51 protein-coding genes, 1 tRNA gene and 2 pseudogenes (2 of these 54 only partly in view) are annotated in these 56767 nt (G+C 72.0%); 29 read left to right on the top strand and 25 right to left on the bottom strand.

The genetic code is table 11. The annotated features are described in order from the left end of the window. The 5 genes and pseudogenes from cysD to BSB02_RS41960 form a co-directional block, all read left to right on the top strand. Window positions 1-54, top strand: partial view of a sulfate adenylyltransferase subunit CysD gene (cysD, locus tag BSB02_RS04525; RefSeq protein WP_084957102.1) — the 3' portion only. It extends 861 nt beyond the left edge of the window; only the last 54 of its 915 coding nucleotides appear in the window; its start codon lies off the left edge, out of view; the stop codon is at window positions 52-54. A gap of 2 nt (window positions 55-56) precedes the next feature. Then, window positions 57-1322, top strand: a complete 1266-nt coding sequence (gene cysN, locus BSB02_RS04530) for a sulfate adenylyltransferase subunit CysN (RefSeq protein ID WP_084957104.1) — start codon at window positions 57-59, stop codon at window positions 1320-1322. A gap of 106 nt (window positions 1323-1428) precedes the next feature. Next, window positions 1429-2322 carry a sulfotransferase family protein gene (locus BSB02_RS04535; RefSeq protein ID WP_240506177.1) on the top strand — a complete coding sequence of 298 codons (894 nt, stop codon included), beginning with the start codon at window positions 1429-1431 and terminating at the stop codon, window positions 2320-2322. Continuing rightward, complete coding sequence (locus BSB02_RS04540; RefSeq protein WP_084957106.1) at window positions 2319-3242, top strand: glycosyltransferase family 2 protein; 924 nt, start codon at window positions 2319-2321, stop codon at window positions 3240-3242. Before BSB02_RS04535 ends, BSB02_RS04540 begins: the two co-directional genes overlap by 4 nt. Before the next feature lie 254 nt (window positions 3243-3496). Further along, a pseudogene (locus tag BSB02_RS41960) lies at window positions 3497-4018 on the top strand (WecB/TagA/CpsF family glycosyltransferase); the annotation flags it as partial. Window positions 4019-4045: 27 nt separating this feature from the next. Here BSB02_RS41960 and BSB02_RS04550 read toward each other — a convergent pair. From BSB02_RS04550 to BSB02_RS04575, 6 genes are read right to left on the bottom strand one after another with little or no spacing between them, the layout of a single operon-like run. Next, entirely contained in the window at window positions 4046-4948 is a 903-nt protein-coding gene (locus BSB02_RS04550) for a sulfotransferase (protein WP_084957108.1), read from the bottom strand. After that, entirely contained in the window at window positions 4945-6189 is a 1245-nt protein-coding gene (locus tag BSB02_RS04555; protein WP_240506178.1) for a lipopolysaccharide biosynthesis protein, read from the bottom strand. Before BSB02_RS04555 ends, BSB02_RS04550 begins: the two co-directional genes overlap by 4 nt. Further along, window positions 6180-7022, bottom strand: a complete 843-nt coding sequence (locus tag BSB02_RS04560) for a sulfotransferase family protein (RefSeq protein WP_084957110.1) — start codon at window positions 7020-7022, stop codon at window positions 6180-6182. The genes BSB02_RS04555 and BSB02_RS04560 overlap by 10 nt, the downstream gene beginning before the upstream one ends. Window positions 7023-7027: 5 nt before the next feature. Further along, window positions 7028-7930 carry a hypothetical protein gene (locus BSB02_RS42890; protein ID WP_084957113.1) on the bottom strand — a complete coding sequence of 301 codons (903 nt, stop codon included), beginning with the start codon at window positions 7928-7930 and terminating at the stop codon, window positions 7028-7030. After that, the gene (locus BSB02_RS04570; RefSeq protein ID WP_084957115.1) at window positions 7927-9195 is read right to left on the bottom strand and encodes an O-antigen ligase family protein; all 1269 of its coding nucleotides are present in this window, start codon (window positions 9193-9195) and stop codon (window positions 7927-7929) included. Before BSB02_RS04570 ends, BSB02_RS42890 begins: the two co-directional genes overlap by 4 nt. After that, window positions 9192-10484, bottom strand: a complete 1293-nt coding sequence (locus BSB02_RS04575; protein WP_158088554.1) for a hypothetical protein — start codon at window positions 10482-10484, stop codon at window positions 9192-9194. Before BSB02_RS04575 ends, BSB02_RS04570 begins: the two co-directional genes overlap by 4 nt. Before the next feature lie 315 nt (window positions 10485-10799). Here BSB02_RS04575 and BSB02_RS04580 point away from each other — a divergent pair, with 315 nt between their 5' ends. Continuing rightward, entirely contained in the window at window positions 10800-11816 is a 1017-nt protein-coding gene (locus BSB02_RS04580) for a glycoside hydrolase family 26 protein (RefSeq protein WP_240506179.1), read from the top strand. Window positions 11817-11823: 7 nt separating this feature from the next. Here BSB02_RS04580 and BSB02_RS04585 read toward each other — a convergent pair whose 3' ends face one another. Together BSB02_RS04585 and cysC are read right to left on the bottom strand one after the other, a co-directional pair. Continuing rightward, window positions 11824-12720, bottom strand: coding sequence for a sulfite exporter TauE/SafE family protein (locus BSB02_RS04585; protein WP_240506180.1), 897 nt, complete (start codon window positions 12718-12720; stop codon window positions 11824-11826). Further along, window positions 12717-13901 (bottom strand): adenylyl-sulfate kinase, encoded by a 1185-nt coding sequence (cysC, locus tag BSB02_RS04590; protein WP_420855828.1) that lies wholly within the window; start codon window positions 13899-13901, stop codon window positions 12717-12719. The genes BSB02_RS04585 and cysC overlap by 4 nt, the downstream gene beginning before the upstream one ends. A 136-nt stretch (window positions 13902-14037) precedes the next feature. Between cysC and BSB02_RS41245 the strand changes: the two genes are divergently transcribed. Both BSB02_RS41245 and BSB02_RS04600 read left to right on the top strand, forming a co-directional pair. Then, window positions 14038-14328 (top strand): SigE family RNA polymerase sigma factor, encoded by a 291-nt coding sequence (locus tag BSB02_RS41245; protein WP_206184507.1) that lies wholly within the window; start codon window positions 14038-14040, stop codon window positions 14326-14328. Between the two features lie 46 nt (window positions 14329-14374). Next, a complete protein-coding gene (locus BSB02_RS04600; protein WP_084957120.1) occupies window positions 14375-14632 on the top strand; it encodes a hypothetical protein in 258 nt (85 codons plus the stop codon). 34 nt (window positions 14633-14666) lie between these two features. On the opposite strand, the gene BSB02_RS04605 is transcribed toward BSB02_RS04600, so the two are convergent. From BSB02_RS04605 to BSB02_RS04620, 4 genes are read right to left on the bottom strand one after another with little or no spacing between them, the layout of a single operon-like run. Beyond that, a complete protein-coding gene (locus tag BSB02_RS04605; RefSeq protein WP_240506181.1) occupies window positions 14667-15374 on the bottom strand; it encodes a methyltransferase domain-containing protein in 708 nt (235 codons plus the stop codon). Between the two features lie 57 nt (window positions 15375-15431). Next, window positions 15432-16193, bottom strand: coding sequence for an SDR family NAD(P)-dependent oxidoreductase (locus BSB02_RS04610; RefSeq protein WP_084957124.1), 762 nt, complete (start codon window positions 16191-16193; stop codon window positions 15432-15434). Further along, on the bottom strand, window positions 16190-17587 hold the full coding sequence (locus BSB02_RS04615) for an MFS transporter (RefSeq protein WP_084957126.1): 1398 nt from the start codon (window positions 17585-17587) through the stop codon (window positions 16190-16192). The genes BSB02_RS04610 and BSB02_RS04615 overlap by 4 nt, the downstream gene beginning before the upstream one ends. A gap of 37 nt (window positions 17588-17624) precedes the next feature. Next, complete coding sequence (locus tag BSB02_RS04620; protein ID WP_084957128.1) at window positions 17625-18206, bottom strand: TetR/AcrR family transcriptional regulator; 582 nt, start codon at window positions 18204-18206, stop codon at window positions 17625-17627. Between the two features lie 168 nt (window positions 18207-18374). Here BSB02_RS04620 and mfd point away from each other — a divergent pair, with 168 nt between their 5' ends. The 3 genes and pseudogenes from mfd to BSB02_RS04635 all read left to right on the top strand — a co-directional run bounded on the left by mfd (window position 18375) and on the right by BSB02_RS04635 (window position 23406). Continuing rightward, complete coding sequence (gene mfd / locus BSB02_RS04625; protein ID WP_084957130.1) at window positions 18375-21863, top strand: transcription-repair coupling factor; 3489 nt, start codon at window positions 18375-18377, stop codon at window positions 21861-21863. Between the two features lie 18 nt (window positions 21864-21881). Beyond that, window positions 21882-22469 (top strand): annotated as a pseudogene (locus BSB02_RS04630) (SurA N-terminal domain-containing protein); the annotation flags it as partial. 10 nt (window positions 22470-22479) lie between these two features. Then, the gene (locus BSB02_RS04635) at window positions 22480-23406 is read left to right on the top strand and encodes a nucleoside triphosphate pyrophosphohydrolase (protein WP_084957134.1); all 927 of its coding nucleotides are present in this window, start codon (window positions 22480-22482) and stop codon (window positions 23404-23406) included. Here the strand turns inward: BSB02_RS04635 and BSB02_RS04640 are convergent. After that, complete coding sequence (locus BSB02_RS04640) at window positions 23386-24108, bottom strand: class I SAM-dependent methyltransferase (protein ID WP_084957136.1); 723 nt, start codon at window positions 24106-24108, stop codon at window positions 23386-23388. The genes BSB02_RS04635 and BSB02_RS04640 overlap by 21 nt on opposite strands. A 96-nt stretch (window positions 24109-24204) precedes the next feature. On the opposite strand from BSB02_RS04640, the gene eno reads away from it, so the two are divergent. From eno to BSB02_RS04695, 11 genes are all read left to right on the top strand, one after another. Beyond that, window positions 24205-25482 (top strand): phosphopyruvate hydratase, encoded by a 1278-nt coding sequence (gene eno / locus BSB02_RS04645; protein WP_084957138.1) that lies wholly within the window; start codon window positions 24205-24207, stop codon window positions 25480-25482. An 816-nt stretch (window positions 25483-26298) separates the two neighbouring features. Further along, window positions 26299-26721 (top strand): FtsB family cell division protein, encoded by a 423-nt coding sequence (locus tag BSB02_RS04650; protein ID WP_084957140.1) that lies wholly within the window; start codon window positions 26299-26301, stop codon window positions 26719-26721. After that, the gene (locus BSB02_RS04655; RefSeq protein WP_084957142.1) at window positions 26711-27226 is read left to right on the top strand and encodes a DUF501 domain-containing protein; all 516 of its coding nucleotides are present in this window, start codon (window positions 26711-26713) and stop codon (window positions 27224-27226) included. The genes BSB02_RS04650 and BSB02_RS04655 overlap by 11 nt, the downstream gene beginning before the upstream one ends. After that, window positions 27223-28140 (top strand): Ppx/GppA phosphatase family protein, encoded by a 918-nt coding sequence (locus tag BSB02_RS04660; protein WP_084957144.1) that lies wholly within the window; start codon window positions 27223-27225, stop codon window positions 28138-28140. Before BSB02_RS04655 ends, BSB02_RS04660 begins: the two co-directional genes overlap by 4 nt. A gap of 255 nt (window positions 28141-28395) precedes the next feature. After that, the gene (locus BSB02_RS04665; RefSeq protein WP_143590236.1) at window positions 28396-29517 is read left to right on the top strand and encodes a hypothetical protein; all 1122 of its coding nucleotides are present in this window, start codon (window positions 28396-28398) and stop codon (window positions 29515-29517) included. 94 nt (window positions 29518-29611) lie between these two features. Continuing rightward, window positions 29612-30394, top strand: a complete 783-nt coding sequence (locus BSB02_RS04670) for a uracil-DNA glycosylase (RefSeq protein ID WP_084957148.1) — start codon at window positions 29612-29614, stop codon at window positions 30392-30394. 375 nt (window positions 30395-30769) lie between these two features. Beyond that, window positions 30770-32083, top strand: coding sequence for an NAD(P)/FAD-dependent oxidoreductase (locus tag BSB02_RS04675; protein WP_206184508.1), 1314 nt, complete (start codon window positions 30770-30772; stop codon window positions 32081-32083). A gap of 303 nt (window positions 32084-32386) precedes the next feature. Then, a tRNA-Leu gene (locus BSB02_RS04680) sits at window positions 32387-32459 on the top strand. Between the two features lie 212 nt (window positions 32460-32671). Further along, window positions 32672-33469, top strand: coding sequence for a Bax inhibitor-1/YccA family protein (locus BSB02_RS04685; protein WP_084957152.1), 798 nt, complete (start codon window positions 32672-32674; stop codon window positions 33467-33469). A 156-nt stretch (window positions 33470-33625) separates the two neighbouring features. Continuing rightward, on the top strand, window positions 33626-33859 hold the full coding sequence (locus BSB02_RS04690) for a DUF4287 domain-containing protein (protein ID WP_084957154.1): 234 nt from the start codon (window positions 33626-33628) through the stop codon (window positions 33857-33859). Between the two features lie 65 nt (window positions 33860-33924). Beyond that, complete coding sequence (locus BSB02_RS04695; protein ID WP_084957156.1) at window positions 33925-34326, top strand: PPOX class F420-dependent oxidoreductase; 402 nt, start codon at window positions 33925-33927, stop codon at window positions 34324-34326. A 36-nt stretch (window positions 34327-34362) separates the two neighbouring features. Here the strand turns inward: BSB02_RS04695 and BSB02_RS04700 are convergent, their stop codons facing one another. The 3 genes from BSB02_RS04700 to BSB02_RS04710 form a co-directional block, all read right to left on the bottom strand. Then, window positions 34363-35580 carry an acetyl-CoA C-acetyltransferase gene (locus BSB02_RS04700; RefSeq protein ID WP_084957158.1) on the bottom strand — a complete coding sequence of 406 codons (1218 nt, stop codon included), beginning with the start codon at window positions 35578-35580 and terminating at the stop codon, window positions 34363-34365. A gap of 188 nt (window positions 35581-35768) precedes the next feature. Then, window positions 35769-37148 carry an outer membrane protein assembly factor BamB family protein gene (locus BSB02_RS04705; protein WP_084957161.1) on the bottom strand — a complete coding sequence of 460 codons (1380 nt, stop codon included), beginning with the start codon at window positions 37146-37148 and terminating at the stop codon, window positions 35769-35771. A gap of 39 nt (window positions 37149-37187) precedes the next feature. Further along, window positions 37188-38159, bottom strand: coding sequence for an SGNH/GDSL hydrolase family protein (locus tag BSB02_RS04710; RefSeq protein ID WP_084957163.1), 972 nt, complete (start codon window positions 38157-38159; stop codon window positions 37188-37190). A 111-nt stretch (window positions 38160-38270) separates the two neighbouring features. Here BSB02_RS04710 and BSB02_RS04715 point away from each other — a divergent pair, with 111 nt between their 5' ends. Then, window positions 38271-39641, top strand: a complete 1371-nt coding sequence (locus tag BSB02_RS04715; RefSeq protein WP_084957587.1) for a cystathionine beta-synthase — start codon at window positions 38271-38273, stop codon at window positions 39639-39641. A gap of 38 nt (window positions 39642-39679) precedes the next feature. Here BSB02_RS04715 and BSB02_RS04720 read toward each other — a convergent pair whose 3' ends face one another. Next, complete coding sequence (locus tag BSB02_RS04720) at window positions 39680-40801, bottom strand: IS630 family transposase (RefSeq protein ID WP_084957165.1); 1122 nt, start codon at window positions 40799-40801, stop codon at window positions 39680-39682. A 174-nt stretch (window positions 40802-40975) separates the two neighbouring features. Continuing rightward, a complete protein-coding gene (locus BSB02_RS04725) occupies window positions 40976-42130 on the bottom strand; it encodes a sensor histidine kinase (RefSeq protein WP_084957167.1) in 1155 nt (384 codons plus the stop codon). A gap of 141 nt (window positions 42131-42271) precedes the next feature. On the opposite strand from BSB02_RS04725, the gene BSB02_RS04730 reads away from it, so the two are divergent. Then, window positions 42272-42478, top strand: coding sequence for a hypothetical protein (locus tag BSB02_RS04730; protein WP_084957168.1), 207 nt, complete (start codon window positions 42272-42274; stop codon window positions 42476-42478). 183 nt (window positions 42479-42661) lie between these two features. Next, window positions 42662-43801 carry a cystathionine gamma-synthase gene (locus BSB02_RS04735; RefSeq protein WP_084957170.1) on the top strand — a complete coding sequence of 380 codons (1140 nt, stop codon included), beginning with the start codon at window positions 42662-42664 and terminating at the stop codon, window positions 43799-43801. A gap of 1 nt (window position 43802) precedes the next feature. Here BSB02_RS04735 and BSB02_RS04740 read toward each other — a convergent pair whose 3' ends face one another. Next, window positions 43803-44249 (bottom strand): hypothetical protein, encoded by a 447-nt coding sequence (locus tag BSB02_RS04740; protein ID WP_084957172.1) that lies wholly within the window; start codon window positions 44247-44249, stop codon window positions 43803-43805. A gap of 303 nt (window positions 44250-44552) precedes the next feature. Here BSB02_RS04740 and BSB02_RS04745 point away from each other — a divergent pair, with 303 nt between their 5' ends. Continuing rightward, window positions 44553-44969, top strand: a complete 417-nt coding sequence (locus BSB02_RS04745) for a DUF6292 family protein (protein WP_084957174.1) — start codon at window positions 44553-44555, stop codon at window positions 44967-44969. A 7-nt stretch (window positions 44970-44976) separates the two neighbouring features. On the opposite strand, the gene BSB02_RS04750 is transcribed toward BSB02_RS04745, so the two are convergent. From BSB02_RS04750 to BSB02_RS04765, 4 genes are all read right to left on the bottom strand, one after another. Then, window positions 44977-45951, bottom strand: a complete 975-nt coding sequence (locus BSB02_RS04750) for an alpha/beta fold hydrolase (protein ID WP_084957176.1) — start codon at window positions 45949-45951, stop codon at window positions 44977-44979. Next, window positions 45948-47900 carry a vWA domain-containing protein gene (locus BSB02_RS04755; protein ID WP_084957178.1) on the bottom strand — a complete coding sequence of 651 codons (1953 nt, stop codon included), beginning with the start codon at window positions 47898-47900 and terminating at the stop codon, window positions 45948-45950. The genes BSB02_RS04750 and BSB02_RS04755 overlap by 4 nt, the downstream gene beginning before the upstream one ends. A gap of 63 nt (window positions 47901-47963) precedes the next feature. Beyond that, window positions 47964-48716, bottom strand: coding sequence for a hypothetical protein (locus BSB02_RS04760; RefSeq protein WP_143590238.1), 753 nt, complete (start codon window positions 48714-48716; stop codon window positions 47964-47966). Window positions 48717-48756: 40 nt separating this feature from the next. Then, window positions 48757-50142 (bottom strand): sigma 54-interacting transcriptional regulator, encoded by a 1386-nt coding sequence (locus BSB02_RS04765; RefSeq protein ID WP_420855829.1) that lies wholly within the window; start codon window positions 50140-50142, stop codon window positions 48757-48759. A gap of 104 nt (window positions 50143-50246) precedes the next feature. On the opposite strand from BSB02_RS04765, the gene BSB02_RS04770 reads away from it, so the two are divergent. Continuing rightward, on the top strand, window positions 50247-51413 hold the full coding sequence (locus tag BSB02_RS04770; RefSeq protein ID WP_240506183.1) for an FIST signal transduction protein: 1167 nt from the start codon (window positions 50247-50249) through the stop codon (window positions 51411-51413). Between the two features lie 10 nt (window positions 51414-51423). Here BSB02_RS04770 and BSB02_RS04775 read toward each other — a convergent pair whose 3' ends face one another. Both BSB02_RS04775 and hppD read right to left on the bottom strand, forming a co-directional pair. Beyond that, window positions 51424-52833, bottom strand: coding sequence for a M1 family metallopeptidase (locus BSB02_RS04775; protein ID WP_084957185.1), 1410 nt, complete (start codon window positions 52831-52833; stop codon window positions 51424-51426). 97 nt (window positions 52834-52930) lie between these two features. Continuing rightward, the gene (gene hppD, locus BSB02_RS04780) at window positions 52931-54040 is read right to left on the bottom strand and encodes a 4-hydroxyphenylpyruvate dioxygenase (RefSeq protein ID WP_084957187.1); all 1110 of its coding nucleotides are present in this window, start codon (window positions 54038-54040) and stop codon (window positions 52931-52933) included. 97 nt (window positions 54041-54137) lie between these two features. Here hppD and BSB02_RS04785 point away from each other — a divergent pair, with 97 nt between their 5' ends. Beyond that, window positions 54138-54659 carry an Lrp/AsnC family transcriptional regulator gene (locus BSB02_RS04785; protein ID WP_084957189.1) on the top strand — a complete coding sequence of 174 codons (522 nt, stop codon included), beginning with the start codon at window positions 54138-54140 and terminating at the stop codon, window positions 54657-54659. Between the two features lie 63 nt (window positions 54660-54722). Next, on the top strand, window positions 54723-56767 hold the 5' portion of the coding sequence (locus BSB02_RS04790; protein WP_240506184.1) for a transglycosylase domain-containing protein. It continues 37 nt past the right edge of the window; 2045 of the gene's 2082 nt are visible here — the first part of the coding sequence; it begins with the start codon at window positions 54723-54725; its stop codon lies beyond the right edge, outside the window.

Consider the following 56767-nt stretch of genomic DNA (forward strand, 5'->3'; position numbering starts at 1 on the left):
GACCGCTCCTCCGAGGCCGCCATGGAAGACCGCAAGCGTGAGGGCTACTTCTGATCATGGACATTCTGCGTTTCGCCACCGCCGGCTCCGTCGACGACGGCAAGTCCACCCTCATCGGGCGCCTGCTGTTCGACTCCAAGGCGATCTTCGAGGACCAGCTGGAGGCCGTGGAGCGCACCTCGCGTGACCGCGGCACCGAGTACACCGACCTGTCGCTGCTGACCGACGGCCTGCGCGCCGAGCGGGAGCAGGGCATCACCATCGACGTCGCCTACCGCTACTTCGCCACCCCGCGGCGCAAGTTCATCATCGCCGACACCCCGGGGCACATCCAGTACACCCGCAACATGGTCACCGGCGCCTCCACGGCCGACCTGGCGATCATCCTCATCGACGCCCGCAAGGGCGTGCTGGAGCAGTCGCGCCGCCACGCCTTCCTGACCTCGCTGCTGCGGGTGCCGCACCTGGTGCTGGCCGTCAACAAGATGGACCTGGTCGACTACAGCGAGGAGCGGTTCGAGGAGATCCGCGAGGAGTTCACCTCCTTCGCCTCCAAGCTGAACGTCACCGACCTCACGTTCATCCCGATCTCGGCGCTGCACGGCGACAACGTGGTCTCGCGGTCGGAGAACATGCCGTGGTACCAGGGCTCCTCGCTGCTGCACCACCTGGAGAACGTGCACATCGCCTCCGACCGCAACCTGGTGGACGTGCGCTTCCCGGTGCAGTACGTCATCCGGCCGCAGCGGGCCACCGACCCGGCGCTGCACGACTACCGCGGCTACGCCGGCCAGGTCGCCGGCGGCATCCTCAAGCCGGGCGACGAGGTGCTGCACCTGCCCTCGGGCCTGACCACGCGCATCGCCGCGATCGACACCTACGACGGGCCGATCGAGGAGGCCTTCCCGCCCATGTCGGTCACCCTCCGGCTGGAGGACGACATCGACATCTCGCGGGGCGACATGATCTGCCGCCCGCACAACCAGCCGCACGTCGCCCAGGAGCTGGAGGCGATGGTGTGCTGGATGACCGACGCCGTACGGCTGGCGCCGCGCTCCAAGCTGGTGATCAAGCACACCACGCGCACCGCGAGAGCGCTGGTGCGGGACCTGCACTACCGGCTGGACGTCAACACCCTGCACCGGGACGAGAGCGCGACCAGCCTGGGGCTGAACGAGATCGGCCGCATCTCGCTGCGGGTGACGCAGCCGCTGTTCGTGGACGAGTACGCGCGCAACCGGCTGACCGGCGGGTTCATCCTGATCGACGAGGCCACCAACGGCACGGTCGGCGCGGGCATGGTCGTGGAGGCTCGCGCCTGACGCCCCCGGGGCGGACCCGAAGGTAGATCGTTTGGCCGTTCGGCAACCCTCTGATTACTCTCCGCGCTAATATTTGCACGGTCCGTATCCATCGGTGGAGAGGCCCGTGCCTGTGACAGCCCCCCGGGTGATCTTCTTGGGCGGCCTCGGCCGCAGCGGCACCACGCTGCTGGAGAGGCTGCTCGGCGCCCTGCCCGCGGTCGCGCCGCTCGGCGAGGTGGTGCACCTGTGGGCGCGCGGCGTGCTGGCGGACGAGCCCTGCGGCTGCGGCGAGGCGTTCGGCGGCTGCCCGTTCTGGCGTGAGGTCGGCGAGCGCGCGTTCGGCGGCTGGCCGGCCCCGCTCGCGCGGCGCATGCTGGGCCTGCGGCACCGCGTCGACCGCACCCGCCGCATCCCCTTCGTCGGCCACCCGTCCCTGGAGGAGTACGTCGCCGGCTACCGCCGCGTCTACACCGCCGCGGCCGAGATCGCGGGCGCCCGCGTGGTGGTCGACTCCAGCAAGCACGCCTCGCTGGCGTTCTGCCTGCTGTCCGGCGGCGTCGACGTCCACGTCGTCCACGTGGTGCGCGACCCCAGGGCCGTCGCCCACGCCTGGCGCAAGACCGTCGAGCGCCCCGAGGACGGCCGCCCGATGACCCGCTGGGGGCCGCTGCGCACCTGCCTGCACTGGACGGCGCAGAACCTGGCGCTGGACGCCTACACCGGCCCCGTCACCCGCGTGCGCTACGAGGACCTGCTGGCCGACCCCCGCGCCACGCTCTCGCGCCTGGCCGCGAGCCTGGGCCTGGAGGCGTCGCTCGGCTTCCTCAGCGGCTCCACCGCCTGGCTCGGCCCGGCCCACACGGTCTCCGGCAACCGGCTGCGCTTCGCGGTCGGCCCCGTGGAGCTCTCGCGCGACGACGCCTGGCATGACGCCCTGCCCCGCGCGCAGCAGACCCTCGTGGCCGGGCTGACGTGGCCGCTCATGGTCCGGTACGGCTACCGCGGAGCGGCCGCATGACCCCGTCGGTCGGCGTGGTGATCCCCACGGCCGGAGGCCGCCCCGCCCGGCTGCGGGCGGCGGTCCGGGGCGTGCTCGCGCAGGACTACGCGGGCGAGACGGAGCTCGTCGTGGTGGCCGACGGCGCGGCCGAAGACAAGATTGCCGAGGACGTCGCCGACGCGCTCGCGCCGCGCGACGCCCACGCCCCTCGCGTCCGGGCCCGCGTGCTGCCCAACCGGCTCAGCCCCGGCCTGCCGGGCGCCCGCAACACCGGCATCGCCGCCCTGTCCACCGAGCTGGTCGCCTTCTGCGACGACGACGACATGTGGCTGCCCGGCAAGCTCACCGCCCAGGTCGCCGCCCTGCGCGCCGCCGGCGCCGAGTTCGCGGCGTGCGGCATCGAGGTCGAGTACGGCGGGCGCCGCGTGCCGCGCCTGGTGGGGCGCGACCGCGTGACCAAGGACGATCTCGTCAGGTCCCGCATGGTGATGGTGCACTCCTCGACGTACCTGTTCCGGCGCGGCGGCCTGTGGGCCGACGAGAGCGCGCCGGGCGGGCAGAACGAGGACTGGGACCTCGCGCTGCGGGCGGCCAAGCGCAATCCCATCGCGTTCGTCGACCGTCCCCTCGTCCGGGTCCGCTGGGGCGCCTCGCACTACGCCACCCGGTGGGCCGACCGCATCGCCGGGCTGGAGTGGATGCTCGCCCGGCATCCTGAGCTGGCCGTAGACCCGCGCGGCGCGGCGCGGGTCTACGGCCAACTGGCCTTCCACCACGCGGCCCTGGGCCGCCGGCGCGAGGCCGTGCGCTGGGCGGGCCGCGCCCTGGCCGCCCGGATCGGCGAGCCGCGCGCGCCGCTGGCGCTCGCCGTGGCCGCCGGCCTGGTGCCGGCGCACGCGATCCTGTCGGCCCTCCACGGCCGGGGGCGGGGCATTTGACGCCCCGGCCGCGCGCGGGCGACCTCAGCGTGCCGCGCCAGCGCACCCCCGAGGACCCGCCGGGCCCGCGGGGAGGCGGGCGGCCGCGAAGGGCGCGCGTGGTGGTCGCGGGGCTGGCGCTCGACCCGCTCACCGAGAACGACGTGGTGGAGCACGTCATCGCCGAGCTCGCGGCCGGGCGCGGCGGTCACGTCGTGACGCCCAACATCGACATCTGCCGCGCCGTGTCCAAGGACCCCGCCCTGCGGCGGCTGGTGGCCGCGGCCGAGGTCGTCGTCGCCGACGGGATGCCCCTGGTGTGGGCGTCCAGGCTCCAGGGCACCCCGCTGCCCGAGCGCGTGACCGGCGCGGACCTGATCTGGTCGCTGAGCAAGGCGGCGGCGCGCGCCGGCTACCCGATCTACCTGCTCGGCGGCCCCCCGGGAGTCGCCAGGCAGGCCGCCGACCAGCTGACCTCCTGCCATCCCACCCTCCACGTGTGCGGGGTGGACGCTCCGCCGTACGGGTTCGAGACCACCCGCGACGGCGTGGCGCGCATCCGGCGGCGGGTCACCACCGCCGGGCCCCGGATCGTGTTCGTGGGCCTCGGCTTCCCCAAGCAGGACAGGCTGATCGCCGAGCTGCGCGGCGACCTGCCGGGCACGTGGTTCGTGGGGTGCGGGGCGGCCATCGCGTTCGCGGCGGGCGCCACGGCCAGGGCGCCGGAGTGGATGCAGGACCACGGCCTGGAGTGGCTGTTCCGCCTTGCGGCCGAGCCGACCCGGCTGGCCAGGCGCTACCTGCTCGACGACCTGCCCTTCGCGCTAGGCATGCTCGTGCGGTGCCTGCGCCAGCGCACGCACGCGAAGGATCTCCTCGGCGCTCAGCCCGCGCCCGGCGGCCTTGAGGGCCAGCCGCGAGTCCATGGGACGGTACCCGGTCCGCGACAGCCCTGACCAGGAGAACGCGCCGGACCCTGGGCCGGGCCCGGTGCACGCCCGCAGGATGCGCCGCTCGGCCCGCCTCGACCACGTCAGCCCGCACACCTCGTACAGCTCGCGGAACCCGCCCAGCGGGTCCGACGCCAGCGCCTCGTAGCTCACGACGTGGATGCCCGGCGTGCCGAGCAGGACCGACCGCGTGAACCGCCACAGCGCCACCGCCTTGGCGATCCGGTCGCCGCAGTCCGCCAGGGGCCGCAGCTCCAGCACCGACGGATGGTCGCGCACGAGCAGCGGCTGGTCGAGCAGCTGGTCCAGGTCGGCGGTCCAGCCCAGCCGCCGCCAGCTGGCCACGAACCCCACCGGATCCCGCACGAGCGCCACCACCCGGCAGCCCAGCCGCGCGGCGAACCATCCGGCCGACAGCACCGCGAAGGGGTCGTCGAGCAGCGCCCGCCGCCCGGTGAGCCGCCCGCGGGCGAACGCCGCGCCGTAGCGGACCATCCTGGCCAGGTCGTACGGCGAGCGGTTGGCGCGCAGCTCGGCCAGGAACCGGTACCGCAGCGCCACGGTGTCGCGGAAGGCGGGCAGCCAGTCGCCCTCGTTGGACTCGCAGATGTACTGGAAGCGATGCGTCACCGTCGCCCTCAGCACCCCGGGGCAGCGGCCGGGCGGATGCTGGGGGTTGAGCGGCTCGTTGACGTAGGTGAGCTCGCCGGAGGCGGCCAGCATCTTGCCGGTCCAGCTGGTCCCGCTCCGCGGCAGCCCGGTGACCAGCACGGTCATGTCGCCGCCCAGGACAGCGCGGAGAGGCTGTGGCGGCCGAAGGGGCGCAGGCCGTAGCGCTGGTGGAGCTGCCACAGCGGCAGCAGGTTCTTCACGACCACCCCGCCCGCCCAGCCGAGCGCCGCCCCCAGCGCGCCGTGGGCGGGGACCAGCGCCACGTCGAGCAGGACCGTGACCGCGACCGCCGCGGCGAGGTTGCCCAGGCTCGCGGTGGTGTGCCCGGCCGCGGTCAGCACCACGTCGACCGTGCCGCAGGCCGTGGCCAGCATCATGGTGCCCGCCAGGACCAGCGCCACCGGCACGGCCGAGCCGTACTCCTGGCCGAAGATCCGCAGCAGCCACGGCGCGACCAGCGCGTAGCCGAGCCAGACCGGCCAGGTGAGCAGCACGAGCCACATCGTGGTCGTCTGGTACAGCTGCCGCGCCCTGGCCAGGTCGCCCTCGGCCAGCGCCCTGACCAGGCGCGGCTGGACGGGCTGCGCCAGCCCCTGGCCGGCCAGCTGCCCCACGACCTTGAAGCGGGTGGCGGCGGTGTAGACGGCGGCCTGCGCCGGCCCGCCGAGCGCGGCCACGACCACGATGTCGAGCCGCTGGAAGACCGCCTGGATGGCGCCGGCGAGCGAGCGCGGCGCGGTGTGCCGCCACAGGTCGCGCCCGGTGCCCGGCAGGTAGGGCGTGCGCGGCGCCCGCCCGCGCAGCCCGGCCGCCGCCAGCACCACCACCGGCACGTACGGCAACGCCCACGCCGGCGGCAGCCGGCCGGGGTCCCCGAGCCACGCCGCGCCGGCCACGAGCGCCAGCTGCAGCACCGGCAGCAGCAGCCCGTCGCACAGGACCGTCGGGCGCATGGAGCCGAACCCGCGCGTGGCCGCCAGCAGGATGTCCGCGCAGACGACGAGCGGCACGGCGGCGGCCAGCACGCCGAGCATGGGGTGCAGCAGCACCCCGGCCGCGACGGCGAGCGCGACGGGCGGCACCAGCGCCGCCCGGATGTATCCGGAGACGCCGCGATAGTCGTACGTCTGGGCCCGCGCGATGAAGAAGATCAGCCCGTTGCCCGCGTCCAGCCTGGCCACCCCGGCCGCCATGAGCGTCAGGGCGACCGCGGTGAAGAACGCGCCCGCCTGCTCGATCGGGAAGGCCCGCGTGACCACGACGACCATGAGGAACTGCGCCAGCGCGCCGGCCGCGGCCCCGGCCACCCCGGCCAGCCCGCCGCGGGCGAGCCGGCTCAGCGCCACGACGGGTCACCGCCCAGCCAGCGCACCAGCTGCGTGTCGTAGACCTCGAAGTGGTCCATCAGCGCCTGCCGCAGCGACTCGGGCAGCGGCCTCGGCCGCGGCCTGCCGTTGTAGCGCTCGAACAGCGGATACCCCATGGGCGGCACGCCCAGGAAGTCCAGCACCTCCTCGTAGACGGCCTGCGGGTGGGCGAAGAAGCGATGGCTGTCCACGACGAGGATGCGCTCCCTGCCGAACAGCGGCTCCAGCCGGTCCAGCTGCTCGGCGTAGCGGCCGCGCGCCAGGTAGGCGTGGTGGCGGTGGGAGTGGTGGACGGCGTGCGGATGGGCGCGCAGGAACTCCTCGGCCCCCGCCAGCCGCGCGCACTCCAGCTCGACGGCGTACTCGAAGCTCGGCTCGGTCTCGAACCCCCGGGCCAGCTCGTGGGCGTGTGCGGAGAACGCCCGCTCGACGGGGTCGCGCACCAGGACGACGAGCTTGACGCCCGGCAGGTCCCTGGCGATGCGCTCGCCGGCCAGCGGGTGGAACAGGTAGTAGGGCGAGGACTCGAACGCCAGCGGCCGCCCGCCGTACCGCCTCCTGACCAGGGCGGCGCCGACGGTCAGCGGGAAGTGGGCGCGGTACCAGTCCGGGCCGCGGTCGTAGGCGATGTCGAAGTAGTGCACGCCTTTGTGCAGCACGGGCTTGAGCAGCAGGGGATGCTGGGCCAGCGCGCGGTACAGCGAGGTCGTGCCGCACCGCTGCGCGCCGACGATGAGGAAGGACGGCAGCACGCGCCGGGCTGAGGTCAGCCGCCCGGCCGTCCTCGACACCGACAGCACCGAGCGCTTCATGGCGTTCAAACCAGCGACTCCTCGTAGTCGACCAGCGGGGTGAGCCAGCGGCCGGTAGGGCCGAGCGGCTCGTGGCCGTCGGCGGCGTGCCGGTCGGCCAGCGTGATGAGGTAGTGGAGGGCGGCGCGCCGGGCCTCGTGCGCGGACAGCCCGAACTCGGCCATCGTCCGCGGCGCCCGCGCCAGGCACGCGCGGGCCGCCGTGGCCGGGTCCATGCGGCGCAGGCACCGGTGGAACAGGTGGTGGAGGGCGTCGAAGCCGTACGGCACGCCGGTCCCGTAGCGCTCCCAGTCCCACACCAGCAGCCGCCCGTCGGCCGACGGCGCGATGTTCCACGGGGTCAGGTCGCCGTGCCAGGCGTACGGCTCGCCGTCGCCGGCGATCTCCTTGACCGCCTCGACCAGCAGGCGCTCGGGCACCTTGCCGGAACGCGCGGGCAGGGGCGACAGCACCAGCACCTCCAGGCCGCGCCAGCTGCCGTGGTGCAGCACCGTGGGCGGCATGACCGTCTTCAGCGGCCGGTCGGCCAGCGCGGCCAGCGCCGCGGCCTCCGCCTGGACCAGCTCGCGGGCCCGCGGCGTGTCGCCGATCTTGGCGTAGGCGAGCAGCCCGCGGCCGTCGCGGACCTCCAGCACCGGCTTGCGGTTGGCCCGGCGCGCCGGGCGGGCGTGCAGCACCGCGCGGACCCGGGCGCCGAGCACCTCGCCGAGGTGGCTCTCGATGGAGTCCTCGACCGGGAGCATGAGCCTGGGGCCGAGCGCGGCGTGCCACCAGCGGCGCGGGGCCAGGCGGCGGGGCAGGGCCGGGTGGGGCAGCAGGGTGTAGGGGCGGTAGCCGCCCGAGCCGGGGAAGAGCGCGTCGATCGTCTGGCGCAGGTAGCGCACGCGGGCGTGGGCATCGGACCTCATGACGCCTGGTTCCTCCAGAGCAGCGCGAAGGAGATGAGATAGAGGCTCAAGGGCGACACCAGGCCGTCGTAGACGACCATGTAGAGCAGCACCAGGAGCATGACGAGCACCCCGGCCAGGCCGATCGGGCTGCGGTCGCGCCAGTGCCGCCGGACGGCGCCGGCGAAGAAGGCCACATACAGCAGCGCCCCCGTGAAGCCCTGGGTGATGAGCAGGTGCCACAGCTGCCCGTCGCTGCCCAGCGGCGGGTGGCCGCACTCGGGGCACCAGCTCGTCTTGCCCGTGGTGATGGACCGGTGGTTGCCGAGGGCGTTGCGGGTGTTGCCGTAGCCGATGACCGGCGAATGGGCCGCCGCCTTGATCGTGGCGGTCACCGTGAAGGCGCGGATGTCGTTGCTGTGCGGGTTGTCCAGCCGCTGGGCGACCAGCGTGGACAGCGGGCTGAGGGCGAACGCCAGCGCGCCGGCCGCCACGGCGGCGCACAGCGCCAGCCGCGTGCGGCGCACCCGCACGATCAGGTAGGCCACCGACAGGGCCAGGCCGATCCACAGGCCGCGGTTGAGCGAGTAGACCACCGGGACCGCGGCCAGCCCGGCCAGCGCCACCGCCAGCGCCCTGCGGTACGGCCCGCCGTACACCCACCAGCCGACCACGAACCACACCAGCAGCACCGACAGGTTGGCCCCCCAGGCGTTGGCCCACTCGAAGGGCGCCTCCGGCCTGGGGGAGGCGTAGCCGAGCACCTTCTGGGTCTGCGCGGCCGTGGGGTGGATGAGGTTCTGCACGAACGGGTTGGCGGCCACCCAGTCCGGCAGCAGCCGCTCGACCGGGGAGGTGTAGGAGAAGCCGGGAGCGAGCACGCCCAGCAGGCCGCCCGCGACCGTGGTGACGAACAGCGCGCCCAGCATCCTGACCAGCCTCAGCTGCGGCAGCTCGCGCTCGCTGAGGTTGACCAGGTAGAGCACCATGACGATCAGGGAGGCGTGGAGCAGCAGCCGCATGAGGTAGCCGGTGACGCGCCCGGCGCTCAGCTCGCCGTATGTGCCGGGCGGGGTCTCGCCGAGCATGACGGAGCTGATCAGGAAGCCGCACATCAGCAGCAGCCACAGGCCCATGCCCTTGGGCAGGACGATCGGCCGGCGCCGCCACAGGATGACGGCCATGGGGACGGCCAGCACGATCACCGACAGCCCGCCGAAGCCCAGCGCCCACCACACCGGGTAGCCGACGAGCAGGGCGGCGATCGGCCACGCGGGGCCGGTCATGGGCCGGCCGGGGCATCGTCCTGGCCGCGCGGGCGCGGGGAGGGAATCGGTGAGGAGATCACGGCCATGGGCGTGGTCTCCGACGAGTCGGCGCAGCGGCCGCCCGCGACCAGCTTGCCCAGGCCGCTCTCGGGTCCGGGGACCGGTTTGGGCGGCGCCGCGCGCGTCACGACCGCGCCGATCACGGGCACGTCGTGCCGGTGCAGGTGCCGTACGGCTGCCGCGACCTCACGCGCGTCGGCGCGGGGCAGCCGGACCAGCAGCGCCGCGGCCTCGGCCACGGCCAGGTCGTGCACGCCGGACCCGTCGAGCATCGCCAGCGGCGCCTTGACCGGCAGCGTGGCGCACGGCTCCGGCGGGACGGCCCGCACGAGCAGCGAGGCCGCCGCCCGCGCCCGGCACAGGGCCACCAGCGAGGAGGCCAGCTCGTGCGGGTCGGCGGGGCCGGACAGGTCGGCGAGCACCGGCAGGCCGGTCAGCCGCTCCACGTCCTCGGCCGTGCGCAGGCGCGTGTCGAGGCGGTCGCGCCCGAACGCCGCGGCCGTGCCGGCGAGCAGCCCCAGCATCAGGCCCGACCCGAGGTAGAGCGGCGCGCTGGGCGAGCTGGGCGCGGCGGGCGGCGTGGGCTGGCTGATCACCGAACCGGGGGTCACGGCGAGGGTCTTGAGCGAGTCGTACCTGGCCGTCAGTCCGGCCGCCTGCCTGCCGAGCAGGGCCTGCCGGTGGGCGGCGAGCGTGCGGGCCGCGCTGCCCTTGTCGAGCGTCTCCAGCTGCCCGGCGACCTCGCGCAGGCCGGCGTTGACCCGCTTGAGCTTGGCCAGGACGGCCTGCAGCTGGGCGGCGACGGCGGCCCTGGCCGTCTCGGCGCGGTGGGCCAGGTACGCCTCGGCGTAGGCGCGGGCGTGCGCGGCGGCGGTGGCCGGGTCGGCGGAGGTGACCGCGATCGAGAGAACCGAGGAGTTGGGCGGGACGGACACCTCGGGTGTCCCGATCGCGGTGGTCCCGGCGAGCCGCGCGGCCTTCGCGGCCACCACGGCCGACATGGCGATCCGCGCCTCGGTGTCGAGGTTGAGCGCTTCGCGTTGCCGGTTGGTCACCTGGTTGGTCTGGTCGAGCACGCCGGTGGGCGTGACCAGCACCTCCGCGTGGGCGGTGTAGGCCGCGGGGGTGAGCCGCCACAGCGCCAGCGCGCCCAGCAGGCAGGCGAGCAGCGGGCAGGCCAGCGCGAGGCGCCGCCTGCGCAGCAGCGACAGGAGCGCTGCCAGGTCCGTGCCGTGCGTCTGGGACATGCCGTGTTGACTCCGCGCTGTCGATTGGCGACTCTCGGTCACTATAGGGTGAGCAGGCATTTCCTCGACTGAATACTGAAGATTTCCTTGGAGGATCTTGGGGGGTGGAGGTGGAGCGGGAAAGCCGTCTTATCCGGATATTTCCGGGATTATCCGTCGCGCCGGGGCTCGGAGGCGGAGTGGCGAGGTGGAAGGCCACATCGCGGGCGCCCATGAATGTGTCAGAGTGTCGCAGCCGCGACAGGGGGCGTTGCGCCAATGGGGAGTGGGAAATCCATGCATCGAACGCTTAGTTTCCGAAATCTGGTGCTTTTCGTGGCGCCTGCCGTACTCCTCGGGGGATGTTCGGGGGCGGAGGGGGCGCGCAGGGACACCGCCACGAGGACGGCGTCCGCGCCGGCCTGCTCGGTGTCGGCCAAGCTCATCCCGACCTGCGGCGCGTGGTGGGGGATCGCGCCGGAGGTCTTCACCGGGCTGCGCGTCGGGCCCGCGCTGGAGCGGGCCGAGCGCCGCATGCGCCGCCCCGCGGACGTGCTGCACGTCTACCACCGGGGCGCGGAGCTGTTCCCCACGCGGCAGGAGATCGCGCTGGCCCGCGAGCCGGACCGGCCGCGGCTGCTGCTGATCAACTGGAAGCCGTCCTTCGACCACACCTGGGCGCACATCGCGGCGGGGGCGCTCGACGCGCGCATCGACCGGCTGGCCGCGCACATCCGCGCCGCCTTTCCCGAGCGCTTCTTCCTGACCGTGCACCACGAGCCGGAGGACGACGTCGACCCGGCGCCGGGCTCGGGGATGACGGCCGCGGACTACGCGGCGATGTTCCGCCACGTCGTGCTGCGGCTGCGCGAGCGCGGCGTGCGCAACGCGGTGACGGTCATGACGTACATGGGCGCGCCGAACTGGGCGTCCAAGCCGTGGTTCGAGGAGCTCTACCCCGGTGACGACGTGGTCGACTGGGTGGCCATGGACCCCTACGTCGACGGCCGGGTCCAGGACTTCGGCGGGCTGGTGAACAAGGTCCGCGCCGACTATCCGGCCTGGCCGGGGTTCTACCGGTGGATGCGGGACCGCTTCCCCGGCAAGCCGATCATGGTGGCCGAGTGGGGGGTGTTCGAGCGGCCGGGAGATCCGGGGTTCAAGGCGGCGTTCTTCGAGAACGTCCGCACCCAGATCCGGAAATATCCGCAAATCAAGGCGATGGTCTACTTCGACTCGCCCCGCGCCCCGCGAGGCGACACGCGCTTCGACGCGACCCCGGCCGCGGCCGAGGCGTTCGCGGCCCTGGCGCGGGACGCCTACTTCGCCGCGACGCGCGTCCCCCGGTCCTGACGGCCGCTCAGGCTCCCACGGGCTCGGTCTCGATCTCGCGCCGGCGCTCGGTCCGCCTGGCCTTGAGCCGCCACACCAGCACCCCGGCGGGTACGGCCGCCGCCAGCAGCCACAGCGTCACGGTGGTCGGCACGTTCAGCAGCTTGAGCGCCGAGGCCAGCAGCACGTAGGCCAGCAGCGCCCGGATGATCCCGGCCGGGGCCCACGCCGAGATCCGCGCCCCGAGGTAGACGCCCGGGATCGACCCTGCGAGCAGCGACAGCGTCAGGTCCAGCCGGAAGTCGCCGTACAGCAGGTGGCCCAGCGCCGCCGCGGCGACCAGCGGGACGGCCTGCACCAGGTCGGTGCCGACGAGCTGGTTGGCCTTGAGTGCGGGGTAGAGGGCCAGCAGCGCGACGATGATCAGGGAGCCGGAGCCCACCGAGGACACGCCGACCACGAGACCGCCGACCATACCGACCAGTAGAGTAGGTATAGGGCGCACGGAAACCTCCGTGGCCTGCGCCGTGCCGCCCCTGTCGCCGACGAGCGTCTTGGTCACCAGGCCGGCCACGGCCAGCAGCAGCGCCCCGCCCAGCGCCGTCTTGACCGCCTGCTGGACCGCCTCGCCCTCGCCGAAGGCCCTGATGAGGAACACGCCGCAGAAGGCCGCCGGCACCGAGCCGACGCACAGCCAGGCGACCATGCGCAGGTTCACCGTGCCGCGCCGCAGGTGGACCAGCCCGCCGACCGGCTTCATCACCGCCGAGGTGACCAGGTCGCTGGAGACCGCGGCCAGCGGCGGCACGTTGAAGAACAGCATCATCATGGGCGTCATCAGCGCGCCGCCGCCCATGCCGGTCAGGCCGACCACGATCGCGACGAGGAATGATCCGAGGACGAGGGGCAGCTCGAGCTCAATCAACGGATGTAACCTCCGGCTCTGATCGCGTCCAGGACACGGCTCACCGCGGCCTCGATCGAGATGTGGGTGGTGTCGACGACCAGGTCGGCGTCCTCCGGCTCCTCGTAGGGGTCGGAGACGCCGGTGAACTCGGGGATCAGCCCGGCGCGCGCCTTGGCGTACAGGCCCTTGCGGTCGCGCCGCTCGCACTCCTCCAGCGGCGTGGCGACGTACACGAGCATGAAGTCGGCGCCCACCGCCTCGACCATCTCGCGCACCTCGGCCCGTGTGGCGGCGTAGGGCGCGATGGGCGCGCAGATGGCCAGCCCGCCGTGACGCGCCGCCTCGGCGGCCACGAAGCCGATGCGCCTGATGTTGAGGTCGCGATCGGCCTTGGAGAAGGTCAGGCCCTTGGACAGCAGGTGGCGCACCACGTCGCCGTCGAGGTAGGTGATCGTGCGGCCGCCGAGCTCCAGCAGCGCGTCGCGCAGGCCGCGGGCGATGGTCGACTTGCCGGAGCCGGACAGGCCGGTGAAGAACACCACGAGCCCCCGCCTGTGGGGCGGGCCGGGGATGGCGACGGGCTCGGGGCCCGGGTAGTGCTCGGCCGCCCCGTAGTTCTCGGCCACGCGCTCGCGCAGCTCCAGGTCGATCTCCGGGTCCTCGCGGGGCGCGAGCGGCACGGCGACGACCATCGTGTCCTCGGGGAGGCGCTCGGCGGCCTTCAGCGCCGCCCGCACGACCGCGGGGCCGGCTTCGCCGTACACCAGGGGCATCAGCAGGATCACGGCGTCCAGCTCGCGCGCGGTCTCGACGATCTCGTCGAGGGAGTCCAGGGGGCCGCGCATGGTGACGGCCAGCGCGGGCCGGCCGTCGAGCTCCTTGCGGACCTCCTCCGGGGTACGGCGCAGCCGCGCGAACGGCCCGTGCTCGATCGGGCCCAGCGCCCTGACCTCGCCGGTGGCCACGTCGAGGGCGGCCAGCGGGACGCCCTCGGGATCGAGCAGCGTGACATCGTCGCCCACGTCGTCGGGGAGGTGGATGGTGACGGGGGCGGGCCACGGCGTGCCGTCGAGGAGGGTGCCGTGCTCGATGACCGAATGCGCGTCCTCGTGCCCCATGAACCCGGTCAACGGGTGGAAGGCGCCGGAGAGCAGCAGCTCCAGGTCGGCGAGTTCGCGCGCGTTCGGGGTCCACTCCACGTATGGCATCCAACTATTCCGATCAGCTTGGTAGGAAAGACTCTAACGTGTGAGCCAAGTGTTGCGGAAGACAGGCATAGCGAGGCGGCTGTCGCCGCGTCTGGGAGGGTGACATCCAACTTCCCTGGAGGTGATCGTGGACGCCGCAGACGAACGGGGCTTCCGCGACTTCGTTTCGGCGCGCTCGCCCGCCCTCATGCGCCTGGGCTTCCTGCTGACGGGAGGGGACCAGCACGCCGCGGAGGACCTCGTCCAGGCGGCGCTGGCCAAGCTCGCGCCGCGCCAGCGGACCGTGCTCGTGCTCACGTCAGGTACCGCCGGACGGGCGGGAACGGAGCCGCAAGGCTCGAAAGCCTGTGGAGACCCGGTAAGACCACCACCGGTGGCTCTGGCCGGTGAAGCAGGAAGCCGCAGAAGTGCCGCATAGGCGGCACAGGCTGAGTCTTCGGCATTCACGCCGGAGAGCGCGTCAAGTGGACTACACCGGGCGGAACGCGGTGTCGCCCGAGGGGACCAAGATGCTGACCGGCGACGGGCTGCCCACCGAGGTCGTCGACCGCGACGGGAACGTCCTGGGTCGGCAGCGGCTGCTCCAGCAGTGGGCCTGGGCGGACGACGACAACGTCATCGGCCTGGGCTGCGCGGGGCAGTGCGAGGATGAGTTCCACAGCGCCATGGTCGTCACCAGCGTCGACGGCGAGGACGTGACCCAGCTCGGCGCCTACCAGTAGGGCGAGGAGGGCAGGTGGCATCCCGTGCTGACGCTCAGATGAGCCGGGCGAAGTGGTTCTGCGGCTTGCGGATCACCATCGCCACCTCGTCGTACGCCGCGGTGTAGCGGCCCCTGGTGAGCTTGTCCGCCAGGGTCACGGCGATGGTGCCCAGGCCGCGCATCGCCGGCCCGCTCGTGGCCGTCACGTCGTCGGTGACCATCAGGCCGCGCGCCAGGCAGAAGGCGTGCATGCCGGCGCGCGAGGTCACCCGCTCGTAGACGGCCGGGAGCGGGCCCGGCGTGCCCGCGGGCACCAGGTGCCGCCACAGCAGCCGGCGCAGCCAGCCGGGGGTCAGCCGGTCGCACAGGCCGTAGGCCGACCGCCGGTCGCGCATGCGCAGCAGCAGCAGGCCCCCCGGGCGCAGGCTGTTGACCATGCGGTCGAGGACCAGCTCGGTGTGGTGGATCCGCTCCAGGAGGAAGGAGACCACGACGACGTCGAACGACCTCGGCGGGATCGGCGCGGACCGCAGGTCGCCCAGGCTCCAGGCGTCCAGGTCCTCGCGCCGCTCGACGACGCTCCTGACGGGCGCGAGGTCCTCGTCGACGCCGACGACGCGGGCCTCGACGCGATCGAGGGCCAGCTTGGAGTCGTGTGCGCATCCGGCGTACAGCACGTCCAGCCGCCTGCCCAGGTGCTCGCTCCACTGCTCGCGAATCCGCTGACCGAAAAGGTCGCGTCTCAATGCCTCAGTGCGCATGTCACTCAGAGTAATACGTCGTGACCCTTCGTAGGAATTCCTCGCTCGCTGTTCCCGCTACGCCGTGACGCCTCCGTCGATGACGAGGTCGTGGCCCACGGTGAAGCCCGCCTCCGGCGAGGCCAGGAACAGCACGGCCGCGGCGACCTCGGCCACCCGGCCCACCCGCCCGGCCGGGACCAGCGGCGCGATCCGCGCGTTCCGCTCCTCGTCGCTCTCGCCGGGCAGCGCGGACATCGGCGCCTCGACGGGGCCGGGGCTGACGGCGTTGACGCGGACGCCGTCGCGGACGTGGTCACGGGCGGCGGCCCGGGTCAGCGCGCTGACGGCCGCCTTGGCGGCGGTGTAGGCGGCGAGCAGCTCGCGCCTGCCGTGCGCGCCGATGTTGGAGGCGGTGTTGACGATCGCCCCGCCGCCGTTCGCCCGCATGTGCCGGATCTCGTGCTTCATCGACAGGAACACCCCGGTCACGTTGACCTCCAGCACCCGGCGCCACTCGGCGGCGTCGAGGTCCGCCAGGGGGCCGACGGGACCGAGGATTCCGGCGTTGTTGTGCGCGACGTGCAGGCCGCCGTGGCGGTCCACGGCCGTGTCGACCATCCGCGCGACGTCCTCCTCGCGCGTGACGTCGGCGACGACGTAGCTCGCTCGCCCGCCGTCCTCCTCGACGAGCTTGACGGTCTCGGCGAGGCGCTCCTCGGTGGTGCCCGCCACGACCACGGTGGCGCCCTCCCGGGCGAACGCCCTGGCCGTGGCGCGGCCGATGCCGCTGCCGCCGCCGGTGACGAGGACCACCTTGCCGGTGAAGCGTCCGGTCATGATCTTTCTCCCATCCACGAGACGATTGCCATGGCTACGAAGGCGGCGGCGGCCACGGCCAGGGCGAAGCCGTACCGGGCCGGGTTGCCGCCGGAGAGCGCGACCAGGGCGGCCAGCCCCACGGCGGGGCCGACCTCCATGGCCGTGTTGACCAGGCCGCCCGCCAGGCCCGCCTGATCGCCGGGGACCCCGTCGGTGGCGCGGACCGTGGCGGCGACGAAGGTCAGGCCGACGCCGAGCGGCAGGACGAGCAGCCCGGCGGCCAGCGTCGGCCCGAACGGCGCGATCAGGGCCAGTCCAGCCGCCGCCGTGGCCAGGCCCGTCACGAGGACGGCGCGCGTGCCGAACCGGCCGACCAGGCGTGCGGCGGACGCTCCCGTGGCCACGAGGACCACGCCGTAGGGGACGACGGCGGCCGAGGTGGCCGCCGGGCTGAGGCCGCGGACCTGCTGCAGGTGCAGCGAGAGGAAGAACAGGCTGCTCGCCATGGCCGCCGAGCCGAGCAGGATCGACGTCAGGGCGAGCGCCCGGCGGCGGGAGGCCAGCAGGCGCGGCGGCACCAAGGGGGCGGGGGCGCGCCTCTGCGTGACCGCGAACGCCGCCAGCAGCGCGGCCGCCACGCCGAGCCAGCCGTACCCGCCGGTCACGAGGCCGAAGCTGAGCGTGCTCAGGCCCGCCGTCGCCAGCGCCGCACCGCCGAGATCCAGGCTTCGCGGTACGGCGGAGCCGCCCCGGACGCGCTTCCGGGCGCCGAAGCCGCCTTGGACGCCGCCTTGGGAGCGGTCTTGGGCGTCGCTTTGGACGTCGGCGCGGGCGCCGTCCCCTGCGCCGGCTTGGGCGGCCACCGGCGTCGTGCGAGGGAGCAGCCGGGGCGCCGCGGACAGGACCGCCGCCGAGCCGAGCGCGGGCAGCGCGAACGCCCACCGCCACGATGCCCACTCGGCGAACACGCCCGACAGCGCCAGGCCCAGCACCGCGCCGATGCCCGCCAGCCCGCCCCACGTGGCGGTCGCCCTGGCGCGCCGCTCCGGCTCCGGGAAGACCGCCGGGAGCAGGGCCATCGCGGCCGGCGCCGCCAGGGCCGCGCCCACGCCCTGCGCGAAGCGGGCCGCCAGCAGCACGGCCGGTCCCGGCGCGAGCGCGGCCACGGCCGACGCCGCTCCGAACAGGCCGACCCCCGCACCGAAGGCGCGCCGCCCGCCGTACAGGTCGGCCAGCCGCCCGCCGACCAGCAGCAACCCGCTGAACGCCAGGCCGTAGGCGACGCTCACCAGCGCCAGGTCGTCAGCCGTGAGGCCCAGCGAGCGCTGGATCTCCGGCAGCGCCACGGTGACGACCGTGATCGCGGAGATCAGCATGATCTGGACCGAGCTCAGCAACGCGAAAGCACGCATATTGAACCGATCGTTCTAGTATTTGGGCGTGAAAAACTCACTCGAGGACCCGCAGGGCCTGCTCCGCGGCGTCGCGCAGCCTGGCCGGGTTGTCCGAGCTCTTGCCGATCACCCGCATGCCCTGCAGGACCGTCAGCAGCAGCCGGGCCAGCGCCCGCGGGTCCTTGCCGGCGGGCAGCTCGCCCTGCGCCTTGGCCCTGGTGAGCGCCGAGGTCAGGGCGGTCTCGACGAAGTCCCAGTTCTGCTCGACCCGCCGGGCCACGACGGGGTCGTGCGGCGCGACCTCCACGGCCGTGTTGACCACCAGGCAGCCGCGCGGCGCCGTGGCCGGGTCGGTGCTCTCCTCCAGGTAGAGCTCGACGAGCCGCCTGATCGCGGGCAGGACCGGGCCCGGCTGGGACAGCAGGCCGACGAAGTCGACGCCGTTCTCCAGGTAGCGCTCGTAGGCCTTGAGGTAGAGCTCGCGCTTGCCGCCGAAGGTGGCATAGAGGCTGGCCCGCCCGATCCCCAGGTGCTCGACGAGGTCGGACATGGAGGTGGCCTCGTAGCCGCGCTCCCAGAACAGCTCCATGGCCTTCTGGAGGGCGGCGTCCGGATCGAACTCCTTGGTCCTTGCCATGGTCCGACCGTAGCTCTTTTTGGAACGAACTGTCAATTTCGCTGGTGCCGTACGGCTCAATCGAGCGGAACGACCGCACGGCTGCGACTACCCTGGAACCCACAGACCCCCACGACTTCGTTCGGCCGGGGGTAGTCGTGTTGCCTTCGTGGGGGTTGTGGCGAAGCAATGAGCCTTACCGGACTGCTCGACCTGGTCTGCGCCGACCCGAAGCTGGCCGCCGCGCTCCAGGCGGACGGCGACGCGGCGCTGGTGGCCCCGTCGTCCCTGCGCCCGTTCGCCGTGGCCGCCCTGGCGCGGCACGACCACCGGACCGTCCTTGCCGTCACCGCGACGGGCCGGGAGGCCGAAGACCTCGCCGCCGCGCTCACCTGCCTGCTGGAGCCCTCGGCGGTCGCCGTGTTCCCCGCCTGGGAGACGCTCCCGCACGAGCGGCTCTCGCCCCGCAGCGACACCGTCGGCCAGCGCCTGGCGGTCCTGCGCAGGCTCGCCCATCCCGTCAAGGGCGACCCCGCGGCCGGTCCGCTCGGCGTCATCGTCACCCCCGTCCGCGCGCTGCTGCAGCCGATCGTCAAGGGACTGGGCGACCTGGAGCCGATCCGCCTGAAGGCGGGCGACGAGGCCGACCTTGAGGACGTGGTCCAGCGGCTGGTGGACAACGGCTACCACCGCGTCGACATGGTGGAGCGGCGCGGCGAGGTCGCGGTGCGCGGCGGCCTGCTGGACGTCTTCCCGCCCACCGAGGAACACCCGCTGCGCCTGGAGTTCTGGGGCGACACGGTCGAGGAGATCCGCTGGTTCAAGGTCGCCGACCAGCGTTCGCTGGAGGTCGCCCAGGACGGCCTGTTCGCGCCGCCGTGCCGCGAGCTGCTGCTGACCGAGCAGGTCAGGGCCGAGGCCCGCCGGCTGGCCCGCGAGCACCCCGCCCTGGCCGAGGTGCTCGACCAGCTCGCCGAGGGCACCCCGGTGGAGGGGATGGAGGCGTTCGCGCCCGCCCTGGCCGGGGAGATGGACCTGCTGATCGACCACCTGCCCCGGCACTCGGCCGTGTTCGTCTGCGACCCCGAGCGCATCAGGAGCCGCGCCGAGGAACTGGTCAGGACCTCCCAGGAGTTCCTGGAGGCCTCCTGGATCAACGCGGCCGCCGGCGGCGAGGCGCCGATCGACCTGGGCGCCGCCGCCTTCCGCACGCTGGAGGAGATCCGCGGCCACGCCGACGCCCTGGGCCTGCCGTGGTGGACGCAGTCGCCCTTCGGCGGCGGGGTCGAGCTGGAGGCCCGCGACAGCGAGTCCTACCGCGGCGACACCCGCCGGGCGCTGGAGGACATCAGGGCCTGGCTGGGCGAGGACAAAGCAGTCGTCCTGCTGAGCGAGGGCCACGGCCCCGCCGAGCGCATGGTCGAGCTGCTGCGCGGCGTCGACGTCCCCGCGCGGCTGGTCGAGGCGCTGGACGCCCCGCCGGAGCCGAAGGTCGTCCACGTCACCACCGGCCTGCTGGAGCACGGGTTCATCACGCCGTCGCTGGCCGTGCTGACGCACCTGGACCTGGTCGGGCAGAAGGCCTCCACCAAGGACATGCGCCGCCTGCCCTCCCGCAGGCGCAACATGGTCGATCCGCTGCAGCTGAAGGTCGGCGACTACGTCGTCCACGAGCAGCACGGCGTGGGCCGCTACGTGGAGATGGTCCAGCGCACGGTGCAGGGCGCCACCCGCGAGTACCTGGTCATCGAGTACGCCAAGGGCGACCGGCTGTACGTGCCGACCGACCAGCTGGACGAGGTGACACGCTATGTCGGCGGCGAGGCGCCCACGCTCAACCGCATGGGCGGCGCCGACTGGGCCAAGGCCAAGTCGCGGGCCAGGAAGGCGGTCAAGGAGATCGCGGGCGAGCTGATCAGGCTCTACTCCGCCCGGATGGCGAGCCCCGGCCACGCCTTCGGCCCCGACACCCCCTGGCAGCGCGAGATGGAGGACGCCTTCCCCTACGCCGAGACCGCCGACCAGCTGGCCGCCATCGACGAGGTCAAGCGCGACATGGAACGCCCCGTGCCGATGGACCGGCTGATCTGCGGCGACGTCGGCTACGGCAAGACGGAGATCGCCGTGCGGGCGGCGTTCAAGGCCGTGCAGGACGGCAAGCAGGTGGCCGTGCTGGTGCCCACGACGCTGCTGGTGCAGCAGCACATGTCCACCTTCACCGAGCGCTTCTCCAGCTTCCCGGTCGTCGTCAGGCCCGTCTCCCGCTTCCAGAGCGACGCCGAGGTCAGGGACACGCTGGAGGGCCTGCGCGAGGGCAAGGTCGACGTGGTCATCGGCACCCACCGGCTGCTCAACCCCGAGGTCCGCTTCAAGGACCTGGGCCTGATCATCATCGACGAGGAGCAGCGCTTCGGCGTGGAGCACAAGGAGGCCATGAAGCACCTGCGCACGCAGGTCGACGTGCTGGCCATGTCCGCCACGCCGATCCCGCGCACGCTGGAGATGGGCCTGACCGGCATCAGGGAGATGTCGACCATCCTCACCCCGCCGGAGGAGCGCCACCCGATCCTCACCTTCGTCGGGCCGTACGATGAGAAGCAGATCGCCGCGGCCGTCCGGCGCGAGCTGATGCGCGACGGTCAGGTGTTCTTCGTCCACAACCGGGTGGCCTCGATCAACAAGGTGGCCGCCCGGCTGCGCGAGATGGTGCCCGAGGCCCGCATCGCGGTCGCGCACGGCCAGATGAACGAGCACCAGCTCGAGAAGATCATGGTGGGGTTCTGGGAGCGCGAGTACGACGTGCTGGTCTCCACCACGATCGTGGAGTCGGGCCTCGACGTGCCCAACGCCAACACGCTGATCGTCGACCGCGCCGACACCTACGGCCTGTCGCAGCTGCACCAGCTGCGCGGCCGCGTCGGCCGGGGCCGCGAGCGCGGCTACGCCTACTTCCTGTACCCGCCGGAGCGCCCGCTGACGGAGACCGCGCACGAGCGGCTGGCGACCGTCGCCCAGCACACCGAGATGGGCGCGGGCATGTACGTCGCGATGAAGGACCTGGAGATCCGCGGCGCGGGCAACGTGCTGGGCGCCGAGCAGTCGGGCCACATCGCGGGCGTGGGCTTCGACCTGTACGTCCGGCTGATGGCCGAGGCCGTCCAGGAGCAGAAGGCCAAGCTCGAAGGCAGGCCCGTGGCCGAGGAGCAGCCGGAGGTGCGCGTCGAGCTGCCGATCAACGCGCACATCCCCCACGACTACGTCACCTCCGAGCGGCTGCGGCTGGAGGCCTACAAGCGCATCGCCGCCGTCGCGGGCGAGGACGACATCACCGCCGTGCGCGAGGAGCTCACCGACCGGTACGGCAAGCCGCCGGTCGAGGTGGACAACCTCCTGGAGGTCGCCCGCTTCCGCATCAAGGCGCGCAGGGCCGGGCTGACCGACGTCACGGTCCAGGGCCAGAACATCAAGTTCGGCCCCGTCAGGCTCAAGGAGTCGCAGCAGGTCAGGCTCGACCGGCTGTACAAGAAGGCCGTCTACAAGCAGGCCGCCGAGACACTGCTGGTGCCCGTGCCCAGGACCAAGCCGGTGGGCGGGCAGCCGCTGCGCGACCTGGAGCTGCTGAAATGGTGCGGCGACCTGGTCGAGGCGATGTTCCTGGAGCCCGCGAGGGTAAGCTAGCCGCGGTTTGTTCGGAAAGGGACCAACGTGAAGTCGATTCGAATGGCCGCTGCCGCTGTGGCGGCAGGCGTCGTGCTGACCGCCTGCTCCTCGCCCATGGAGGCCGGGGCCGCGGCGATCGTCGGCAACGAGCGCATCTCCGCGAGCGAGCTCAACGACAGCGTGAGCGAGCTGCGCTCGGCGCTGGAGCGGGCGAAGATCCCCGAGGCGCAGCTCCAGCTGCCCGCGACGCAGCGGGTCCTGCTTCAGCTGACCAGCCTGTCGCAGTTCCGCCAGTTCGCCGCCAAGTCGGGCGTCACCGTGACCGACGGCGAGATCGACAAGGCGATCACCGAGCAGGGCGGCATGCAGCGGATCGAGCCGGCGCTGCTGGCCGAGGGCGTGCCCCCGTCGCGCATCCGCGACTGGATGGGCGCCGTGGTGGCCTACAACAAGCTCCTGACGCAGTACGGCGGGCAGAACGAGGCCGCGCAGCAGAAGCTCGGCCAGGCGCTGTCGAGCGTCAAGGTCACCTACAGCCCGCGCTACGGCAAGTTCGACCCCAGCCAGGGCTTCGTCGACGCGGGCCGCTTCACCAAGGCCGCGTCGCAGCAGCAGCAGGGCTGATCGGGCCGCCATGCCCCTCGTCGTCGTCACCACCTCGCCCAGGGTCGCCCCGGGGCTGCTGAGCCACCGCGCCTGGGAGGCGCTGAAGGCGGGCCCCGTGCTGACGGAGGCGGCCGGGCATCCGGCGCTGCCGTACCTGGAGGAGGCCGGGGTGGCGGTGTCGGTGGTCACGCCCGCCCCGCACGAGGTGGTACGGCGGGCCGTGGACGAGACCGTCGTGTGGCTCGACGCCTCCGAGCAGCTCATGCGCTCCTTCGGCCACGCCGCGATGGCGCTGGAGACGCCGCCGGAGATCGAGGTGATCCCGGGCTCCTACGACCTGCCCGGCGCCCGCGTGCTCGACCTGGTCCAGGTGATGGACCGGCTGCGGGCCGAGTGTCCCTGGGACCGCAAGCAGACCCACGCCTCCCTGGTCCCCTACCTCATCGAGGAGGCCTACGAGGTCCAGCACTCGGTCGAGATCGGCGACTACGAGGCGCTCCGCGAGGAGCTGGGCGACGTGCTGCTGCAGGTGGCCTTCCACGCCCGGGTGGCCGAGTCCTTCGACATCGACGACGTGGCCGCCGGGATCGTCGAGAAGCTGATCCGCCGCCACCCGCACGTGTTCGGCGAGGTCACGGCGGAGACCGCGGACGAGGTCAACGCCAACTGGGAGGCCATCAAGGCGGCCGAGCGGGCCGACAAGGGCGTCTTCGAGGGTGTGCCCACCGGGCAGCCCGCGCTGTCCCTGGCCGCGCAGCTGATCAAGCGGGCCGAGCGGGTCGGCGCGCCGGAGGCGCTGGCCCACGCGGTGGGCCAGGGCGTGGCGCGCGAGCTGTTCGACCTGGTGCGCCGCGCCAGGGAGGCGGGGCTGGATCCCGAGGCCGAGCTGCGGGCGGCGGCGCTGTCCTACCGTGACCGGGTGCTGGCCTGGGAGTCACGCTCGGGCACCGAGTAGCTGCATGAGGCCGAAGGCGCGCCGCCGTACGTCGTGGAAGCCCAGCTCGGCCAGCGCGCCGGCGATCTCCCCGCCGCCGAACATGCGCACCCCGCCCAGCCGGACCAGCTCGCTGACCACGGTCACGCGGCGGGTGGTCAGGATGGCCAGCCGTCCCCCGGGCTTGAGCACGCGGGCCATGGACGCCAGCGCGTCGAAGGGCCGGTCGAACAGGTGGAGCGCGGCGACGCACGATACGGCGTCGAAGGAGCCGGTCTCGAAGGGCAGGTCGACGGCGTCGGCGCGGACGAACTCCAGCCGGTCGCGGTACAGGAACCTGGCCGACTCGCCGACGGCGCGGTCGAGCATGGTGGCCGAGGCGTCCAGGCCGATCACCAGCCCGGCGTGCGGGGCCAGCGCGCGGGCGACGTTGCCGGGGCCGCAGGCCACATCGAGCACCACGTCGCCCTCCGACAGGTCCAGCAGCTCGCGCAGCAGCGCCATCTCCTCGTCGGCGGAGGGACCGAAGGGACCCTTGGCCAGGCCGATGAGGGCCGGGCGCCAGACGTTCTCGTAGACGAGGGGGAGCGCGGTGGAGTTCATCAGCCGCTGCGCGAGCGAGGCCTTGGCCGTGGGGCTCCGGCCGCCGATCAGGTCGAGGTAGCCACGGCTGGTGTCGGGCGAGGACGGCTCCCGGCGCAGCAGCTTCAGCACGCGCTCCATACGCCCATTACAGCAGGGGCGGGCCGCAGCCGTACCAACTGGTAGACCTCGATAGGCTCAGGGAACAACTGCCCTTCGACTCTAGGAGCGCCTGACGTGGCTACCATCGAGGTCGTCTACGCCCGCGAGATCCTCGACTCCCGCGGGAACCCGACGGTCGAGGTCGAGGTGGTCCTCGACGACGGCAGCACCGGCCGTGCGGCCGTGCCCAGCGGCGCCTCCACCGGCCAGTTCGAGGCCGTGGAGCTGCGCGACGGCGACAAGCGCTACGGCGGCAAGGGTGTGGAGAAGGCCGTGCTCGCCGTGACGGACGAGATCTTCGACGAGATCCACGGCATCGAGGCCGAGGACCAGCGGGTCATCGACCAGATCATGATCGACCTGGACGGCACGCCCAACAAGGGCAAGCTCGGCGCCAACGCCATCCTCGGCGTCTCACTGGCCGTGGCCAAGGCCGCCGCCGACAGCGCCGACCTGCCGCTGTTCCGCTACCTGGGCGGCCCCAACGCGCACCTGCTGCCGGTGCCGATGATGAACATCCTCAACGGCGGCGCCCACGCCGACACCAACGTCGACATCCAGGAGTTCATGATCGCGCCGATCGGCGCCGGGACGTTCCGCGAGGCGCTGCGCACCGGCACCGAGGTCTACCACGCGCTGAAGTCGGTGCTGAAGGAGAAGGGCTACGCCACGGGCCTGGGCGACGAGGGCGGCTTCGCGCCGAACCTGCCGAGCAACCGCGACGCGCTCGACCTGATCCTCGTCGCCATCGAGCGCGCCGGATACCAGCCGGGCCAGGACGTCGCGCTCGCGCTCGACGTGGCCGCCTCCGAGTTCCACTCCGAGGGCGTCTACACCATCGACGGCAAGGGCCACTCGGCCGACGAGCTGATCGCCTTCTACACCGACCTGGTCGACTCCTACCCGCTGGTCTCGATCGAGGACCCGCTCGACGAGAACGACTGGGAGGGCTGGAAGAAGATCACCTCCGCGCTGGGGGGCAAGGTCCAGCTGGTCGGCGACGACCTGTTCGTCACCAACCCCGAGCGGCTGGCCCGCGGCATCAGCGAGGGCACCGCCAACGCGCTGCTGGTCAAGGTCAACCAGATCGGCACGCTGAGCGAGACCTTCGACGCGGTCGAGCTGGCGCACCGCAGCGGCTACCGCTGCATGATGAGCCACCGGTCGGGCGAGACCGAGGACACCACGATCGCCGACCTGGCGGTGGCGACCAACTGCGGCCAGATCAAGACCGGCGCCCCGGCCCGCTCCGACCGCGTCGCCAAGTACAACCAGCTGCTGCGCATCGAGGAGCTGCTCGACGACGCCGCGCGCTATGCGGGTCGCGGGGCGTTCCCGCGTTTCCAGCGCTAGGTTCGTGTACGGCTTGAGCCGTACCCCCGAATCTGGAGCGAGCGGATGGACGACGACGAGGTGAGGCCGGGCGACGGGCGCAGCCGCAAGGGTCGCGGCTCTTCGGGGCGGGTCCCCCGGCCGGGCGACCCCGCCGACCCGGCGACCGGGCGGGGCCGGCCCACGCCCCGGGGGACCGGGTCGTCGGGCCGTGGCACGCCGGACAGAGGGGCCTCGCGCGGGCGCCCCACGCCGGACAAGGCCGCGCCGTCCGAGCGGCCCTCGCCGAAGGCGGGACGGCCACCGGCGGGCGGGGCCGGCCGTACGGCTGGACGAGCCTCCGGTACGGCAGGGCGTGCCCCGGACGGGGACGAGCGTCCGGCCTCGCCTGGACGCCCTCAGCCGGCCGGGCGTCCCGAGCGCGGTACGGCGGGAGCCGACGGGCAGGGAGCCGGACGACGAGGCCCCGCAAGCGGCGTCCCCGAGGGTGGACGCCCGGGACCGGCGGAGGCCGGGGCGGTCGGCAGGCGGCCGAGGGCTGGATCTGAGGCGGGGCGCTCGGGGCCGGTGGAGGCAGCAGGCAGGCGGCCTGAGGGCGGACGCCCAGGCCTGACGGAGGCCGCGGCCGAGAGCAGGCGGCTCGGGAGCGGAGCCGAGGGCAGGAAGCCCGGGAGCGGAGCTGAGAGCGGGCGTTCCGGGGCTGGGGCCGAGGGCGGGCCGTCCGGGGGCGGAGCCGAGGGCGCGAGGCCGGGACCCGCAGGCAGGCCGGGACCAGCAGGCAGGCCGGGGTCGGCGGCGGGAAGGACCGGGGTGGCCGGGAGGCCCGGAGGACCGGGTATGCCCGGAGGGCCGGGAGGCGGGCAGCCGGTGCGGCGCAGGCGGCCGCAGCTCACCGGCCGCGCCGCCATCCTGGCCGTGGTCGTCTGCGCGATCGCCATGAGCCTGGCGTATCCGGTGCGCGAGTACATCGCCCAGCGCCGCCAGCTGGCCGAACTGCAGGCCGAGCACGCCCGCGTGCTGGCCGAGCAGCGCGCCATCGAGGAGCAGCGGCGGCGCATGCTGGACCCCAACTACCAGCGGCGCACCGCCAGGGAACGGCTGCACTACTGCGACCCCGGAGCCAAGTGCTACATGCTGCTCCAGCCGGAGGAGAACCCCCAGCAGACCGCGACGAGCCGGAAGGCGCCGCCCCCGCCCTGGTACGTCACGCTGTGGGAGTCGGTGGAAGCCGCGGACGCGAGGGAGACGAGTGGACAGTAGCGACGTGGAGGCGATCGGCCGGCAGCTGGGCCGCACGCCGCGCGGGTTGCGCGGGGTGGCGCACCGCTGCCCGTGCGGGCTGCCCGACGTGGCGGAGACCGCGCCGCGGCTGCCCGACGGCACGCCGTTCCCGACGCTGTACTACCTGACCTGCCCCAAGGCCGCCTCGGAGGTCGGCAGGCTGGAAAGCTCGGGCCTGATGAAGGAGATGCAGGCCAGGCTCGCCGAGGCCCCCGAACTCGCCGCCGCCTACCGGGCCGCGCACGAGGACTACCTGGCCCGCCGCGACAAGGCCGCGCAGGAGGAGGGCGTCGAGCCGCTCCCGCCGGGCACCCAGAGCAGCGGCGGCATGCCCGAGCGGGTCAAGTGCCTGCACGCGCTCGTCGCGCACGAGCTGGCCGCGCCGGGAAGCAACCCGTTCGGCCGGGAGGCGCTGGACCGGCTACCCGAGTGGTGGGCCGACGGGCCGTGCGTCGCCGCCGAACCGCCGAAGGAGGACGCATGACCAGGGTCGCCGCCGTCGACTGCGGCACCAACTCCGTCCGTCTGCTCGTCGCCGACGTCGACGGCGACCGGCTGACCGACGTCGAGCGGAGGATGGAGATCGTACGGCTGGGCCAGGACGTCGACCGCACCGGACGGCTCGCGCCGGAGGCCCTGGAGCGCACCTTCACGGCCATGCGCGGCTACCGCAAGCTGCTCGACCAGCACGGCGTGACCGCCACCAGGGTGGTGGCCACCAGCGCCACCCGCGACGCGGCCAACCGCGCCGACTTCGTGGCCGGGGTGCGCGAAATCTTCGGCGTGGACCCCGAGGTCGTCACGGGCGACGAGGAGGCGCAGCTGTCCTTCACGGGGGCGACGAAGACGCTGCCCGGCACGCCGCCGTTCCTGGTCGTCGACATCGGGGGTGGTTCGACCGAGTTCGTGCTCGGGTCCGCCGGGGCCGAGGCGGCCATCTCGGTCGACATCGGCTGCGTCCGCCTGACCGAGCGGCACCTTCGCGACAGCGGCGACCCGCCCGCCCGGGAGGCCGTCGAGGCGGTGATCGCCGACATCGAGGCGGCGCTCGACCGCGTGCACGAGGTCGTGCCGGGCGAGCGGGCACGGACGCTGGTCGGCCTGGCCGGGTCGGTCACCACGGTCGCGGGCATCGCGCTCGGCCTGCCCGAGTACGACCCCGCCCGCATCCACCACTCGCGCATTCCCGCCGCACAGGTGCATGAGGTCACGCGGCGGTTGCTGACGATGACGCACGACGAGCGCGCCGCCGTTCCCGTCATGCATCCCGGCCGCGTCGACGTCATCGGCGCCGGAGCGTTGATTCTCGACCGCATTGTGCGACGGTTCGGATTCGCCGAGGTGATGGTGAGCGAGCACGACATCCTCGATGGAATCGCCTGGTCCATCCTCAGTTAGGACTATTTTTCGGTGGGGCGGTGACTAGCCGCCCCCACCCCGCTTCGCATTTCCGCAGGTAGCGATCAGTGCCGTGAAACGGCGCCCCGCCGTACCGCCAATAACCGGTAGAAGGCTGTATTGAGGGCGAGATCAAGGTGTGCGACAGTAAAGAGGATTTACGGGGGCTTTGCCATGTGGCCGTGCGCGGAAGGCGACGGCGTGGCAACCGTTCCCGAGCGTGTCTCTCCTTCGAGAGGAATGGAGCACTCTCACATGAAGTCTCTCGGTTTAGCACGTAGAGTGGCGGCGCTGGGCGCTTCCACCGCTGTGCTGGCCACCATGGTCGCGGGGCTGCTGGCCGGCTCCGCGCAGGCGGCCACCCCGGCGTCGGCCGGCCACAAGGCTCAGGTCAGCGCCACCAAGCCCGCCAAGCCCAAGGTCTCGGTCTCCACGCCGAAGCCTTCGGTGGCTTACTACGACGAGGCATGCCCGGTGGACATCAAGTTCACCGCCAGGGTCAAGGTGAAGCTGACGGGCAAGACCGTGCTGGCCTACCGCTGGCTGCACGGTGACGGTTCCAAGAGCAAGGTCAGGACGATCAAGCTCAGCGGCAAGGGCACCAAGTACGTCACCGTCTCGCAGAAGCTCACCTTCGACCAGAGCGTCAAGGGCTGGGAGGCCCTTGAGGTCCTCGGGCCGCGCCACGTCGTCTCGAAGAAGGGCTACTTCGAGGTCGCCTGCGGCAAGAAGGTCTGGGACGAGATCGGCCACCCGAAGGTCTGGGCCAAGGCGTGGGCGCACCCCGACGACTACGTCGGTCCGTGCACTCCTGGCAACAAGATCCACTTCGGTGGTGTGATCAAGGTCGACGAGCCGCAGTGGGTCCGCTACCGCTGGATCCTCAACGGTGAGGTCGTCGAGAGCGACACCATCAAGGTGTGGGACTCGCGCAAGGTCGGGTTCGGCTTCTCGCCGCGCTCCAGCCACCACGGCTGGGCGGTGCTCGACGTCGACAGCCGCCACGACTCCGCGTACGCCAAGGTGCACTACCGCGTGAGGTGCGAGGACCCGCTGTCGGTGTCGGTGTCCGAGGTGTCGGTGTCGCAGCCGAGCGGCGCGTGCAAGGCTCCGGTGTCGTTCCACGCGACGATCACCACCAACCGTAAGGCCCTGGTGAGCTACCACTGGGTCATCAACGGTCGTGCCACCGGCTTCACCCACGAGTGGATCGACGGCTCCGAGCCGGTCTCGATCCCCGGCGACGCCGCTGACGCCGTCAAGACGCAGGGCAGCGTCAAGCTCGTGGTGACCAGCCCGGTCAGCGTGGAGCGGACGACGCTCTACAACCAGGCCTGCCAGCCGCCGGCGGAGGCGCCGAAGGCGGACGGCGCCTGATCTGGCCGGTCCGCTGACTGTCTGAAGCCGGGTGGGGCCCCGAGGTGGGGCGCCACCCGGTTTCTTGTCGTCCGGGCGCGATAGAACGGATGGCATGAGCTTCGTCCCTCCCGGCACCGGCTGGCCCGGCGATCCCGCGACCCCTGCCACGCCCGTCGCGCACGACGCGGCCCAGGTGCGCGAGCTGGCGGGCGGGAGCCGTACCTTGGCCGAGCTCACGGCCCGCGAGTCGGTGTGCCGGGCCTGCCCGCGGCTGGTGGCGTGGCGGGAGGAGGTCGCCGAGGTCCGGCGGCGGGCGTTCGCGTCGGAGACGTACTGGGGACGGCCCGTCCCCGGCTGGGGCGAGGAACGCCCGCGGCTGCTGATCGTCGGCCTGGCCCCGGCCGCGCACGGCGGCAACCGCACCGGGCGCATCTTCACCGGCGACCGCAGCGGCGACTGGCTGTTCGCCTCGCTGTACCGCACCGGCTTCGCCGTCCAGGAGACGAGCACGCACGCCGACGACGGGCAGAAGCTCGTCGGCGCGCGCATGGTCGCGGCCGTGCGGTGCGCGCCGCCCGCCAACAAGCCGACGCCCGAGGAGCGCGCGACCTGCTTTCCCTGGCTCGCCCGCGAGGTGGCGCTGGCCGCCGAAAGCGTCCGGTTCATCGTGGCGCTGGGCGGATTCGCCTGGCAGGCGTTGTGGCCCGCCCTGCGTGAGGCGGGCTATGCGCTGCCGTCATCGCGCCCGCCTTTCGGCCACGGCGCCGAGGTCACCCTCCGGTACGGCGAAGCCACCGTGACACTGCTCGGCTGCTACCACCCCAGCCAGCAGAACACCTTCACCGGCCGGCTGACGGCCGACATGCTCGACGCGGTGTTCGCCCGCGCCCGCTGACACGCCCGCCTCGCCCGCCCAGCTTCACCTTTGCTCGCCAGCTGTACCTTTTGCCCGCCCAGCTGTACCACTGAGGGTTGCCTCGGGCGTTCAACGCCCGAGGCTGCGAGGGGCGCGGCTCGTTCTGGACTGAGGAGCGGTGAGGGCGTTCAACGCCCGAGCCGTGACGAGGGAAGAACGAGCCTTCCCGGCGCCCCGAGCCCCGTCGCGCCGCCAGGCGCGACAAAAGCAACAAGGCGCCCCGTCGCGCTGCCAGGCGCGACAAAAGCAACACTGTGACGCTCCCCACCCCCAAAGGGGGATGACTCTCCGGCGCTCCGCGGTTTACGCTTGTGAATGCTTTCACAAGCTTCCATACGAAGGAGCGTGATCAAGATGACGGACATCTTGATCGTCGGTGGTGGGTACGTCGGCCTGTACACGGCGCTGCGCCTGCAGAAGAAGCTGCGCCGGGAGCTCAAGGAGGGCTCGGTCCGAGTAACCGTGATCGACCCTCAGTCCTACATGACCTACCAGCCGTTCCTTCCCGAGGCGGCTGCCGGCAACGTGTCCCCGCGGCACATGGTCGCGCCGCTGCGCCGCCTGCTGCCCAGGGTGCGCATCCTCAACGGCCTGGTGACCAAGGTGAACCACGCGGCCAAGACCGTCACCTTCCAGCCGGCCGAGGGCGAGGCCCGGGAGATCGGCTACGACGTCATCGTCATGGCCGCCGGGTCGATCTCGCGCACGCTGCCCATCCCGGGCCTGACGGACGTGGGCATCGGCTTCAAGTCGGTGGCCGAGGCCATCGCCCTGCGCAACCGGGTGCTGCACCTGCTCGACGTGGCCGAGTCGACCGAGGATCCGGCGGTACGGCGGCGCGCGCTGACGTTCGTGGTCGTGGGCGCCGGATTCGCCGGCGTGGAGGCGCTGGCCGAGCTGGAGGACATGGCCAGGGACTCGCTGCGGTACTACCGCAACCTCAAGCGCGAGGACCTGCGGTGGGTGCTCGTGGAGGCCAGCGACCGCATCCTGCCGGAGGTCGGTCCCGAGATGGGCCGCTGGACCCTGGAGCAGCTGCGCGAGCGCGGCATCGACGTGCGCCTGCAGACCAGGCTGGTGTCGGCCGTGGACGGGCACATCGTCCTGTCGGACGGCACCGAGTTCGACAGCGAGACGCTGGTCTGGACGGCCGGCGTGAAGCCCAGCCAGGTCGTCAACGCCACCGACCTGCCGATCGACGAGCGCGGCCGCATCAAGACCACGGCCAAGCTCAACGTGCTCGACACGCCCGACGCCTTCGCGGCGGGCGACGTCGCCGGCGTGCCGGACCTGACCAACCCGGGCGAGTACTGCGCGCCCAACGCCCAGCACGCCGTCCGCCAGGCCAAGGTGCTGGCCGACAACATCATCCGGCACCTGCGCGGCCAGGAGCTGCGCGAGTACCGGCACAAGTACGTCGGCTCGGTCGCCGGCCTGGGCCTGCACAAGGGCGTGGCGAACGTCTACGGCGTCAAGCTCCGCGGCTTCCCGGCGTGGTTCATGCACCGCACCTACCACCTGTCGCGGGTGCCCACCTTCAACCGCAAGGTCAGGGTCGTCATGGACTGGACGCTGGCGCTGCTGTTCAAGCGGGAGACCGTCTCGCTGGGCGAGATCGAGCACCCTCGCGAGGCCTTCCGCCAGGCGGTGAAGACCGTCGGCAGCTGACCTCGATCCGGCGTACGGCCGGGCGGCGCTCGCCGCCCGGCCGTACGCTGTCGCGGGGACTGTCATGGGGACTGTCAGACGTGAGCCGTATAACTCTCCGATGACGGTTGCCAGGGGTCGGCAGGCCCGTCACCATCGAGGCTGATGCTTTCGTACCCCGAGTCATTCAGCACCAACTGGACCATCCGGACGGTCTGTTTTTCCAGGGCTGAGCCCCTACAGCCCATGACAGACTTCACATCTGTGACGCCTGATGCCAAGTTGTGCTCCTCGGAAGCATGGTCTGAATCGTATGATTGCCGCGCCCCCGTAGCCCAATGGCAGAGGCAAACCCCTTAAAAGGGTTGATGTGCGGGTTCGACTCCCGCCGGGGGCACCGGCATGCCCTTGTAAAGGCAATTCCCGCTGGTAGTCAAGTGTTTGACTACCGCGGCCCAGGAAACGTCCACGGGCTGTGATCGTCCGGTCACGGGAACTCCTGACGGGCGTAAGTCGTTGTCTGTGCTGCCTGAATGTCGAATCTCCGGGTGGCCGGCACGACAGCCGGTCCCCTACAGTGATCTCACTGGTCGCAGCGTGGAGGCAGCGATGGAAAGCAAGAACCCGGTCTTCAACAGATCCCAGTACACCCATCCGCAGGGCGGTTGGGGGGCGCCACCACCCACGCCTGATCAGCTGCGGGACATGTACGACGCGCCGGCATACACGCCGCCGGCCCCGCCCGCCTACCGGACGATGACCATCGACGACGTCGTCGTCCGCGGCTTCCTCACGCTCGGCACGCTGATCGTCTCGGCCGCCGCGGCCTGGGTGCTCAACGTGCCGCTCGGCGTCGCCGTGGTCTGCGCCATCGTCGGCGTGATCCTCGGCCTGGTCGCGTCGTTCAAGCAGAGCACCAACCCGGCGCTGATCCTCGGCTACGCCCTGTTCTACGGGGTGTTCGTGGGAGCGATCAGCAAGGCCTTCGAGGACGCCTTCTACGGGGTGGTGCTCCAGGCGGTGCTCGGCACGGCCATGGCCTTCGCGGGCACGCTGACCGTCTACGCGCTACGGATCGTCCGGGTGACGCCGAAGTTCGTGAAGTTCGTCCTCGCGGCCGGCATCGCCGCCCTCGGCCTGATCCTGGTCAACCTCATCGCGAGCATCTTCCTCCAGGGCGGCCTGGGCCTGCGCGAGGAGGGCCCGCTCGGCTACGTCTTCAGCATCGCGATGATCCTGCTGGGCTGCTTCTTCCTGCTGCTCGACTTCGACTCCGTCGAGCAGGCGGTCAAGTCGGGCGCGCCGGAGAAGTTCGCCTGGCAGTGCGCGTTCGGGCTCACGCTGAGCCTGGTCTGGATCTACCTGGAGGTGCTGCGCTTCGTCAGCTACTTCTCAGGGGACGACTGATCCTCGGTCCTCTGACGTGGCCCCGCCCACCCGGCGGGGCCACGCGCGTTTCGCCCTGAGCAATCTTCTGGCAACGAAACGCTGTCGTCAGGGGGGTTGCCTTTCTGGAGTGGGTATTGCAGTGTCTAGCAAAGGACCCAATCCGTGGAGGTGCCCATGTCCTTGAACCACTCACCGGAGACGCAGTCGAAGCTGATCGCCAGGGTCCCGGCAGTGACGGGACGCGAACTCCCAGAGTGGTTCCGAGCCATCGACAACGGTCCATCGTTCCTCCGATGCGAGGAACGGGCCAACTGGCTGGCTGACGAGCACGGGATATCCCACGGTTACGCCGCGGCGATCGTCCTGGAGCACGAGCGCCACCGCCGTAGCCGGATGGGCTTCGCCTGAGAAATCCATCCTCCGCCCACCGCGCCCGTGCCGTGCCGCCGGCCCGGGCGCGCGATCATTGAGCCATGGATCTCGAGACGGCACGCGCCTTTCTCCGCGACAACCACCGCGCGGTTCTGGTCACCCGCTTCCCGGACGGACGGCTGCAGACCTCTCCGGTGCTCGTGGGGCTGGACTCCGAGGGCCGGGCGGTGATCAGCACCACCGAGACGACGGTCAAGACCCGCAACCTGCGACGCGACCCGCATGCCGTGCTGTGCGTGTTCTCCGACGCCTTCTTCGGCGACTGGGTCCAGGTCGAGGGCACGGCGGAGATCGTCTCCCTGCCGGAGGCCATGGACCATCTCGTCGCCTACTACCGCGGCATCTCCGGCGAGCACCCCGACTGGGACGACTACCGCTCCGCCATGCAGCGGGAGCGGCGTGTCATCGTGCGCATCGAGCTGACGCGGGCGGGGCCGGGCTGAGCCGGCGGCCCCGCCGTACCGGACGGCAGGTCAAGGTCAGCTGAGCCGCTCCAGGATCATCGCCATGCCCTGGCCGCCGCCCACGCACATGGTCTCCAGGCCGATCGTCTTGTCGTGGTGCTGGAGGCTGTTGACGAGCGTGGAGGTGATCCGGGCGCCGGTCATGCCGAAGGGGTGGCCGACCGCGATCGCGCCGCCGTTGACGTTCAGCCGGTCCAGGTCGATGCCCAGCTCCCGGTAGGAGGGGATGACCTGGGCGGCGAAGGCCTCGTTGATCTCCACCAGGTCCACGTCGCCGATCGCCATCCCGGCGCGGGCCAGCGCCTGGCGGGAGGCCTCGACGGGGCCGAGGCCCATGATCTCGGGCGACAGGGCGCTGACGCCGGTGGAGACGATGCGGGCCAGCGGGGTGATGCCCAGCTCGGCGGCCTTGGTGTCGCTCATCACGATCACCGCGGCGGCGCCGTCGTTCAGCGGGCAGCAGTTGCCGGCCGTGACCGTGCCGTCGGGCCGGAAGGCGGGCTTGAGCTGGGAGACGGCCTCGTAGGTGGTGCCGGGGCGCGGGCCGTCGTCCTTGCTGACCACGGTGCCGTCGGGCAGCGTGACGGGCGTGATGTCCTTGGCCCAGAAGCCGTCGGCGATGGCCTTCTCGGCCAGGTTCTGCGAGCGGACGCCGAACTCGTCCTGCTCCTTGCGCGTGATGCCCTTCAGCTGGGCCAGGTTCTCGGCGGTCTGCCCCATCGCGATGTAGATGTCGGGGAGCAGGCCGTCCTCACGCGGGTCGTGCCAGACCTTGCCGCCCTCGGCGAACGCCTGGGTGCGGGCCACGGCCTCGCCGAAGATCGGGTTCTGCGTGTCGGGCAGCGAGTCGGAGTTGCCCTTGACGAACCGGGACACCGTCTCCACGCCCGCCGAGACGAACACGTCCCCCTCGCCCGCCTTGATCGCGTGGAACGCCATCCGCGTGGTCTGCAGCGAGGAGGAGCAGTAGCGGGTGACCGTCGTGCCGGGCACGGTGTCCAGGCCCAGCATGACCGCCACCACGCGGGCCATGTTGAAGCCCTGCTCGCCGCCGGGCAGGCCACAGCCGAGCATGATGTCGTCGATCGTGGCCGGATCGAGCTGGGGGACCTTGGCCAGCGCGGCCTTGATCATCTGAACGGTCAGGTCGTCGGGACGGATGTCCTTCAGCGACCCCTTGAAGGCGCGGCCGATAGGCGAGCGTGCGGTGGCGACGATGACTGCCTCGGGCATGGGGCTCTCCTGGGTTCGTGTCAGCACTCCAACCGCGAGGCTACCGCTTGGTACGGCGGGCGCCAGGGGCGGGGGCAGGCAAAACAGAACTTTGTACTGCCAGCAGGAAAACCCTCGGATCCTCTCTCCGGTACGGCATGCGGGAGGGCCGGTGGGCGGGGCGCGGCCCTCCCGCATGGGCCTGCGGCTCAGCCGTACATGCCGGGGGCGGTCGCCGTGCCGTCGCTGACCCCGTGGACGGCGCCCTTCTCGTCGCGCCACAGCCGCCAGCCGCCCTGGCTGCCGGTGAACCACGTGGGCGGCGGGGCGGCGTTGTCGCCGACGCGCTTGCCGGTGGCCAGGTCGTACTCGCACACCGCCGCCACCGAGTAGAAGCCCGGCAGCTGCTGCTTGAGCGGCAGCGGCTTGGGGTCGGTGACGCAGAAGGACCAGCCGCGCTGCTCCTCGACCGGCACCGCCTGGCCGCCGGCCAGGTCGAAGACGGCGCCCTTGGCGTTGTGCTTGAGGAAGCCCAGCCGGTCCATGCGCTCGGGGAAGGCCAGCCACCAGCCCGAGCCGGGCACCTGGTCGGCGGTGATCTGGCCGAGGACGCGGCCGGACACGGCGTCGAGGCGGGCGAAGCCGCCGTACTGGCCCTGCTGGTCGACCGGGCGGACGATCGGCGCGTAGGCCGGGTTGCCGCTGGGGTAGACGCGGACGACCGACGGCCGCATCCAGTTGATCGTGCCGTCGGCGATCTTCATCGAGAACAGCCCGAAGGCGGACACCTTGCGGGTCTGGGGGTTGGTGTAGGGGGCGACGTAGCCGACGAGGTTGCCGCCCGCCGCGCCGAACGCCCACCCGCCGGACAGGTCGATCCCCGGGCCGAGCGCCTGCTCGATGGGCTGCTGCCACTGGATCTTGCCGGTCTTCAGGTCGTAGGACTCGATCATCGGGTTGGCCGCCAGCCGCAGGAACACCACCCGGGCGGCGTCGGACCACTCCACCTCGGCCAGGCCTGGCAGCGTCCACACGGTCTTGCCGGTGGCCGGGTCGAGCACGACGACCCGGGCCGACTTCAGCGCCGTGTGCTCCGACAGGCACACGTACGGCCCGCAGCGCTGCGGGCCGAACGTGGAGTGGACGGGACGGGTCCATTTCTGCCGCCCGGTGCGCCCGTCGCGGGCGATCAGCGTCGCGTTCCAGCGGCCCTTCTTGGCCGGGTCGAGCGCGGCGACGACGGCCTGGTCCTCGGCGGTCTCGACGACCGCGGGCGCGGACACGCCCATGCCGGGCAGGCGGCCCGCCATGGTCGCGGGGACGGCCCACAGCTTCTTGCCGTTAGCCAGGTCGAGAGTGACGGTCTCGAGGGAGCCGTCGGGCTTCATGGAGGTCACGGCCACCACGCCGCCGCCCGCGGCGAGGCGGCTGACCGCGTTGACCTCGGAGTTGTGCCAGGTGGGGAAGCTGGCCGTGGCGGCGTCGCTCCCGGAACAGGCGGCGAGCGCCAGCATCCCGGCGAGTGCGACGGCCGGTGTCGTGCCGGGCTTGGGCACGGTCAGTTTCGCAAAGGGCCGGAGCACGGGCATTCCACTCCAAATGAGTAGTGACGGCTCCGGCGCGGACCGTCAGAGGCGACGTCGAAGCAGCGTCACCCATCTGCCGTAGGGGCCTGTGGCGCGCCCTTCGACCCGGGTGGCGGTGACCTCGGCGCCTGACGTCTCCGCGGCGGTCGCCGCCGCAAGGTAAATCGGCTGTGGTCCTTCGCCACGTTCGGGTCGAGGTTTCGGCCACAACCCCAACGCAGCGCACACAGAAGGTAGCACCGCGTAAGCCGCCTGAGCGTAACCTTGGCTAGATGGGTGGTATTGATCAGGTCCGAACATTTCCCCCGGATTTGCGTCGAATTCGGGGCCCAGAATGTCGGCGAACGCCACGGTTCGTCCCCCGGCTTCGACCACCGCGACGGTCTGCGCGGCGGCCAGCTGGCGGCTCCAGCGGCGCGCCACCCACCGGAGCGGCTGCGCGATCGGCCGGATGGTGCCCAGATCCGGGCAGGTGCCCACGACCACCTCGGCGCCCGCCTCGCGCAGCCGCCGCACCGCCTTGGCCAGATGCCGTACGGCGACCGCCGGGGGAGTCTGGGTGGTGACGTCGTTGGCGCCCACGAAGATGACGGCCACGTCGGGCCGCTCCCGCAGCGCCCTGTCGACCTGGGGGCGCAGCTCGGCCGACGTGGCGCCCGACTTGCCCACGACGCAGAGCCGTACCGGACGCTCGGCCACGACGGCCAGGCCCTGCGCCAGCAGCACCCCGGGGGTCTGGGCCGGGTCGGTCACGCCCAGCCCCACCGACGTGGAGTCGCCGAGCATGACCATGGTGATCGGCTCGCCGGGGAAATCCCCGTAGACGCCGTCGGCCGCCGGGCCGTCCATCCCGTGCGGCTGGCCGATCACCCGCCGCGCCAGCAGGCCCTCGGCGATCAGCAGGCCGTAGGCCGTGACACCCAGAGCGGTCAGTCCCCCGCCCCCCAACGCCGCCGCCGCCGCGATCCTCCGCGCGGCCCGCGCCACTCCCGGAGTCCAGATCACCTCTCGCATGACCCCCCTCGTCCGCCGCCGACGGTAGCGTTTGACTGGAAAGCTAGCCGAGCTCCCCCTACCCCCGGGGAGCCCGGTCATGATCAAGCGGCAAAGAAGGTGAACACCTCGGTGCGCGTTTACGATTCCCTGGTCGAGCTCATGGGCGACACCCCGCTCGTCCGGTTGCACAAAGTCTCCGCCGGCGTGCCCGCGCAGGTGCTCGCCAAGGTCGAATACTTCAACCCCGGCGGGTCCGTGAAGGACCGCATCGCGCTGCGGATGATCGAGGAGGCCGAGAAGTCGGGCGCGCTGCGCCCCGGCGGAGTGATCGTCGAGCCCACCTCCGGCAACACCGGCGTGGGCCTGGCCATCGTGGCCCAGCAGAAGGGGTACCGCTGCGTGTTCGTGGTGCCCGACAAGGTGGCCCAGGACAAGGTGTCGGTCCTGCGCGCCTACGGCGCCGAGGTCGTCGTCTGCCCGACCGCGGTCTCGCCCGACCACCCCGACTCCTACTACTCGGTCTCCGACCGGCTGGCCAGGGAGATCCCCAATGCGTGGAAGCCCGACCAGTACTCCAACCCCAACAACCCGCGCTCCCACTACGAGACGACGGGCCCGGAGATCTGGGAGCAGACCGAGGGGCGCGTCACCCACTTCGTGGCCGGCATCGGCACCGGCGGCACGATCAGCGGCACCGGCCGCTACCTCAAGGAGGTCTCCGGCGGGCGCGTGAAGATCATCGGCGCGGACCCGGAGGGCTCGGTGTACTCCGGCGGCAGCGGCCGGCCGTACCTGGTGGAGGGCGTCGGCGAGGACATCTGGCCGGCCACCTACGACACCACGATCTGCGACGAGATCATCGCGGTGTCCGACAAGGACTCCTTCACCATGACCAGGCGGCTGGCCAGGGAGGAGGCCCTGCTGGTCGGCGGCTCCTGCGGGATGGCCGTGGTCGCCGCGCTCAAGGTCGCCGCCAAGGCCGGGCCCGACGACGTGGTGGTCGTGCTGCTGCCCGACGGCGGGCGCGGCTACCTGTCGAAGATCTTCAACGACGAGTGGATGGCCGACTACGGCTTCCTCACTACCTCCTCGGAGGAGGGCCTGGTGGGCGACGTGCTGGCGCGCAAGTCCTCCGGCCTGCCGGAGTTCGTCCACGTGCACCCGCACGAGACGGTCGGCACGGCGATCTCCATCATGCGGGAGTACTCCGTGTCCCAGCTGCCGGTCATGAAGGAGGAGCCGCCGGTCATGGCCGCCGAGGTCGTCGGCGCGGTCGTCGAGCGGGACCTGCTCGACGGGCTGTTCCACGGCCGGCTGTCGTCCGACGACCTGATCGCCGACCACATGTCCCAGCCGCTGCCCATGATCGGCGCGGGCGAGCAGGTGGCGCGCGCGGTCGAGGCGCTGGAGAAGGCCGACGCGGCGGTGGTGCTCGTCGACGGCAAGCCCAAGGGGCTGATCACCCGCCAGGACCTGCTGGCCTTCCTCGCCGGCCGCTAGTGCGGTGACCGGAAAGGTTCACCGGGTTGAGTGACGGTTCAGGCTGCGGTTGCCAGTGGCCGACCGCCCCAGCGGATGCCTTTCTCGCTGCGGATGCGGGCGCGTTCGCGGCGTTGGGCGGCCAGCACGTCGGGGTGGCGGGCATGAGCGTTGCGCCAGCGCAGGTAGGCGTGCAGTGCGCGGGTCTGGACGGTGTGGTTGGGGTGGTCGGAGTTGGCCAGAGTGAACCGGCGTAGCGGCCCGAAGTGCGCCTCGATCGGGTTGGCCCAGGACGCGTACGTGGGAGTGAACAGCAGGCTGACCTTGTGTTTCCTGGCCCAGGTGCGGATGCGCCCGTTCTTGTGGGCCGACAGGTTGTCCAGGATGACGTAGATCGGGGCGCCGTCCGGGCGGGCGGCGCGGATCGACTTCAGCGCAGCCCAGGTGTGGTCGATCCCCTTGCGCCGGCGGTTGACGCCCCACAACAGGTCGTCACCAACGGAGTAACAGCCGTGGAAGTAGGTCACGCCATGGGTGCGGCGGTAGGTGGCGGGCAGCCGGTCCGGCTTGCCCGCTGGTGCCCAGCCCGCTCCGGCGGTGGGGCGGATCCCGAGGGGGCCGAACTCGTCGAAGGCGAAGGTCCGCTCAGGTCGCTGCGTCAGGGCGTCCTCGATCTGGTCCAGCTTGACCTCGAAGTCCAGGTCCGGGGACTCTTTCCAGGTCTTGGTGCGCTGGAAGGTGATCCCGCGGCGGTGCAGCAGGGTGCGTAAGGACTCCCGGCCGATCGTGATGGCGCGGCCGGGCAGGCGGCGCAGGTAGGCGAGGAGTTTGCGGATGGACCAGCAGGTAAAGGGCTGGCCGAGCGTGGCAGGTCGTGTGGCGGCCGTCTGCGCGACGAAGTCTTCGTCGTCAGGGCTGAGCAGGCGGGGACGGCCTCCCGCCCACTGAGGGTCCAGGCAGGCCAGCCCGATCTCGTTGAAGCGGTGGATCACCTCGCGCACGGTGTCCTCATCGGCCTGCACCAGGCGGGCGATCACCGGGACGGTGTTGCCGCCTGCTGAGGCCAGGACGATCATCGCCCGCCGATAGCGGATCGTGCTGGTCGTACCGCGCCGCACGATCCGCTGCAGCTTCTGCCCTTCCGGGTCCGTGAGCCTGCGGACCTTGACCGGTTGCGTCACCGTGCCTCCCAGGAGTGATCGAACGTGATCAGCACCATCCAACTGGCAGGAGCGACCTACACGCCAACCCGGTGATCGTTTCCGGTCACAGCACTAGCGAAGGGCGCGGCCCGCTCTGGACCGAGGAGCGGGCCTTGAGGGCGCCCTGAGCCGTCGCGCCGCAGGCGCGACAAATCAGCAGGGAAAATCGGCGACGACCTCCCACGCCCCCTCGGGCGTGGGACCGGCCCACAGCCGCCCGCCGAGCGCCTCCACGCGCTCGGCCATCCCGACCAGGCCGAAGCCGCCGCCCAGCCGCTTGATGCGGGGGTCGGCGGCCGAGCCGTAGTTGCGCACGCGCAGCCGTACACCGCCCTCCCACAGTCGCAGCGAGGCCTCCACCCAGCCGGCCTCGGGGGCGTGCTTGCGGACGTTCGTCAGCGCCTCCTGCAGGACCCTGTGGACGGTCGTCAGCACCTCGGGCGGCATCGTGTGGTCGCCGATGCCCTGCCCGATCTCGAAGGCCACCGTGGGCCCGCCGGCCGCGAACCGCTCGGTGAGCACGCGCAGGTCGGCCAGCGTGGTGCCGGGCGTGCGCGCCCCCTCCTCGCCGGCTCGCAGGACGCTCACCAGGCGGCGCATCGAGGTGAGGGCGTCGGCCCCGGCGTTGGCGATCGCGTCGAGGGCGGGGACGACCGCCTCGGGCTTCGTCTCGGCCACCGTCTTGGCCGCCTGGGCCTGGACCACGATGCCGGTGATGTGGTGGGCGACCAGGTCGTGCAGTTCCCTGGCCAGCTCCAGCCGTTCGGCCCGCCGTACCGACACCAGCGCCTCGTCCCGCCGGTCCTGCTGGATGCGCAGGTACAGGCCCAGCCCCTCGGCCGTCGACCAGCCGGCGAACAGGATGAACGCGAACACCAGAGCGGCGTTGTTGGTGTAGTCGCGGGCCACGCCCTCGGCCATGAGGACCGCCAGGGCGGCCGCCGACAGGGCGACGGCCCGCCGCATCGGCCTGACGTGGCGCAGCACGCTGATGGTCAGCACGAGCAGCGCGCCGCTCTCGGCGGTGCCGGGGGTGCCGGGGAAGTTCGAGGCCGCCATGAGCAGCGAGGTCGCCAGGGACATCGCCAGCGTGACGAGGTAGCCCTTGACCAGGAAGCGGCGGCGCAGGATCACCGCCACCCCGCCCGCGACGCCGCACAGGGGGACCAGCACCTGCAGGCCGTCCAGCGAGACGGCCATGAGCAGGTCGATCAGCAGCATGAACGCGAGCCAGCCGATGAGCGCCAGCTCGCTGAGCCGCCGGACCCAGTAGACGAGCCGGCGTTCGAGTCGCTTGGAGTCCCCCACGGCACCAGAGCCTAGGCCGGAAGTCTGACCGGCCGGATCGACCGTTCGGCCGAGCCGCCGGCCCGCGAACCCGCCCTTCAGCGGAGGCGGCGGGCGGGGCCGCGGCGGGAGGCTGGAGGCACACGGAAGGGGATGAGGGACATGCTCGTCATCGGATTCGCGCTCCTGGCCGCCGGGCTCGTCGTCGGGGTGCTGCTCGCGCTGGCCGACCCGGTGCTGCTCTCGCGGATCAACGGGGAACCGGCCGAGGGCGCCAGCGGGCGGCACGTCCACGCGCCGCGGGCGGAGGCCGAGGTGGTACGGCTCCCGCGGCGTGCCGCGGCGGACCGGGAGGCGACGGCGGCCTGACGGGGGCGGCCGCCGCGATCGCGCACCTGGACAAGCGCGGATGCCGGAGGCCCGGCGCGTCGCCCTGGGGAGGCGGTGCGCCGGGCCTCGCGCGTGCTTGGGATAGCGTGGCTGTCTGGCCTGTCCGTTCTCCTCCGCGAGGAGGGGGAGGAGGACCGCGAGCCATGACATAAGGAGCTTTCGATGAGCAACGGATTCGAAACCCTCGCGATCCACGCGGGGCAGGAGCCCGACCCGCTGACCGGCGCGGTCGTGCCGCCCATCTACGCCACGTCCACCTACAAGCAGGACGGCGTGGGCGGGCTGCGCTCCGGCTACGAATACAGCCGCTCGGCCAACCCGACGCGGACCGCGCTGGAGGAGGCCCTCGCCGCCGTGGAGGGGGGCGCCCGCGGGCTGGCCTTCGCCTCCGGGCTGGCCGCCGAGGACACCGTGCTGCGCGCCCTGTGCAAGCCGCAGGACCACGTGGTGATCCCCAACGACGCCTACGGCGGCACCTACCGGCTGTTCGCCAAGGTCCACGAGCGCTGGGACCTGCACTACGACCCGGTGCCGCTGGGCGACCTGGCCGCCGTCGCGGGCGCCGTCACCCAGAAGACGCGGCTGATCTGGGTGGAGACCCCGACCAATCCGCTGCTCGGCATCGCCGACATCGCCGCCCTGGCCGAGCTGGCCCACGACTGCGGCGCGCTGCTCGTCGTCGACAACACCTTCGCCTCGCCGTACCTCCAGCAGCCCCTGGCGCTCGGCGCGGACATCGTCGTGCACTCCACCACCAAGTACGTCGGCGGGCACTCCGACGTGGTGGGCGGGGCGCTGGTCACCGCCTCGGCGGAGATCGGCGAGCGGCTCGCCTACCACCAGAACGCCATGGGCGGCGTGGCCGGGCCGTTCGACGCATGGCTCACGCTCCGCGGCCTCAAGACGCTCGCGGTGCGGATGGAGCGCCACTGCGACAACGCCGAGCGGGTCGTCGACCTGCTGACCGCGCACCCGCGCGTGACCGAGGTGCTCTACCCGGGGCTGCCCGACCACCCCGGCCACGAGGTGGCCGCCAAGCAGATGCGGCGCTTCGGCGGCATGGTGTCCTTCCGGGTGGCCGGAGGTGAGGCGGAGGCGGTCGAGGTCTGCAACCGCGCCAAGCTGTTCACGCTCGGGGAGTCGCTGGGCGGGGTCGAGTCGCTGATCGAGCACCCGGGGCGCATGACGCACGCCTCGGCGGCGGGCTCGCCGCTGGAGGTGCCCGGCGACCTGGTGCGCCTGTCCGTGGGCATCGAGACCGTCGACGACCTGCTGGCCGACCTCACCCAGGCGCTCGGCTAGGCTACGACGGCACGATCATCAGGAAGAGGATCACCAGCCAGATCAGCGTCACGATGCCGCCGAGCGCGGCGATCCGGCCCTTCTGCACCTTCGCGTCGTCCTCGGGGCTCTCGCTGCTCAGCACCCGTACGGCGCCGCGGAGGTCGCGGTCCACGATCACCAGCAGGGCGGCGGCCACGATGAACAGCGTCATCGACGCCGTCATGTACCACCGGCCGAGCACCGGGGCCTGGCCCGGCTCCGGCTGGATCGTCAGGCCGAGCCACAGGCCGAAGGCGAACACGCCGAGCGAGCCGATGGCATACACCCTGGTCATGCGCTGGAGGAACTGCAGGACCGGCAGGTTCTTGGTGCGGATGGCGCGGGGCGCGCCATGCGCCAACGCGGTCAGCGGCCCGATGGTGAAGATCGCGAAGCCGATGTGAAGCCAGAGAAGCACGGACGACATGCCGCTGAGAGTAGTCTCCCGGGATCCCCCCGGGAGACCCGACACCCTGCTATTCCACGCGCTGGACGTCCACCGGCTCCTGCTCGCCGGTGAAGGAGCAGCGCATGATCGTCTCGAAGGCCGCCACCGCGATCACCATGAAGACGATCAGGAGGATCATCGCGATCATTTGCTCCTCCTTCCCAGACGAGCTCCGGAATATCGTCCGTAATGACTAGACGAGCCGGCAACGGAATTAGTTCAGCCCGGGTATGGTGTATTGCCGCCGAAATCCTTACCGCTAGGGCACAAAGGGGTGCCATCGTGGCCATCAGGCATGTGGATCCGTATTCCGACGAGTGGCTGCGCCACCCGGTCTTCTATGTCCGCCAGGTCGTCGCCGAGCTGGGCGCGAGCCAGTGGTGGGAGGGGCCGTGCGATCCGCGCGAGTGCACCGTCCTGCTGGGCGACGGCCACGCCCTGGTGTGGGACGAGGAGAGCGGCTGGCGGCTCGGCCGGTTCGTCTCCGGCGACCCGGCGCGCCACACGGAATTGACATCCATTCGTTATCTCGGGGGCGGGCTGCTGCCCCGGCCGGAAAGGGTTCCCGCCGCGCTGGCCGACGCCCGCGCGGGAGTCGGCGCGAGCTCGGCCTGGCGTCCGTGCTACCGGTCCTACCGCAACTGCCGCGACGGGTTCGACGTCGCGCTCGACTACTACGCGCAGCCCGTCGGCGCCTGAGCGCCGGTCACGACCGGCCGATCCAGCCGCCGACCGCCTCGGCGTAGGCGTCGGGCAGCTCCTGGGGGAGCAGGTGACCGGCCGTCTCGAAGACCCGGTGCTCCCAGTCGGGCCGGCGCGCGGCGAGGTCGTCGATCGTGCCCTCGGCGACGAGCCCGTCCTGACCGCCCCACAGCAGCAGCGCCGGAGCGCCGATCCGGGCGATCGCCTCGTGGACCGTGTGCCGGTCCACGAACAGTGCCGTCATGGTGGAGGCGAAGGCCGTGACGGCGGCGCCGAGCCGTTCCGGCCGGGCGGTACGCAGCTGTTCGGCCAGCAAAGCCCGCGTCTGCGGCGAGACGCGGGACATGTCGCCGCCGAGCAGCTCGCTCCGCGACAGGACCTCCGGGTCGGTGTACATCCGCAGCTTGGCGTCGAGCAGCCGCCGCCCCGCCAGAGCCAGCGCCGCCCGCGTCAGCGGGGCGCCCACGGCCAGCGCCAGGCGGCCCCACGTGCGCCAGAACCGCTCCTCGCCCTCCGGCAGCGGACCCGGTAACGCGGGCGCCGCGAGGACGAGCCGCTCGACGTGCGAGGGCGCCGACGCGGCGAACAGCACCGCCACCAGCCCGCCCATCGACCAGCCGTGGACCACCGCCTTCTCCAGCCCGAGCCGCGAGGCGAAGGCGCGCAGGAAGCGCGCCGACGGCTCGGCCTTGGCGGCCCGCGGGTGCGGGCACGCGGTGTGCCCGAACACGGTGCCGGGCAGGTCGGGAACGATGACCCGCCCGAGCCTGCTCAGCGGCGGCACGGCGTCCAGCCACATGGTCGCGCTGCCGGCCATGGGGTGGACGAGCAGGTGCGGGAGCCCGGAGCCGGCCTCCAGGTAGTGGACGGGCGTGCCGTGCACCTCGGTGTGGAGGCTGCGGACGCCCGCCCAGCGCGGGGAGACCTCGCCCCAGTCCGCGTGCGGCCCGGTGCGCGGCCCGGCGTGCGGGGCGGTCACCGGCGCGTGCGGCGCTGCCGCAGGAAGTCGCTGACGACGTACTCGCCCAGGCGCTCCGCGCTGGGCGAGAAGACGCGCCCGCCGTTGCGCCGCGCGACCTCGTCCACGAACTCCCTCAGCCGCTCGTCCGCCGCCAGCATGAACACGTTGATGGTCGCCCGGCGCCTGGTCATCTTGTCCACCTCGGCGAGCGTGAGCTCCAGCGTCTCGCGCGAGGGCGGCCACTCGAAGGCCGGCTGGCCGTTGCGCATGAGGTGCGCCGTCGGCTCCCCGTCGGTCACCACCAGCACGACCGGCTCGAAGTCGGGATGCCGGTCCAGGTGGCGTCCCGCGATCAGCAGCGCGTGGTGCAGGTTCGTCCCCTGCACCATGTCCCAGTCGAGCCCCGCCAGCTCATCCGGCTGCAGCACGCGGGCGTAGTTGGAGAAGCCCACGATCTGCACCGCGTCCTGCGGGAACTTCGACGCGACCAGCGTCTGCAACGCCAGCGCGGTCTCCTTGGCCGCCGCCCAGGTGCCGCGCAGCGCCATCGAGTACGACAGGTCGACCAGCAGGCACACCGCCGCCGCGCTGCGCCGCTCGGTCTCGGCGACCTCGAAGTCCTCCACCGACAGCCGCACCGATCCGCTGCGGCCGCCACCGTTGCGTATGCCGTTGACCAGGGTACGCACGACGTCGATCGGCTGCTCGTCGCCGAAGCGCCACGGGCGCGAGCTGCCGGTGAGCTCCCCGGCCGAGCCCGCGTCGTGCTGGTCGTGGTCGCCCCGCCGTCCGGCCTCCAGCGACGTGAACACCCGGCGCAGCGCCGTCTCGCCCAGCCGGCGCACCGCCTTGGGCGTGAGCTCCAGCTTGCCGCGGCGGCGCACCAGGTAGCCCTGCTCCTCCAGCTCGCGCTCGACGCGCTTGAGCGCCTCCAGGTCGTCCACCGCGGAGCGCCCGAGGGCCCGGCGGATCGCCGCCTCGTCGATGTCGTCGAGCCTGGCCCCGGGGTAGTCCTGGCGCAGGGCCGCCTCCAGCTGCGTGAGGTCGGCCAGCTCCGCCAGCGCGGTGACCGCGTCGGCCATGCCCATGGGCTCCTCGCCCGTGATCCGCTCGGGAGTGTTCCAGGCCAGGTCGGGACGGCGGGCGTAGAGCTGCTCGCCCAGCCGGCGCATCTGCTCGGCCAGGCCGGCCTGCTCGAGCGTCTGGTTGATGAGGTTGGCCAGCTCCTCGCGCTGGCGCGGGGTGAGGGAGGCGAGCATCCGCTGCGTGGCGGCGGCGCGGCGGGCGAGGGCGTCGACGAGCTGTTCGAGGTTGCGGGGCCGCTCGGGGAACAGGTCGCCGTACTCGTCCATGAACCGGTCGAAGTCTTCCTGGGTGTGCTCGCCCCTGGCGTCCTTCTCCAGCATGTCGTTGAGGTCCGACATCATCCGCCGGATGCGCTCCATCGCGGCCGGGTCGGGGTTGGCCAGCGCCTGGCGCATGCCCTGGAACTGGCTGTCGAGCACCTCCTGCCGCAGCAGGGCACGCAGCTCCTCGAACGTCTGCCGCGCGGCCGCCGAACGCCACTCGTAGTCGCTGAGCTGCTGGATCGCGCTCGCGGTGTCCTCGGGCAGGGAGTCGAGCTCGGCCTCGCGCATCCGGGCGTCGTCGGAGGGGTCGGGGAACAGCTCGGCCCGCTCCTGGCCGATGGCCTTGTCGAGCAGCGCACGGGCCCGTTCGAGCGTGCCGTCGAGCCTGCCGCGCTCGCGCAGCTCCCGGCGGCGCCGCCGTACCTCGCGGAGCATGTCGTCCAGGCCGCGGTGGTCGGGACGCCCGGGAAGGCCACGCTTGAGCAGGTCGCGTAGCGCGTGTACGGGCGTCGACCCGGACAGGATGGCGTCGCCCATCTCGTCCAGCGCGGCGCGTACGTCGTACGGCGGGGCTAGGGGATCGGGGCCGTCGTGGTACTCGCCATAGCGATAGGCCATGAAACCACGCTACATCGGGCAACCCGGGCGCGGGCCGGGGTCGGCCGAGCGGCCCATGGGCCCTCAAGCGTCGCCGAAGACCTCCCAGACGCTCAGCAGCTCCCGGCTGAACGGGTTGTACGTGACGACCGCCAGCACCGGGTGCTCGACCTGCCGCAGCACCCTGGCGAAGTCCTCGGACGTGCAGCCCTTCGTGCCCAGGCCGTCGTCGTCGGCGTTGACCGGCTTGCCGGTCAGCCAGCCCGCGCCGCACGTGGCCGTGACGCGGTTGAAGGTCAGCCGCCAGGTGTGGGTCAGCTCGACGCCCTTGACGGCGATGGTGTCGCCGTCGACGCGCCGGATGGTGCCGCGCAGGGTGCGCGTGTAGTACTTGGCCGGCAGGAACTCCCTGACCTGCACCGCCTTGGTTCCGTCGTGGACGACGCGCACCGGCGCGGGCCCGAAGGCCAGGCGCCGGGCTAGGTCCTTCGGCGTGCACCGGGTCTTGCCCAGGCCCTTGCGGTCCACGGCGAGCCTGCCCTCGGTCTCCTTGAGGTCGCACTCGGCGGTGAGCCGCCGGAAGTCGGCCCCGCCGTAGGCCAGCTTCAGCTCCCGGGCGCCCGGGATGGCCTCGAGGCTGTGGAAGGGGATCCCGTCGCGCTCGGTCAGGGACGCCGACACCGGAGTGATGCGCAGCCTGCCCGCGCCGTCGGCCCAGGCGTAGCCGTACGCCGTCTGGCGGCCGGTTGCCTGGGCCGGCGCCGCCACCAGGAACAACGCGGCGAGGCAGGCGGAGAAGAACAGGCGCATGGTGGGCTCCCCGTAGTGTGCGGTCACGCGCGATCACACTGTAGGACGCGCGAGCCCACCCGAATGTTCACGTACGGTAAACGTTCACCCCGTCGACGTCGTCCTTGGACAACCGGCGCATCAGGTAGAGCCCTTCGAGGGCGAACTCCAGCGCGGCGGCGGCGTGGCCGGGGGACTCCTCCTCGATGCCCAGCCGCGACATGATCTTCGCCAGGCCGGGGACCGGCCCCATGCGGCGCAGCAGCTCGGCGCCCGGCACGAGGTCGCCGGACTCCACCTGGTTGCCGTCGGCGAACTTGTCGGTGAGCGGCGACAGGTCCATGCCGCCCAGCCGGCTCCTGAACGTCTCGGCGACGGCCCGCCGCAGCAGGTGGGCCAGCACCTCCAGCTCCCTGCCCTCCTCGCTGACCTCGAACTCCACCTTGCCGCGCAGGCTGGGGACCACCGACGGCAGGTCGCACACCCGGGTCACGGGCCGCTCCTCGCCGGTCAGCGCGGCACGCCGTACGGCGGAGGCCGCGGCGGTCTCGGTGGCGGCGATGGAGAAGCGGGCCGACACCCCCGAGCGCGCGTCGACGGCCGTGGACTCGCGCACCAGGCGGGTGAAGCGCGCGATCACCTCCAGCAGGTGCTCGGGCACGTCCGCGCCGATGTCGGCGTGGGACTCCTGGCGGATCAGCGTGAGCTCGTCCTCGATCGTGCGCGGGTAGTGGGTGCGGATCTCCGCGCCGAAGCGGTCCTTGAGCGGGGTGATGATCCGGCCGCGGTTGGTGTAGTCCTCGGGGTTGGCGCTGGCGATCAGCAGGATGTCGAGCGGCAGGCGCAGGTTGTAGCCGCGGACCTGGATGTCGCGCTCCTCCAGCACGTTCAGCAGCGACACCTGGATGCGCTCGGCCAGGTCGGGCAGCTCGTTGACCGAGAAGACGCCGCGGTTGGTGCGCGGGACCAGCCCGTAGTGGACGGTCTCCGGGTCGCCCAGCGTGCGCCCCTCGGCGATCTTGATGGGGTCGACGTCACCGATCAGGTCGCCGACCGAGGTGTCGGGCGTGGCCAGCTTCTCGCCGTAGCGGTCCTCCCGGTGCTTCCAGGCGACGGGCAGCTCCTCGCCCAGCTCGGCCGCCATCCGCCGGCAGCGCACGCAGACCGGCGTGTACGGGTGATCGTTGATCTCGCAGCCCTCGACCACCGGCGTCCACTCGTCCAGCAGGCCGGCGACGGTGCGGATGAGCCGGGTCTTGCCCTGGCCGCGCTCGCCGAGCAGGACCACGTCGTGCCCGGCCAGCAGCGCGCGCTCCAGGTGGGGCAGGACCGAGTCGTCGAAGCCCACGATGCCGGGGAATCGAGGCTCGCCCGCGCGAAGCCTGGCCAGGAGGTTCTCGCGGATCTCCGCCTTGACGGTGCGGTGACGGTGGCCGCTTTCGCGCAATTCGCGGAGGGTACGTGGCTGCTGCACGAAACCGAGACTACGTTGCCGCGCCGGAGTTCGCATCGCTCGGTGAATTCGGATCTTGACGATTTCATGCGAGTGCTTCTCCCCGTTATGGGGAGATAGGCAGTGTGTCAGTGTTGACGAGCCGCTTCGCCGACGGCTTGGCCGTGGGTACGGATCTGGTGATCGCGGCGGAGTCCGCGGTACGCCAGGCCACGTCACGGCTCAGCGGGCCGGCTGATCTGATCTGCTTCTTCGTCTGCGGCGAGGACCCCGACGACGTCACCCGCGCGGGGCTGCGCGCCATGGACATGGCCGAGGGCGCCCACGTGATCGGCTGCAGCGCCACGGGGGTGATCGGCGGCGGCCGAGGCGTCGAGCTCACCCCGTCCGTCAGCGCGTGGGCCGCCACGCTGGACGCGGGGCTCACCACCTTCGCCCTGGAGACGCTGGCCGCCGAGGACCGGTTCGTGGTCGTCGGGCTGCCCGAACGCCGCCCGGACGACCGCGTGGCCATCCTGCTGGCCGACCCCTACAGCTTCCCCGCCGACGCCTTCGTCGAGCGGTCGGCCGAGGTGCTGGGCGACCTGCCGCTGATCGGCGGGCTGGCCAACGGGCTGCGCGGGCGCGGGTCCGTCCGGCTGTTCGCCGACGGCGTCGTCCACACCGAGGGCGCCATCGGGGTGATGATCAGCGGTGCGGTGAACGTCAGCACCGTGGTCAGCCAGGGCTGCCGGCCCATCGGCCCGTCGATGGCGGTGACCATGGCCGAGGACAACCTGCTGCTGGAGCTGGCCGGGCAGCCCGCGCTGGCCCGCCTGGAGGACATCGTCAGCGACCTGGACGAGGAGGACCGCGAGCTGGTGGCCTCCGGGCTGCAGATCGGCGTGGCGATGGACGAGTACGCCGAACGCCACGAGCGCGGCGACTTCCTCATCCGCGGCGTGCTCGGCATCGACCCCGAGCGCGAGGCGGTGGCCATCGGTGACGTGGTCGAGATCGGCAGGACCGTCCGCTTCCAGGTGCGCGACGCGCGCACCGCCGACGAGGACCTGCACCACCTGCTGGAATCCCACGTCCGCGAGCTGGGCCGGGTGGACGGCGCGCTGCTGTTCTCCTGCAACGGGCGCGGCTCGGCGATGTTCGGCACGCCCGACCACGACGCGGCGGCCGTGCGGGCGGCCCTCGGGCCGGTGGGCGTCGCGGGCTTCTTCGCGGCCGGGGAGGTCGGCCCCGTGGGCGGCGTGAACCACGTGCACGGCTTCACCGCCTCGGTGCTGGTGTTCTCCTCCTGACCTGCCGGCCTCACGGGGCCTTCGGCCGCCCGGCGGTGAACAGCCAGGTGTCGAAGAGCGCGTCGAGGTCCTTGCCCGCCGCCCGCTCGGCGCGGGCGATGAACTGCTGCGTGGTGACGTGCCCGTAGCGGTGCTCGCTCGCCCATGCCTTCAGCAGCTTGAAGAACACCTGGTCGCCCACGGCACGGCGCAGCGCGTGGAGCGTCATCGCGCCCCTGATGTACACCGACTCGTGGAACAGGTCGTCGGGCTTGGCCCGGCCGGGCGGGTAGGACCAGATCGCGTCGGAGGCCGGCCGGGACAGGTAGGAGCGGAAGGTCGACTCCGCGCTGGCACGGCCGCGGTGCTCGGCCCACAGCCACTCGGCGTAGGTGGCGAAGCCTTCGTTCAGCCACAGGTCGCGCCAGCGCTTGATGGTCAGGCTGTTGCCGAACCACTGGTGCGCCAGCTCGTGCGACATGATCGACTCGTCGGGGTCGAAGCCGCCGTACATCGGCTTGGTCTGCGTTTCCAGCGCGTAGCCCGCGGCGTAGTCGTCGACCACGCCGCCGGTGGAGCCGAAGGGATACTCGCCGAACAGGCCGCTCCAGTAGTCGGTGATCTGGCCGGAGAGCGTGTAGACCTTGTCGAGGGAGCCGCGGAAGCGCGGGTCGACGGCCGCCAGCAGCGGCACCCCGCGGGCGGTCTTGCCCTGGCGCACCTCGAACCTGCCGAGCGTCATCGTCGCCAGGTAGGTGGCCATGGGGTGCCGCTCGCTCCAGGTGAAGGTGGTCCTGCCGCCGGAGGTCGCGGGCGGCTTGGTCATCTCCCCGTTGGCCAGGGCGGTCAGCCCCTTGGGCACGGTGATCTCGAAGTCGAACCTGGCCTTGTCGGCGGGGTGGTCGTTGGCGGGGAACCAGGTCTTGGCGCCGTTGGGCTGGCAGACGACGTAGGCGCCGTCGGGGGTGGCCAGGAAGCCGTAGGTGCCCAGGTTGGCGCCGTCCTTCACGCGCTGTGGCTGGCCGGAGTAGGACACCGTGGCGGTGAACCGGGCGCCCTTGGCGACGGGCGCCTGCGGGATCAGGGTCAGCTCGTCGCCGTCGCGCGTGAAGGCCGCCCGCCTGCCGTCGACCTCGGCGGACCGGACGGTCAGCCCGGACAGGTCGAGGTTGAAGCGCGCCAGCGACTGCCCGGCGGTGGCCTCGACGGTCGCCGTGCCGTCCAGGTGTCTGCGCTTGGGGTCGTAGGCGAGTTTGAGCCGGTAGCGCCGCACGTCGTAGCCGCCGTTGCCGTCGAGCGGGAAGTCCTCGTCGCCGATGCCCGGCGCGCCGGTCGCCACGGCGGAGGAGGTGCGGCGCGGGGGCAGGCTGCCGTCCCCGTTGGTGGGGGAGCAGCCCGCCACCAAGCTCAGGACCACGATGACCAGCAGGCATGACCTCATGGAACCAGAAGACTACGCCACGTCACCAGCGGTTTCGGCCGAAACGGCGACCCGCGGACGGCGAGGTCCGCGGGTCGCCCTGTTCGCTACAGGTTCACTACAGGTTGCCCCGGCGGGCCTGCTCGCGCTCGATCGCCTCGAACAGCGCCTTGAAGTTGCCCTTGCCGAAGCCCAGCGAGCCGTGCCGCTCGATGAGCTCGAAGAACACGGTCGGCCGGTCCTGCACCGGCTTGGTGAAGATCTGCAGCAGGTAGCCGTCCTCGTCGCGGTCCACCAGGATGCGGCGCTTCTTGAGCTCCTCGATCGGCACCCTGACCGTGCCGATGCGCGCCCGCAGCTCGGGGTCGTCGTAGTAGGCGTCGGGCGTGTCGAGGAACTGCACGCCGGCCTTCCGCATGTAGTCGACGGTGGCGAGGATGTCGTTGGTGGCCAGCGCGATGTGCTGCACGCCCGGGCCGCCGTAGAACTCCAGGTACTCGTCGATCTGCGACTTCTTCTTGCTGATCGCCGGCTCGTTGAGCGGGAACTTGACCTTGCGCGTGCCGTCCGCCACGACCTTGGACATCAGCGCGGAGTACTCGGTGGCGATGTCGTCGCCGATGAACTCCGCCATGTTGGTGAAGCCCATGACGCGCTTGTAGAACTCCACCCACTCGTCCATCTTGCCGAGCTCGACGTTGCCCACGCAGTGGTCGATGGCCTGGAACAGCCGGCCGTTCTTGACGTCCGGCGGGGCGACCAGCGGCTCGGCCGGCTCGTAGCCGGGCAGGTAGACGCCGGAGTAGTTGGACCTGTCCACCAGCGTGTGCCGGGTCTCGCCGTAGGTGGCGATGGCCGCGAGCACCACCTTGCCGTTGTCGTCCTCGAGCGTGTGCGGCGCCACCAGCCCGCGCGCCCCCTGGGCGATCGCGTGCTCGTAGGCGGCCTCCACGTCCGGGACGTCCAGGGCCAGGTCGATCACGCCGTCGCCGTGCTCGGCCACGTGGCGTGCCAGGTCCGTGCGGGGGCGGATCGACGAGCGCAGCTCGAAGCGGGCGCTGCCCGAGGTCAGGACGTAGGCCACCTCGTCGCGGCTGCCGTTTTCCGGCCCCCGGTAGGCGACCAGCCTCATGCCGAAGGCGGTCGAGTAGTAGTGGGCGGCCTGCTTGGCGTTGCCCACCGCGAACACCACGGCATCCATGCCGTTCACCGGAAACTTGTCGCTCATACCTCCAACTCTCGATTTCGATGGGCGAGTTGTGCAAGAGTTGCCTGAAACAGTGGACAAATTGTCCAGTTAACCCTTGGATGGCCCGGGAAACGCCGTGACTATTGACCAGCTCGACGCCGACCTCATCGCCCTGCTGAAGAAGGAGCCCCGGCTGGGCGTGCTGGAGTGCTCCCGCCGCCTCGGCGTCGCGCGGGGCACCGTCCAGGCGCGCCTGGACCGCATGATCGCGCGCGGTGTGATCATGGGGTTCGGGCCGGACGTGTCCCCCGCGGCGCTCGGCTACGCCGTGACCGCCTTCGTCACGCTGGAGATCAGGCAGATCGCCGGGCACGACCCGGTGACCGAGGGCCTGGCCCGCATCCCCGAGGTGCTGGAGGTGCACACCATCACCGGCGGCGCCGACCTGCTGTGCCGGGTCGTGGCCCGCTCCAACGCCGACCTGCAGCGGGTCATCGACCAGATCGTCGAGGTCAAGGGCGTGGTGCGCACCTCCTCCACCATCGCGCTGGACACGCCCGTGCCGTACCGGGTGCTGCCTCTGGTCGCGGACGTGCCGCGGCACCGCCAGGGGGACGCGCGACGCGGCGGGAGCGGGCCCCAGCGCGGCGTGACCTAAAGCATCGTTACCTGTCGTTTATCCTTGGCCTTCGCCTGACACACAGCGATCGGGGGGTTGCGCGTGCGGCTGCCAAAACGGCGGGTTGTCCGTTGGTCACTCATCATCGCGGGCGCCGGGCTGATCGCCGCGATCGGCCTGTTCGCGATGGCGTGGGCGATGACGCCGATCCCGGACAGCTCCAAGAAGGAGGCCACCGCCCAGGGCTCGGTGATCTACTACCGCGACGGCAAGACGGTCCTGGCCAGGCAGGGCGTCAACCGCAAGAACGTCCCGCTGTCGGCCGTGCCGGGACACGTGCGCGCCGCCGTGATCGCCGCCGAGAACCGCTCCTTCTACTCCGACAGCGGCGTGTCCGTCCGGGGCACCGCCCGCGCTCTGTGGTCCACGCTCACCGGGCACCAGCTCCAGGGCGGCTCCACCATCACCCAGCAGATGGTCCGCAACTACTACAGCGGCCTGAGCCAGGAGCGCTCGGTCGTCAGGAAGATCAAGGAGATCTTGATCGCGTTGAAGGTCGACCAGTCCAAGTCCAAGGACTGGGTGCTGGAGCAGTACCTCAACACGATCTACTTCGGCCGCGGCGCCAACGGCGTCCAGGCGGCCGCGCAGGCGTACTTCGGCAAGGACGTCGGCGAGCTGACCGTCGCCGAGGGCGCCTACCTGGCCGCCGTCATCCAGCAGCCCAGCCGCTTCGCCGACCCGCGGGGCGCCGGGCTGCAGGCGGCGCGGGATCGGTGGAAGTCGGTCGTCGACGCCATGGTGCAGATTGGGGCGCTCAGCCCCGAGGAGGCGGCCCGGCAGGCCTTCCCGGCGCTCGCCAAGCCCAAGAAGCCCTTCGGGCTCAAGGGCCAGGCGCAGTACATGGTCGACCAGGTGCGCGCCGAGCTCAACCGGCGCGGCTACTCCGACGAGGCCATCAACGGCGGCGGACTGAAGATCGTCACGACGTTCGACAAGTCGCTGATGGCCGCCGCCGAGCGGGCCGTGAAGGCGGTGCTGCCCGAGGACACGCCCAAGCAGGTCCGCGCCGGGCTGGCCGCCGTCGACCCGGCCACCGGCGAGGTCGTCGCCTTCTACGGCGGGCGCGAGAAGGTCAGCCAGTACGACAACGCCTTCTCGGCCAAGGTGCAGGCCGGGTCCACGTTCAAGGCGTACACGCTGGCCGCGGCGCTGGACGACGGCTTCGAGCTGTCCTCGCGGGCCGACGGCAACTCGCCCATGCGGGTGGCCAGCAAGCCGATCAAGAACTCCGGCGGCGTCTCCTACGGGCACGTCGACCTCGTCACCGCCATGCAGCACTCGGTCAACACCGCCTTCGTCGATCTCGGCCGGCAGGTGGGGCTGGACAAGGTCGTCAAGGTCGCCGAGGCCGCGGGCATCCCGGCCGGGCAGCTGGAGCCGCACGCCAAGGCGGCCACGCTCCCGCTCGGCGTGGCGTCGGTCAGCGCGGTGCAGAACGCCTCCGGCTTCGGGGCCTTCGCCAACGGCGGCGTCCACGTCGAGGCGCACGTGGTCAAGTCGGTCACCGGGGCCGACGGGAGGAAGAACGTCGTAGCGCCGGTGAGCACCACGGTGGTGTCGAAGCAGGCGGCCGCGGACACCACGTACGCCTTGCAGCAGGTCGTCAGGGGCGGCACGGGCACCGCGGCGCGGCTGTGGGACCGGCCGGTGGCGGGCAAGACAGGGACCACGGACGGGTCAGCGGCGGCGTGGTTCGTGGGGTACACGCCGCAGCTGTCCACGGCGGTGAACCTGTTCCGCGACGACAACGAGACGGTGGTCGTCGGGGGGAGCGCGCAGTACGGCGGGCAGCTGCCGGCGCAGATCTGGCGGGCGTTCATGACCGAGGCTATGGAGGGCGAGCCGGTCGTCGAGTTCCCGGAGCCGTCGGACTACGGGTACAGCTACGACTACGACCCGGTGGAGGAGGAGCCGCGGCAGGAGGAGGAGCCCCAGGACTGGGAGGACTTCGCCGAGGACTTCGGGCCCGAGGAGGGGCTGCCGGAGGTCACGGAGACGACGCCCATCACGCCGCCGACGGAGCAGCCGGAGACCACGGGCGAGCCGGAGCAGTCGCAGGAGGTCGTCCGCCCCACCGAGCCGCC

Origin of the sequence: Thermoactinospora rubra (assembly GCF_002093975.1) — a bacterium.
Lineage (GTDB): Bacteria > Actinomycetota > Actinomycetes > Streptosporangiales > Streptosporangiaceae > Nonomuraea > Nonomuraea rubra_A.

Coding starts and splice junctions, on each gene's coding strand:
- BSB02_RS04735 (WP_084957170.1), top strand. CDS start 42,662: ATGAGCAACGGATTCGAAACCCTCGCGATCCACGCGGGGCAGGAGCCC.
- BSB02_RS04620 (WP_084957128.1), bottom strand. CDS start 18,206: ATGGCAAGGACCAAGGAGTTCGATCCGGACGCCGCCCTCCAGAAGGCC.
- BSB02_RS04690 (WP_084957154.1), top strand. CDS start 33,626: ATGTCCTTGAACCACTCACCGGAGACGCAGTCGAAGCTGATCGCCAGG.
- BSB02_RS04700 (WP_084957158.1), bottom strand. CDS start 35,580: ATGCCCGAGGCAGTCATCGTCGCCACCGCACGCTCGCCTATCGGCCGC.
- mfd (WP_084957130.1), top strand. CDS start 18,375: ATGAGCCTTACCGGACTGCTCGACCTGGTCTGCGCCGACCCGAAGCTG.
- BSB02_RS04710 (WP_084957163.1), bottom strand. CDS start 38,159: ATGCGAGAGGTGATCTGGACTCCGGGAGTGGCGCGGGCCGCGCGGAGG.
- BSB02_RS04730 (WP_084957168.1), top strand. CDS start 42,272: ATGCTCGTCATCGGATTCGCGCTCCTGGCCGCCGGGCTCGTCGTCGGG.
- BSB02_RS04635 (WP_084957134.1), top strand. CDS start 22,480: ATGCCCCTCGTCGTCGTCACCACCTCGCCCAGGGTCGCCCCGGGGCTG.
- BSB02_RS04685 (WP_084957152.1), top strand. CDS start 32,672: ATGGAAAGCAAGAACCCGGTCTTCAACAGATCCCAGTACACCCATCCG.
- BSB02_RS04615 (WP_084957126.1), bottom strand. CDS start 17,587: ATGCGTGCTTTCGCGTTGCTGAGCTCGGTCCAGATCATGCTGATCTCC.
- BSB02_RS04675 (WP_206184508.1), top strand. CDS start 30,770: ATGACGGACATCTTGATCGTCGGTGGTGGGTACGTCGGCCTGTACACG.
- BSB02_RS04660 (WP_084957144.1), top strand. CDS start 27,223: ATGACCAGGGTCGCCGCCGTCGACTGCGGCACCAACTCCGTCCGTCTG.
- BSB02_RS04550 (WP_084957108.1), bottom strand. CDS start 4,948: ATGACCGTGCTGGTCACCGGGCTGCCGCGGAGCGGGACCAGCTGGACC.
- BSB02_RS04665 (WP_143590236.1), top strand. CDS start 28,396: ATGAAGTCTCTCGGTTTAGCACGTAGAGTGGCGGCGCTGGGCGCTTCC.
- BSB02_RS04540 (WP_084957106.1), top strand. CDS start 2,319: ATGACCCCGTCGGTCGGCGTGGTGATCCCCACGGCCGGAGGCCGCCCC.
- BSB02_RS04560 (WP_084957110.1), bottom strand. CDS start 7,022: ATGAAGCGCTCGGTGCTGTCGGTGTCGAGGACGGCCGGGCGGCTGACC.
- BSB02_RS04570 (WP_084957115.1), bottom strand. CDS start 9,195: ATGACCGGCCCCGCGTGGCCGATCGCCGCCCTGCTCGTCGGCTACCCG.
- BSB02_RS04610 (WP_084957124.1), bottom strand. CDS start 16,193: ATGACCGGACGCTTCACCGGCAAGGTGGTCCTCGTCACCGGCGGCGGC.
- BSB02_RS04775 (WP_084957185.1), bottom strand. CDS start 52,833: ATGAGGTCATGCCTGCTGGTCATCGTGGTCCTGAGCTTGGTGGCGGGC.
- hppD (WP_084957187.1), bottom strand. CDS start 54,040: ATGAGCGACAAGTTTCCGGTGAACGGCATGGATGCCGTGGTGTTCGCG.
- BSB02_RS04695 (WP_084957156.1), top strand. CDS start 33,925: ATGGATCTCGAGACGGCACGCGCCTTTCTCCGCGACAACCACCGCGCG.
- BSB02_RS04740 (WP_084957172.1), bottom strand. CDS start 44,249: ATGTCGTCCGTGCTTCTCTGGCTTCACATCGGCTTCGCGATCTTCACC.
- cysN (WP_084957104.1), top strand. CDS start 57: ATGGACATTCTGCGTTTCGCCACCGCCGGCTCCGTCGACGACGGCAAG.
- BSB02_RS04755 (WP_084957178.1), bottom strand. CDS start 47,900: ATGGCCTATCGCTATGGCGAGTACCACGACGGCCCCGATCCCCTAGCC.
- BSB02_RS04640 (WP_084957136.1), bottom strand. CDS start 24,108: ATGGAGCGCGTGCTGAAGCTGCTGCGCCGGGAGCCGTCCTCGCCCGAC.
- BSB02_RS04605 (WP_240506181.1), bottom strand. CDS start 15,374: ATGCGCACTGAGGCATTGAGACGCGACCTTTTCGGTCAGCGGATTCGC.
- BSB02_RS42890 (WP_084957113.1), bottom strand. CDS start 7,930: ATGAGGTCCGATGCCCACGCCCGCGTGCGCTACCTGCGCCAGACGATC.
- BSB02_RS04705 (WP_084957161.1), bottom strand. CDS start 37,148: ATGCCCGTGCTCCGGCCCTTTGCGAAACTGACCGTGCCCAAGCCCGGC.
- BSB02_RS04650 (WP_084957140.1), top strand. CDS start 26,299: ATGCCCGGAGGGCCGGGAGGCGGGCAGCCGGTGCGGCGCAGGCGGCCG.
- BSB02_RS04575 (WP_158088554.1), bottom strand. CDS start 10,484: ATGTCCCAGACGCACGGCACGGACCTGGCAGCGCTCCTGTCGCTGCTG.
- BSB02_RS04670 (WP_084957148.1), top strand. CDS start 29,612: ATGAGCTTCGTCCCTCCCGGCACCGGCTGGCCCGGCGATCCCGCGACC.